The sequence below is a fragment of the Deltaproteobacteria bacterium HGW-Deltaproteobacteria-6 genome, assembly GCA_002840435.1.
GTDB lineage: Bacteria > Desulfobacterota > Syntrophia > Syntrophales > Smithellaceae > UBA8904.
This window is the reverse complement of sequence record PHAT01000005.1, coordinates 115,343-173,013: the sequence shown is the minus strand read 5'-3', so window position 1 is coordinate 173,013 and position 57,671 is coordinate 115,343. Positions and strand designations below refer to the sequence as shown.

Here is a 57,671-nt window from a genome sequence, read left to right as displayed (position 1 = left end):
CAATAGTTTTGGCAACACCAAACAGGCAATTGATGATTTTAACAGAGCCATTGAGCTCAGTCCGCAATATGCAGAGGCCTACAACAACAGAGGAGCTACCTATAATAATCTTGGCAACCACAACCAGGCTATTGCCGATTATGACAAGGCCATTGAACTCGATCCTAAATTTGCTATTGCCTATAATAATCGGGGTGCCGCCTATGATGGCCTTGGCAATTACAATCGAGCTATTGCTGATTACGACAAGGCCATTGAACTCACTAAACAATTTGAAACAGCCGCCGTTTTCAGTGTCACTCAAAATGATTGGATTGCGGCCGTCAATAGAGCCGTTGAGGAAAACAAGTTTGCGGGAGTGGTAATCGTTGTCATCATACTGGCAGCAGGAGGACTGCTGTTTGTCCTGAAATCCCGAAAGAAAAGTTTCACTGATATGCAGGACGACGAAATGATCACCCTAATCAAGGAAGCGGCAAAAGAAGGTCAATTTGATAGAATTTTAAGAAAAGAAATGGAATACATATACCATCGTGGATTTGCCCTGGCTACGCATAGATTGCAAGATGATGAGCTTATCAAAGCGGTTAATCAATTCAAGGCGGAAATTGAAAAGAGGAAGGAAGGGGCATCGCCGCCATTGTCGCCGGCAGAAAGGACAACCGATATGTCCGGCCTGGAAGAACCGCATGAAGTGGATGAAAGTCTTTATGAAGCCATCCTTGGAGGAAAAAACTGTATTTACTACCTGACTAAATTCAAAGATTTTGACTGGCAGCCCGCTGATCTGAAAGAAAGCTGGAACTGGGCCGCTTTCTTTGGCGGTGGGATCTGGGCGCTTTACAGAAAAATGTACGGATGGTTCTTTGCTTTCACAGGCGTTGTCGCCCTTTCCGCTCTTTGTGCTATAAACGGTAAGTACGTGCTCGGTTTCATTGTGATTATAGTCCCATGGATGGCTTTTTCATTTTATGCCAACTCGCTTTATCATAACAGCTTGAAGAAGGTAATTGCCGCCGCTCAGCTTTCCATCACGGATCAATCCAAACTGACGGAATACCTGCGGTACGAAGGGGGTGTCAACACATGGGTTTCCTGGGTTTGCACTGTTTTACCGGCTGCCGCCATTCTGGCCGCAATTATATTTTACATGGCAAGACGATAAGCAAAGCATAAGTTCGCGAAGATAGAGAGTATGCTTTTGCTCTCTCCAAGCAGAAAGTTTAGCGTGAATATTTTTCATCGTCATTTTTCTAATCATGATGAAGGTATTTTCTCCAATGGCAGACGCAACAGGATAGATATTACCCTTGTGCCACACGTTCGACTTGATCCTGTAGAAACATATCATAATCCATAATTTACAATTTAATAAAGTTTTCAACATCGTTTACCGATACAGACAACAGATGGATTGTAGAATATTGGAGATGTAAATGGACCTGACCATATCAGCAGAAACCATTGATTATATGTTTACTTCGGCTGCGGCCAACTCGCAGGCTAAATTAGATGCTTTGGCCGGCACGGTCTTGGCTCAGGGGATTGATTTATTTCAGGACGAAAAATACCGAGAGGCCATTAATGCCTTTAAAAGATCATCGGCTCTTTCGCCTTTTTCTGATAATTCCGCTAAAGCTTACGAATATATTGGCCAGTCTTATGTTAAGCAGGAAGACACCGATAATGCGATAAAAACGTACAAGGACGCAATCCGCATTTATCCGCAACGCGCCGAATTTCATATGGCTCTGGGTGACATCTATATTCAGAAAGAAATGCAGGAGGAAGCGCTTGCGGAATACGAGGCGGCGGTAAAACTGGATTCCGAAGACGCCGAAAGCCGTTATTCTCTGGGCCAGTCCTATATCACTGCCGGAAATTTGAGCCAGGCTCGGGAACAGTTTGAAGCCGTTACAAGGCTCACCCCCATCAGTGCGGCGGGATTCTATGGGTTAGGCCAGGTGGCGCGGGCCGAAGGCGATCTGGGAGACGCTGTTTCCCAGTTAACCAAGGCCATCCGGGTCAATAAAAATTTTGAACTTGCTTACGTTGAGCTGGGATATGCCTATGCCGACATGGGTGAATTTCAGAAAGCTGAAGACCAGTTGAGCATTTTGGAATCCAAAAGCTCCGGTAAATCAATCGATTTGAGAAATTACATCGCTCAGGTCACGTCGCCAAAAATCCTCCATGCGTTCGGATCGACTGCCTACGACTCAAATCTAAAGCGAAGTCTCGATAGTTCAATCGGATTCAATACCGCGCTGGGACCCAAGACCAGTGTTTCAACTCTTTCTCCTACGAGATTGACTGGCCCGGACACATCGAGGCTTTTTGAAGTGAAAGTTGCGTTTTCCAAGGATATGGATGAGGCGTCCATCATCAATCCTTATAACTGGAAAATATCCCGGGCCACCATTAGGGATAATGGCGGTGTTTATAATTACGGAGTGATCCCGCCGGCTACGGAGGCGTTTATTCGTCCAACGCCGGTATCTGTCATTTACGATACGAAAAGTAATACTGCGACAGTCCGTTTCAAGGTTTCTCAAAATTCAACCGGCAATGCGACAATTGATCCCAACCACATTGTCTTCAAATTTTACGGCGTTGACGCCTATAACAACTCTATGGACCCGTCTGCCGATGAGTACGCCGGTTTCTCCGGTGTCGCTTAAAATCTTATCAATTTAATCTTTACAAAAGCCACTCTTCCTGATTAAAGTCAGCAATAAAATATCGGGGGGATTTCATATGACAAAGGCAAACTTGCCGGAATATGATTATGATATCGTCATTATCGGCGGCGGGCCGGCAGGCTACACGGCTGGTATCTATGCCGCGCGCGCCGCGCTCAAAACGCTGCTCATTGAAGGTGCGGGCACGGTCAGCCAGATCACCATAACGGACATGATCGAAAATTATCCGGGCATTCCCGACGGCATAAACGGGTTTGATCTGATGCAGCTTTTTAAAAAACAAGCGCTGAAATTCGGTTTGGAGATCCTTCCCAATGATGTGACTTCCGTCAAACAAAGCGCTGAAACACCGGTGGTCTGGGAAGTGACTACCGGAGATAAAGTCTATAAAACCCTGAGTATTATTGCCGCAACTGGCGCAAGGTGGCGCAATCTTGGCGTGCCGGGGGAATCGGAATTTGCAGGGCGGGGCGTTTCTTACTGCGCCACCTGCGACGGGCCGTTTTACCGCAATCGCGATGTTATTGTGGTGGGGGGCGGTGATACGGCCATTCAGGAAGCGCTTTTTCTGACCCATTTTGCCAGAAAAGTTATCGTGGTTCATCGCCGTGATCGATTGCGCGCAGCGGGAATACTGCAAAACAGAGCTTTTGCCGAAAAGAAGATCGAGTTTGTCTTGAACGCGACCGTTGCGGAAATAAACGGCGCTGATTTTGTCACCGGTGTCAAGGTGAAGGATGTTCATACGGGGAAGCTAAGTGAGATAACCGCTGACGGGGCGTTTATTTTTGTCGGCCGCCTGCCCTACACGGATATATTTAAAGGTCTCGTGGAAATGGACAAAACCGGCTTTATCATTACAGATGAAAATTTACGAACAAATGCAGCCGGTCTTTTCGCCGCCGGGGATTGCCGTGTCAAGCTGTTCCGCCAGGTCGTCACAGCCGCAGGAGACGGCGCCAACGCCGTGCACAGCGCGGAGCTGCATATCGAAGATCTGAAAGGACAGACCTACTAATTTCTTATGGTCGTATCGACCCAAACGAGTTCTCTTTACCAGATTTCTTGTCCCGGTGCATCGGAATGAGAAATAATCAAAAATGGATCGTTTTTTTTAACGGATTTAATAGAAAATTTGAACGGAAATAATCTTATGGAATCTTTTATCAATGCCTGGCAGCACTTGCCGTCGCATATCAGCCCTACCCTTTTCAGTATCGGATCTTTTCAGCTGCGTTACTACAGCCTGATGTATCTGGTCGCTTTCGTCGTGGCCTACGCTCTCTTTGCTTACCGGATTAAACACAAAGAAATCAAATTAACTACAGAAATTGTGCAGGACTATATGGTCTGGGCGATGCTCGGTCTGATTATCGGAGCAAGGTTTGGTTATGCCCTGTTTTACAATTTAAGTTACTACAGCTCCCATCCGTTGGAAATTATTATGCCATTTGATTTTTCTAATGGTTTTCGCTTTGTGGGTTTGAGCGGCATGTCCTATCACGGTGGAGCTATCGGTGTGGCGATTGCGACAATTTTCTTTTGCCGCAAACACAAAATCAACTGGTGGCAATTCGGCGACTGGCTGTGCGCTGCAGCCCCCCTGGGTTATATGTTCGGCAGATTCGGCAATTTCATCAACGGCGAACTCTGGGGCCGCATAACCACGGTGCCGTGGGGGATGTATTTTCCGTTGGATGCAACGCAGAGCCTGCGTCATCCTTCGCAACTTTACGAAGCCATGCTGGAAGGCCTTTTATTGTTTGTCGTTCTGTGGGGAATGCGCAAACGTAATCCGTTCGACGGATTCATGATCGGCCTTTACATTTTCGGCTACGGTCTGGTTCGTTTCATGATCGAATTTTTCCGTGAACCGGATGCGCATCTGGGATTTGTACTCGGATTCAATACCATGGGACAAGTCCTGTGCACATTAATGATGCTCGCGGGTATTGCCATTATTTTGTGGCGCAAACAGGTTTCATCCCGTCGGAAATGATACGGAGGTCGGCATGGGAAAACATTTGGTGATTGTTGGCGGTGGGGCAGGCGGAGCATCTGCAGCGGCCGAGGCCAAACGTCATGATCCTTCTTTAAATGTTACCATGCTGCAGATGGGCAAGTTTGTTTCTTACGCTTCCTGTCCAACGCCCTATTATATTGGCGATATGATCAAGAACGAAAATAACCTCATTGCCCGGACGCCGGAAAAATTCCGTGAAAGCGGCATTGACGTGCAGCTTCATGCGGAAGTCGTCAACATCAATCCGAAGGAAAATTTTGTTGCAACAAAAAAAGGCGACCGTTTTTCCTATGACATCCTGGTCATGGCTACCGGCACATCTGCGATTTTGCCGGCCATGCCCGGAATTGATCTGCCGGGTGTTTTCTCGCTGCGCAATCTGGAAGATGCCATTCACATCAAAACCTGGCTTAAGGAGAAAAGCGCGAAACGTGTTGTTATCATCGGCGGCGGCTTTATCGGACTGGAAATGAGTGAGGCGCTCTCCGCAGCAGGGATTAAAACAACCATCATTCACAAAGACAAACTTCCGGCCAATCGCTGGGATGAGGCTCTGTCCCCCGTGATGCTGGAAGAACTTCAGGCAAATGGCGTGGAATTTATCGGCAATGCCGAGGCAAAGGCTATTGAGAATGGTAAAGAGGCAATGCTTTGTGTCACAACGGATAAAGGCGACTACGAAGGTGACCTGGTGCTTCTGGCCATCGGCGTCCGGCCAGATACGCGTCTGGCGCAGGCAGCGGGTTTAAAGATCGGATCGACCGGTGCGATAGCCGTCAATTTTGCCCAGCAGACATCTCTGCCGAATGTTTATGCCGCTGGTGACTGCTGCGAATCGTTTCACAAAGTCAGCCGGCGCTGGGTCAATATCCCGCTGGGCGATATTGCCAATAAACAGGGTCGTGTGGCAGGACGCAATATCGGCGGTAAACCGCTGACTTTTGACGGCATCGTCGGCGCCCAGTCTTTCCGTCTGTTCAGTCTGGAATGTGCGGCAACGGGGATCTCGGAGCAGGAAGCCATCGCCTGCGGCTACCAGCCTGCCAGCAACATCACCTGGGGTAATGCGATGTCGACGGCCATGGGGACGAGCAAAATCGGATTGAAACTGATTGCCGACCGATCGTCGGGCAAGTTGCTGGGCGCGCAGGCCGTTGGCCTGACCGGCGTCGTGGGGCGGATCAATGTTCTCTCCGTCGCACTCTGGGCCGGAATGGATCTTGATCAGATTGGCTGGCTGGATCTGGCTTACGCCCCTCCCTTCAGCGCAGCCTGGGACATTATTCATAATGCGGCTCAGGCACTCGGCCGCTCAATGTAATCAAAGGAATTGGATTCATGATCTGGTGGTGGATATTTTTTGCAGTCTTTATTCTGATCATGCTGGCTCTTGATCTTGGCGTTCTCAATCGCAAAACTCACGTTTTTAGAATGAATGAAGCCATGCTGTGGACCGCTTTCTGGGTAACCCTTGCCCTTTTGTTTTGTGCGGGTGTTTACTTTTTTTACGGCCACGGGAAGGCGATGGAGTTTTTGGCCGGTTACCTTATTGAATACTCTCTGAGCATCGATAATCTTTTTGTATTCATGTTGATTTTCCGTTTTTTTAAGGTACCGATTGAATATGAACACAAAGCCCTGTTCTGGGGGATATTTCTGGCGCTGGTGACACGCGGGGTCTTTATCTTCGCGGGCGTTGCGCTTATTAACACCTTCAGCTGGATCATGTATGTTTTCGGTGCTTTTCTGATTTTTACCGGGATCAAAATGGCTTTAAACAAAGAGACGGAAGTCCATCCCGACAAAAATATCGCCATAAAAATGCTGCGATTTTTTACCCCCGTTACGAAGCGTTTTTCCGGAGCCAGGTTTTTTGTCGTCAAACGCGGTGTAAGATTTGCGACACCCATGCTGGCCGTGCTTCTTGCCCTGGAAACCACCGACATTCTCTTTGCCGTTGATTCGATTCCGGCCGTGTTTGCCATTACCAAAGATCCTTTTATCATTTATACATCCAACGTTTTTGCAATCCTGGGCCTGCGGTCGCTCTTTTTCGCTATTTCCGGTTTGATGAGATTATTTCATCTTTTGCATTACGGCCTGGCGGCGATCTTGAGTTTTGTCGGCGTCAAAATGCTGATTGAGGATTTTTTCCATGTGCCTGTTGCGGCCTCCCTGATTGTGATCGCCTCCATTCTGGCTGTCTCAATAATTTCATCCGTGATTTGGCCGGAAAAAGAGGAAGGCGAAGTCCCTCCGGTCACGATGAAGGAGTAACATGATGATGCAGATCGAGTTTTCTGCCGCTTCACAAAATCAGTTGAAAAAATGGGCAAGACTCACCGACGTTAAATTTCGCCGGGCCGAAGGCATGTTTTTAGCAGAGGGAGTGAAAGTTGTTGAGGAGCTGTTGAAGAGCCATTGGGAGGTGGAGGCAATCCTTGTGCTGCCGGAAAAAATTCAGTACTGGGAAAAACTGGCGGTGCCCGGGCAGGAAAAGATTTCCTTCTATCAACTGACATGGCCGGAATGGAAAAAGCTGAGTCAGGACAAAGAACCGGAAGGGATTATGGCAGTTGTCAGGAATCAAAAGCAAGCCTCTCTTTCGTCATTTCTCAGATCGGACACCGGGCACATTTTAATCCTTCATGAAATTAATAATCCGGGCAATCTGGGCGCCCTGATGCGCAGCGCGCATTGGTTCGGCTTTTGCGGACTCATCTTAGGCCATAATTCGGTGGATTGGACGAATCCCAAGGTTATCCGCGCATCTATGGGCAGCATTTTTCATTTGGCGGTTTGGGCTGATATGGATTTATCGGCCGTGCTGTCTGAAATCAGAAAATATTATGACGTGATTGGCAGCGATGTCCGAACGGGCGTTTTGCCGCATCCCCTGACGAAAAAAACGGCTCTGCTTCTGGGTAACGAAAGTCATGGTCTTCCGGATAACTTATTGGGCCAAGTCGGCGCGCGCTGGCGTATTTCCGGCAACAGTCAGTCCGATTCGCTCAGTCTGCCCCAGGCGGCGGCTATCATGATGTATGAAATGTCGAAAAAAGGCTGAAGATTGAAGGCTGGAGGAAAGAAAGGCGGGGTAATGAGGGTATTCATTCAGGTCTTGACGACGACCGAAACGAAAGAACAGGCACAAAGGATCGCCCGGCATCTCGTGGAGGAAAAGCTGGCGGCCTGCGTGCAGATTACCGATACTGTCGAGAGCACCTATTTCTGGAAGGGCAAGCTGGTGGAAGGCTCACGGGAATATCACTGCCTGATTAAAACCCGTGAAGACCTTTTCCCTCAGGTGGAAACCGCCATCAAAAAGCTGCATACCTACGAAACTCCGGAAATTATTGCTGTGCCGATTGTCAAGGGCAGTAAAGACTATCTCCAATGGCTGGATGACAACTTAGCCGGTAAGTCTTGATAAATATTTTTCGTGCAATAATTTAATCTTTGTTTTAAGTGAAAATTCTTCAATTACTTTAAGGAGACGTTATGTCTGATAAAAATGAACTGGAAAAAAAATGCGTTGATACCATACGGTTTTTAGCTGCGGATGCCATTGAAAAAGCCAAATCCGGGCATCCGGGCATGCCCATGGGCGCGGCGGCAGCGGCCTTTACTTTATGGACAAAGCATTTGAAGCATAATCCTGGAAATCCCGCATGGCCGGATCGTGACCGGTTTGTTCTGTCATCCGGACATGCCTCGATGCTTTTATACGCCCTTTTGCACTTGACGGGTTATGAACTCTCACTTGATGACATTAAAAATTTCCGTCAATGGGGCAGTCTTACCCCGGGACATCCTGAATACAAACATACCGCGGGCGTGGAAGTCACTACCGGACCTCTGGGGCAGGGGCTGGCCAACGCCGTTGGTATGGCCATTGCGGAAGCGCATCTGGCCGCCCGTTTCAATCGCGAGGGACAATCGATTATTGACCATTACACTTATGTCATGGCCGGAGACGGGGACATGATGGAAGGCGTGGTGGCGGAAGCCTGCGCCCTGGCCGGTCACCTGTGTCTGAATAAACTCATAGTCCTTTATGATGACAATAAAGTATCCCTGGCCGGTTCCACGGGATTATCTTTTACTGAAAATGTCGAAATGCGCTTCAAGTCTTACGGCTGGCAGGTGCAGAAGGTTCAGGACGGCAACGACATCGCCGCCATCGACCGGGCCATTAAAAAGGCTAAAAAAGAAATCGGCAAGCCTTCTCTGATCTGTGTGCAAACCACTATCGGCTACGGCGCGCCCAATAAGCAGGGCACCTGCGACGCACACGGTTCGCCGCTGGGAGAAAAAGAACTGCAAGGGGCGAAAGACCGTTGCGACTGGCCGGCCAAAGAACCCTTTTATGTTTCGGATGATGTCTGCAAATATTTCCGCAAAGCTGTTTCGCGCGGTAAGAAGAGTGAAAAGATCTGGATGGAAACGCTCGCGGCATACCGGCAAAAAGATGCTCCGCTGGCCGCTGAACTCGAACGGACACTCTCCGGCGCATTACCCGCTGATTGGCAGGCGGCGCTTACTGAATTTCCTGCCGGTTCCAAAGATGTCGCCACCCGCAAAGCCTCGGAAATCGTCATGCAGGCTATTGCGGCAAACGTTCCGGAACTGGCCGGAGGTTCGGCGGATCTTAATCCCTCGACGTTTACCTGGCTTAAGGGTCTGGGCGATTTCCAGAGCCCGGTTTTCTCCCGGGAGGGGCTGCACGGCATGGTGGGCGGCGCCTGGGATTATTCGGGACGAAATATTCATTTCGGCGTGCGCGAGCACGCGATGGGTTCTGTAGCGGTGGGTCTCGCATTGCACGGCGGCGTCGTTCCTTACACGGCAACCTTTTTAACTTTTGCCGACTACATGCGTCCGCCCATGCGGCTGGCCGCTTTGATGGGTTTGCGCGCTATCTTTGTTTTCACACACGACAGTATCGGGGTGGGGGAAGACGGCCCGACGCATCAACCCGTTGAGCAGATTATGAACTTGCGTCAAGTCCCCAACATGACCGTGCTGCGTCCTGCGGACGCCAATGAAACACTTGAAGCCTGGCGTCTGGCACTGACCAACACCAAAGGTCCTACCACGCTGGTGTTCAGCCGTCAGAACTTGCCCGTGCTGGATCGGCAGATCCTGGCTCCCGCCGCCGGGGTGCGTCAGGGCGGTTATATTTTATGGGACTCGTCTGTGCTGGAACCGAATATTATTCTTCTGTCCACCGGTTCGGAAGTCGCCATGACACTGGATGCCGGCCGCAGGCTGGCGCAGGAAGGACTTCGGGTGCGCGTTGTGTCATTGCCCAGTTGGGAAATATTTGATCGTCAGCCCGAGGAGTACCGCAATAAAGTTTTACCCCCGCATGTCCATGCCCGTCTTGCCGTGGAAGCCGGCATCAAATTGGGATGGGAGCATTATGTAGGGCTTTCGGGCAGAATTATCGGCATGGAAACCTTCGGCGCGTCCGCGCCCGGGCCGGTACTTTATGAGAAATTCGGTTTCACACCCGCCAACATTGTTGCGGTGGCGAAAGAAATGCTGTCGATTCGTTAACGGAGGAGACCTTTAGTGAAGACAACAGGCATTTCTTTTTTGCTCGGCGGCTATCAGAGCGCCGTAACCAACGCTTTGGAGAAAATGCGCCGCAGCAACATTGCCGCGCGGATCTGGGCAAATGATTTTCATGTCTGGAAGCCGGCGCCTGAGGGGATTTCCAATCGAATGGGGTGGCTGCACGCCCCCGTCGAAACGTCCGCAAATGCCGGCAGGATCCGTGCGTCTCTTACGCCCTTTACGAACGGCAGCATTGACGATGTTGTCCTTCTGGGCATGGGCGGGTCGAGTCTGTCGGCGGAAGTTTTCCATAAGATGATCGGCAGTGCGCCTGGTTTTCCCGGACTGCAAATTCTGGATACCACCGATCCTGCGGCCATTCGCAACGTGGCTGAAAAGCTCAACCTGGAAAAAACACTTTTCATTGTTTCTTCAAAGTCGGGGACGACTTTGGAAATCATTTCGCTTTTTAATTATTTTTATAACTTGGCCGACGGAAAACAGGGAATATCAGCCAATGAACACTTTATGGTCATTACCGATGAAGGCAGTCCGATGCTGGAACAGGCCTGGCAATTGCAGCTTCCGTATGTTTTTTCCAACAACCGTAATATCGGCGGCCGTTATTCGGCGCTTTCCCTGGTGGGCATGATCCCCGCGGCTTTAATCGGTGTGCAGATCGAAAAACTGTTGCAAAACGCGGCGGCCGTTGCCGCCCAGGAAAAGGCGGATTTTTTTTCCGGCAAAGGCGACTCCACCGGATGTATTCTGGGCGCCGCTTTAGGAACCCTGGCGCAATATGGTCGAGACAAACTCACATTTATCCTTCCTGATTCATGGCAATCTTTCGGTGATTGGCTGGAACAACTGATTGCGGAGAGCACCGGCAAAGAAGGCAGGGGAATTCTGCCGGTATTGAACGAACCGCCGGTGGATGTGAGCGTCTATGGAAAAGACCGTGTCTTCGTCGTTTTCTATGATGAACGTGAAGAATGGAATTCACGAATAACCGAACTGGCAACCGCCGGACATCCTGTCCTGAAAATCCGGATTAATGATGCCTATGATCTGGGCGGCCAGATGTTTCTGTGGGAAATGGCGACGGCTGTCGCCGCTCATCTCATGGGAATCAACCCGTTCGATCAACCGGATGTCGAAGCGACCAAAATGCATACCAACCGGATGATCGAGGAACACAAAAACAGTAAGGAATGGCCTGTGGCGCAACCGTCGTTCGCCGCTGCCGACTGCGATGCTTATGGTGATGCTTCCGGATCGACCATTTCCGAAATGCTGACAAAATTTCTGTCGTCAGCTGCGGCAAATGCTTATGTGGGCCTGCAGATTTATTTGAGCCCGTCGCCGCAAATCGACTGCGCGCTTGCAGAGTTGCGAGCCGCGATTTCCCGCAACCATGGCATGGCCGTAACGGTTGGCTATGGTCCCCGTTATCTGCATTCGACAGGCCAGTTGCACAAAGGCGACGCGGGCCGCGGCCTGTTTATACAGATGACTTCTGCAGACAAATCGGACCTGGATATTCCCGACACGCTGGGTAAATCCGGCTCTTCGCTGACCTTCGGCGAGCTTAAAGCCGCGCAGGCCGAGGCAGATCGGCTCGCGCTGATGGATAAAGGGCGCAAAATTATCCGTATCCACTGGAAAAAAGATGCCGTCGCCGGGTTGAAAAACCTGGCGGCCGACCTTTAGGCGCCCATTAACGCGCTTCGGTAATCACACGAAGAATTTCCGGCGCATGCCGCTCTGAGGCGGCAGGAATCGCTTTGGGATACCCCAGAATAATCGGTGCGATGATCCGGTAATTGTCCGGAATGCCGAGCTCGGCTCTTAATTTAGGATCGCGGATATTCGCACCCAGGGCGACCCAGCAGGTGCCCAGTCCTCTGGCTGCAGCAGCAAACATGAGGTAGCTTGCGGCGAGCGCGCAATCCACGTCCAGCGAGCCCACCGATTTTGCCCCGACGATATAAATCACGGAGGGCGCATTATAGAATACGTTGAAATTTTCGTTTTGCAGCATCGTCACATAGTCGGGATTGAGCCTGATTTTTTTTTCGGCATTATCCCTGAGAAGATTGGCTTTGCTCTCATCGGACAATGCCTTGATCGTTTTGCGGCAGGAAACCACGGCAAAACGGCAGGGTTGATTGTTGCTGGCAGATGGCGCGAGCGTTGATTCCTGAAGGATTTCTTCAATGACCTTCCACGGCACTTCTTTTCCCTCAAAATCCCGGATCGCCCTTCTTTTCTGCAAAAGTTCGGAAAATGTCATCATGGTGTTTCTCCTTATGAAGATAAAAATAAAGATATTAAAGTCATAATGCCGTATTGGAAAACGTCAATTACGGGATTAAGCGCGCCTAAAAGCAGCAGGCCCAGAACAATAAAAAAACCAAAGGGTTCAATTTGATACAATACGCGGTTGAACGATTCGGGTGTGAACCCCATCAGGATTTTCGAGCCATCCAGCGGCGGTATGGGGATCAGATTGAACGCGGCCAGCATGATGTTGATATGCGCCAGCAGATAAAGGACCTGATAAATCATGGTGCCGGGTTCGGGAGAAATCAAACGCCATAGAAACAGCGCGCAAAAAGCGATAATGATGTTGGCTGTAATGCCGGCAGCTGATACCAGAATCAAGCCCTTGCGTCTTTGCGGCGCGGGAATGTTATCCATGTTGATCGGGACCGGTTTGGCCCAGCCGAAACCGATGATTAAAAGCATCAATGATCCGATGGGATCAAGATGCTTCAGCGGATTGAGCGTAAGTCTGCCCAGCCATTTGGCTGTCTCGTCGCCCATTTTGGAGGCTACCCAGCCATGCGCTACTTCGTGAAAAATAACGGAATACAAAAGCAGCACGGCCAGCATGACGAATGCGGCCGGATCCCTCATTAATAGACTGATTAAACCCATAATGTCCCTCAACCATCTTTTTCAAGATTAATTACGGTTCTGTTCCAAGCTGTTGGGAAGCATAAATCATGGTGCCGGGATATTCAACAAGAAGTTTCATAACGGTTCCCGAATGCCGATCAGGACAACTGATTATTTCAACCGTTTCCCGACGTCGTCGCGCTTAAAAGCCTGCGACAGGAAGCATTATGTTGACTGAAGAAGTGAAAATTGAATTTCCACGCGCCGGTTTTTCAGGCGGTCCGCATCGCTTATGTTAGGCACGATGGGATGGTATTCGCCGAAGCCTTTGGTTGCGACCTGACCCGGATTGGCGCCCAGTTGTAGAAGTATTCTGGCTACCTGGGTGGCGCGGTCCGCGGAAAGCTCCCAGTTCGACGGATAGCGCTGAGAGCGAATAGGACGATCGTCGGTGTGACCCTGAACTTCGACAGACAATTCCGGGTGGCTGATAATAAAAGCGGCTAACTTTTCCAGCGTCGGTCCGGCGTCCGTTTTCATTTGCGCCTTTCCCGAATCGAAAAGGATTTGTTCAGGAAAAGTGATCACAAGAAATTGGGCGCGGCGTTCCACTGTCACGCCCGCATGGTCTTCCCGATTGCCGAGAAGACGATGCAGGTCATCTTCGAGAGTCATGACCGCTTGCTTATCGACGATATCGGGTGTCCGGCTGACGGCGGGTTCGGGGGCCGGTTTAACGGCAGCGGTCGCCAGGCGTGCGGCAGGAGCAGCTACCGCTTTGGCTGGAGTGGATTTGCCGGCCTGAACAATCGGAGCGGCCAGCAGGAAAACAAAAAAAATCATCAGCAGCATCAGCAGATCACTCAAGGTCAAAAGCCAGATTTCGTTGCTATTGGCGGATTCTGTTTTGCTTTTTAATGACCGCAGCGGTTGAGCGGACTTTTGCAAAGACAATTGCTTATTTTGATTATCAGGAAATCTGGTCATGGCATTATCCGTTTGCCTGGCTTGCATGCAGCGGTGTTTTCACAAGGCTGATATTGGATATATAAGGTTCTGATGGAATACCGGCCAGCGTCTCCAATTTATATTGAAGGGCACGGGGATGCTCCCCGTCGTAGATATCCAGAATTCCTTCTATAATCATGTCCATTCTTAATAAGTCCTGATCCATGAATTCCCGAAGCTTATTGGACAGGGGAACAAAACAAATATTCGCGAGAACGACACCGTAGAAAGTGCTGAGCAGCGCAATTCCCATATATCCGATAAGATTCTGCGGAGAACTGAGATGTCCGAATGTGCGGATGAGATTGACGACTGTTCCGGCAAGACCCATGGCGGGAGCCAGTTTGGCCATGCTGCAGAGAATTTTATGGGCGGTTTCGTATTGATTGACACGCAACAAGGCCTCTTTATGTAAAATCTGTTCCACATTTTCGCGGCTGAAATTGTATGACATCAGACCGACGCCCTTATGGATGAGGCCCGGAGGCAATTTTTCCCCCTCACGCTCCAAGGTCAGAATGCCGCCCTTTCTATAGACCCGGGATAATCGAACCAATGTCTGGACAGTCCAACGGACTTGCTGATTGCCGCCGAAAGATTGTTTCAGAAACCGGATGGTCATTACCAGTTTTTGCATGGGATAGGCCAGCAGTGTCGCAAAAAGGGTTCCGCCAAAAACAATAATCAAGGCATTGATGTTGGAGGCAATCCCCAATTCCTGCACTTCCAGATGAAAAGATAGAGCAAATATGCCTATTAATATAATAAAGGAAACTATCGCCTGGGCAATCATGAAAGACCTCCTGAACAATCATTCTTCAATTCAAAAGATATTAGAGCAGTAATTGTGCCAGATGGAAGTTAAGTCAAATATTTATGTAAGTATCTATTATTTGAGGATATAATAAAAAAGGATAGCGTTCGGCAGCTGATGGTTATTCTTTTCCCGGTTACATCAGGAATTTTTTTCCGGGTAATGATGGTTATCAGACGGCCAGATGTTTATTTGACCGGCAACTATTTCCATCATTTTATCAGTATAGTGATCGGGATATTGATGGGATAGACAAGGACCGTCATCGCAACGAATGTTTTGGGACTAAAAAGCGCAATTCGATGCCCTGAGATTGCTTGGTCATCAAGACCTGTTTGCGTATTTCAGGGGGGAAGCTTACTTCGGTGGCTGCTTCTTAAGGCACTTTACGCTCTCGGGAAGATGCGGTCTAACCATTTAGATTTTTTTATATTTTACTAATAAGTCCGGGAAGCCCTAAAGTTTTGTCCAGCTAGTCCGATAATGTGTCTAAAGGAATCGACAATAAAAGTAACAAAGGAGGTGGGCAGACAAGGCCAGTCACAAATCGGAAAAAATCAGCGCCGACAGCCATCGGCAAAACCAAAAAAGCTGACCAGAATGGTCAGAAAAACAACCTAGAAAAGGAGAAAAAATCATGGCTATTAATGACATATCATTAACCACAGGAATGAGATCCAACCTTCAATCTCTTCAGAACACAGTTACCCTTTTGGACCGCACACAAAACCGCCTTTCCACAGGCAAAAAAGTTAACACAGCAATGGACAACCCGGTATCCTATTTTGCTGCGCAGGCATTGAACTCCCGCGCGGCCATTATCGATGGTTTGAAGGATGCAATGGGTCAGGCCGTTCAGACGATCACCGCCGCCGATAAAGGCATCACGGCGCTCAGCACAATGATTGAACAGGCCAAAGGTCTTGCGCAGTCCGCACAGAGCGCGGCTGCTGGCACCACCCCGACCACTATTGAGAAAAATGCGACTATTGAAGTTCAGTATTCATCGGTTTCTGCGACATTTGTGGCTTCCGGTATTACTTACGGTCAAACATTTATTGTAGACGGTACTTATACGTTTACTGTAACTTCCGGCGGGTGGGATGGTACCACTTCTGATCTGGTGGCAGACATTGGCGCAAACACGACCATGATAGCAGCCGGTTACACAGCTTCTGTCGTCGGTGGCAGCGTAAGAATTTCTAATACCGGGGCAGACGTGGTAGTTGGTGATATTACAGGCAGTGCCGCTACCCTGGGGAAAACTGAAGCAGTTGCCCACATGGAAACCTTCTCAGTCAGTTTAACCATCAGTGATGCTGCCGTATCGTTCAGCGCAACAGGCGCAACCGCTGCTGATGCCGCCGCTGCTCTGGCCACGGCCATCGAAGGTAATACTGCAATTGATGATGCTGGAACACTGGTTTCAGCCGCCGGAGCGGTCACTGCGGCGTTTGCTTATATACCGTCCGCTGAAATGACATCAATCGTTGGTCAGTACAACACGTTGCGTACTCAGATGGATGAGTTGGCGGAAGACTCCGGGTATAAGGGTAAAAACCTTCTGAGCTCCGATACCATGACCGTTAAGTTTGAAGGCACCACACTGGATGTGGTAGGCTTTGATGCATCAACAGGTGTTGCCGGCCTCAATATTGCCGCAGCAACTGCAACTGCTTGGGGCGCTACACCTGCAAACATTGACGCCGCCATTACGGCTCTTGATGCTGCGACAACCACTCTGCGTTCGGAAGCGTCCAAACTTTCCGGCAACTTGAGTATCATCACCGTTCGTCAGAGCTTCTCGACGAACATGATTAATACGCTGAATTCAGGTTCGGATATGCTGACACTGGCCGATTCGAACGAAGAAGGCGCCAACATGCTGATGCTGCAGACCCGTCAGTCTCTTTCCACCACGGCTCTGAGTCTGTCGGCGCAGGCAGCCCAGTCGGTTCTGAAACTGTTCGGATAAATAATAAGTAGTTAAGGAATTGGGGCGGGGGAAGAAGTCCCCCGCCTTAATTCCGGTTAAAAGGTGCAGCTTATGAATATTCAAAATATTCAAATTGCTCAAGGCTTATTCCGAACGGTTGAGGAAAGACTGAACTCCAGAAGGGAGAATATTTCCTCGCAAAACAATACTTCCCCGCCTCAGGATAATGTGCCTGAGGCAACGGTTGGTAGTTCGAAGGTTTCCGGGGACGGGAGTTTAACTGAGGTTGTCTATCCGCCTTTTTTCCCGATAGGCAATACCCAGGATATCCTTCTCATCGAGGGGATCAAACAGATGACCGGAGAAGATGTAAAAAGTCCGTTATCTGTTCCAGTGGAAGAGCAAAAAGCGATAAAACAACAAGAAAACGACAAGACGGCATCTCCGGATAACAGTGCGGTGAAAGCCAAGGCGCCTCAGGTAAAACCTGTTGGTAATCCTGGTGTTGTACTTGATTTTAATGTCTAGAGCCTAAGGGAAAGTTAAGGGAAAATCTTATGGCGCTCAAGATAACGCTGAAGCCTTGTGAAAAATTCATTCTGGGTGGAGCGGTCATCGCCAACGGTGATGCCAAAAGTACTTTTGTCGTTGAAAATGATGTGCCGATCCTGCGTGAAAAAGATATTATGACGCTGGCATCGGCAAACACGCCCTGCAAAAGAATATATTTTGCCATACAGCTGATGTATGTTGATGGCAAAAATCTGCCGGAGCACCACAAAACATTTTGGGAACTGGTCAAGGATGTGGCCAAAGCTGCGCCCAGCAGAAAGCCGGTCCTGCAGGAGATCAGTGAAAAAATACTTGATGAACGGTATTACCAGGCGCTGAAACTGACAAAAAAACTCATTGAATATGAACAGGAGGTTATCGACCGTGTACGCAATGCAACTCGAAGCTTATAGAACAGCGCATAATACCAATGATAACATGTCCGGACGGGATATCGAAGCCGCAGCTCTGACGCGCTGCGCCCTGATGCTTTCCGCTTGTCAGAATAATTGGAATGCCGCCGGTCGTGATGCACATCTGGACGAAGCATTGAGAAACAACCAGATGGTCTGGAGTATTCTGCAATCGGAACTGGCGAATGATGACAACCCCCTGCCTATCGAGATTCGCAACAATCTGCTTACTCTCAGCGTCTTTATCGACAAAAGGATCATTGAGGTCATGGCTAGTCCTGAGCCTGAAAAGCTCCAGATTCTGATTGACATCAATCTAAATCTGGCAGCGGGATTGCGCGGCAGTTCGGCGGACTAGAAAAAAGGTCAGCGCTTCCAGTTCATTGCTGGCAGCGAAGGCTGTGCATTTCAACAGGTAACTTTAAATGCAGAACATGGAATTTCATTCAGCTGAAATTCGGCGACAAAACCCCCCAATCATCATGGCCATTTATTTGCTGGAATGACCACATTATCGATAATGTGTTTTCTTCCATCAAGGCTCCGGGTAAATTTTTGAAACAGCATGCAAAATGGCCGGATGCCATGCTTGTCAATTTGAAGGTTTCGAGGTAAGCTGATTTGGTAGAGGTTCAAAATAGTGTACACGAAGCAACTCGATGCCTATAGAAAAGTTCAGAATATTGATAATACATCGGGAAGGGATATTGAAGCCGCCGCCTTGACCCGGTGCGCGGTTCTGCTTTCCGACTGCCGGAAAAACTGGGATGCTCCTGATCATGACGCAGCGCTGGCCGATGCGCTCCGCGTAAACCAGGTGGTCTGGAGTATTTTGCAGTCGGAACTGATCAAGGACGACAACCCTTTGCCCGTTGAGATTCGTAACAATATTCTAACACTGAGCGTCTTTATTGATAATAGAATTATTCAGGTCATGGCGCAGCCGGATCCGGAAAAACTCAAAATTATTATTGACATTAATCTGAATCTGGCCGCGGGTCTTCGCGGGAGCCCGGCAGATTAAGCATTGCCGGATCCCTCAAATGACGTTGCGTTTATCCTCGTGCGGACCAGAATGCCCTAGTTTGCCATCTCTTTATTGATCTGTTCAAGCAATTCCATGGTTTCCATATTGCTTATTTTATTTTCAATCTCCGCGTTGAGGATGAGCAAAGCCTTGTCATTCTTTCCGATGGTATGAAAGTTTCTGGATAATTTGTTCAGCAAGGTGGAAATGCTTATCCTTTTCTCCTTCATTGAACTGAATATTTCATGCGATTTGTCGTTTTCCCCTTGCAGGCAGTGAATGGCCCCTTTCAGAACCAGTGCCGGGGCGTAGTCGGGCATGGCTTTGAGTTGATTTTCCAGTGCGTGAAACGCCCTGTCCAGCGAACCTGCGACCATTTCACACATCGCGTAGAGATTGATACATTCTTTGAGTTTTGTCTTCTGTGCCATGGCTTTGGTTGCTGCTTCCAGCGCTTCATTAAAGCGATTAAGAGACAAGAGCGCTGCAGTAAGTTGTGTGTAAATTTCGGGTAACGGATCACCGAATGTAAAATTCAAGAATTCCTGATGACTCGGTAATGAAGCATTCTTTTCGTAAAGAGACAGAAGCTTGAGCCACAGTTCTACAGATTCTTCATATTTATTAAGCAGATGAGCTTGCTTGGCCAGTTCATAAATATATTTCATGTTGGTTGGGTCGCTTTCATATTTGATTTTCCCCAACAGATAATAATCAATGCCTTTCTGGGCGTCCCGCTCCATATCCAATTTCCCGTAGTGATGAACAATAATGTTACTGGGATGGATTGGAATTTTAGCCTTTTTCAATGAACTCTCCAGCAGTTCATGAACGGGATTGATAAAGAAAACCTCTTTTCTTCTCGGGTAAAGGCGGACCTTCGGGCTAGGCACCCATCCGGCTCCCGCTTCTTCGGGGTATTGCCCGGTGTTCGGCATCCATCCAATCACACTCATGTTATTCAAGTAATTTCTCGTGATGATGGAATACGCGGCAGGTGACGACGACTTCTTGTGAATGATGTCTTTGAGTTCTTTAAAATCCAGAGGCGACAGAACCTCATCAGCGTCCAGTATCAGTATCCAATCGCCCGTAGCATATTTGAGTGATTCATTGCGAGCGGCCGAAAAATCGCCTGTCCAGGGGAACTCAAATATTTTTGCCCCGAAGATTTTACCGATATCAATGGTTCTATCCGTTGAGCCCGTATCCACCATAATTATTTCATCGACGACATCCCTCACGCTTTTTAAACATCTGACCAGATGTTTTTCTTCATTTTTCACAATCATGCAAAGCGACAGAGTGCCTTTTTTTGATGTTTTTTCAATTTGAAGAGGGCCAACGTTTTCACGGACAGCCACGGCAGCATTCAGAATGCTGTCGTCCAGGCCATACGAAACAAGCACATCTTGAATAAGAATCAAAGCCTCAGTAAATTTGGCCTGCTGGATGAGAATATCTATGAATAAAAAGGCAATATTCTTGTTGCTGGGATACCGGTTGGCAACTTCCCGAAAATCGGCTTCTGCGTCATCGAACAGACCCAAAGAAGAGACAACTGAGTAATAAAGCGAACTGGCATCCGGTAAGGTTGGCGACAGAATGAAGCCCTTTTTCAAATGGGTCAGGGCTTCATTTTTTTTATCATCCATTCCCCAATCCAGAACGCCCAGATTGGTATAGGCTTCGCCATAACCCGGATCAGCATTAATAGCCTTCTGAAAACAGGATAACGCTTCCGGTTTATCACCTTTTTTATACGCCAGGACGCCTTTTAAATTCAGCGCGGGAGGGTAGTTTTCGTTCAAAGACAACATTTTGTCCAAATACCCGGCCGCTTCATCATCCAGCCCGAGACCCTCCTTGGCATAACCCGCACATTCCAGACCCTTAAGTTCACTTTTTGCGGTTTCGGGCATGGTCCCGACAACTTCCCATGCCTCGGAAAATCTTTTGGATTCAATAAACATGCGGGTCAGCTCATAATAAATTTCCTTTGCGTCCGGGGAAAATTTAATGCAATTAACGAGAGCCTCAACGGCCTGATCGATTTTTCCCTGTGAATATAAAATATCGGCAAATTCAGAAGCTTTCAGAATAGCCATTTTCCTGCCTTCAGGGGTTGCCATGCTGAGGGACCACTTTTTATCGATGACCTGCCGGTCACCGGACGATCTTTTTCCTCCGGAATGATAAATGAATACATCTCCACAAATGTAATTTTGATAATCTTCCAGTGCGGATCTCCAGCAGAGATCTTCATCCTCAAAACGACCGGAGTCGAAACGTTCGTCGAAAAGGCCGATCTTTTCCACGAGTGTCCGCTTGAACAGCATGCAGAATCCTTTAATATCGCGGTAGGGAATCCGGCGGTTGTGAAATCGTTCTTTAAAGGCTGCCGCTAATTTATCGAGTCGATCCGCAGTTTGATAGGCTTCGTCCGTTACCTGCTGAAGACCGTTGGTGCTGTTGGTCATGGGGCCGACGATGCCCGCAGCAGGTGCATGGTTCAGGCATTCCAGCATTCCGGAAAGCCAGCCTTCGCTGACCACCGTATCGTTATCTATCAGGACAATCCATTCACCCGTGGACAGATTGATGCCCTGATTCCGACCTTTTGGAAGTCCAACATTTTTTTTGTTCTCAATCAAACGGCAGTTTTTATTTTCCCTGATCTGACCTTGCAGCCATTTGACGGTGCTGTCGGTAGAGCCGTTATCAATAAAAATAATCTCATGGGCTTCCGATGTATATTTGCGGATGCTTTTGACGCATTTTTTTGTTTGATCTAGCCGGTTTTGCGTGAGAATGATAATGGATGTCATGCCGGTAATGAATTCAGGATTCATCAGCGGAGAAATTTCTTTTACGGCGTCAGATTCCGCCGCCTGCTTTTGTTGAGCTTTTTGACGGTATAAAGCCAGAATCCTGTTGTTTTCATCCCGTTGTTTTTCCCTGTTGCTGTGTTCAATGCTTTCGGGGGACTTTAAATATAATCCAAGCGGCGTTTTGATGTGAAAAAAATTGTGGGTTTGCGATATGCGCAACCAGAATTCATAATCACCCGATGACACCATTGAGTCGTCAAAATATCCGTATTCATGATGAACGGATCGTCGCCACATCGGTTGCGGTCCCATAAAACATCCTTGATTGAGCAGGACGCTTCTGTCCCAGTCATACCATCTGTAATGGCCGCAAGGTGTATGCTGATCGAAGGTTTCATTTTCCTTTTCCGTTATGATCACATCGGCATAGACCAGGGTAATTTCCGGTTTTCTTTCAAGCTCATTAACCATGATTTCAAATGCATCTTTGCGGTGACGATCATCGGTATTGGCATTGGTGATATATTTTCCTGAAGCGGCCTTTATTCCTCTGTTCCAAGCCGCGTAGACTGTTTCGCGTTCTTCGGTTCTGATGTACTTGATATTGGAGTATTTTCTTTGAAACTCCTCCACGACGGCACGTTCCTTTTGCGGAGAACAACTATCCACAACGACAATTTCCAGTTTATCTGCAATCGTCTGAGCTTCAAGATCCTCAATGCACCCACGGATGAAGCGTTCGGAATTATATGCCGAGACGATGGCCGAGACGAGATAATCTTCCGTTGAATTTGTGACATCAGTTTCAGCGGGATCAACCTGCTTTGGCTTCATGTCGTGATTCTGGCCGCCGAGCATTGCAAACCATCTACAGGCGTCAGTATTGGCAGGGTCAATATCGAGGACTCTCCTATAAAAGTCTTTTGCGCGATCCAGCTGTCCGTTATCAGTTGCAATATGACCGAGCACCAAAAGAACTTCAATATCAGCCGGATTAATTGACAGGATTTTAATGTATAGTTGTAAAGCCTTTTGCGTTTCTTTTTGTCTGGTGTAAAGGAAATTAGCCATGCTTTTTAAAAAGGTGATGTTATTCGGTTCTAACTTTACCGCCAGTTCATAATGTTCAAGAGCTTTCTCACTGTTTACCGTTTGGGAGTAGAGCGTCGCAAGATCATGATGGGCTATGCCAAGATTAGGATGATCAACGAGAACTTTCTCCAGTGCCTCAATGGCCATGACATGGTTATTTTGTTCCAGCATTTTTCTGATATTGTCATATTGTTCTCCGGGAAACAACGCTTCCTTCTGTTCCCTGGGAGACAACCATTCCTTTTGGATGATTTCTTCCTGCAAAGCTCTGTAATATTCTCCTACGTTTAACCCCCTCTGCTTTTCCCACACAAACAGCGCAGTGCCCAACCAATAAATATGCCAGGCCAGATAATGTCCAAGAAGCGGAGGCCCTGCGTCTACCAGCTGCTTTTCAAATTGCGCAATGTTATTGATACACATCTGGATTTTTTGAGCAGGATCGGTGCAGCTTTCTGCTTCAGCTTCAAAATACTGGGTCATGTCCAACATGTAATCTTTGGCCGATGGATGCGTAAAATGATACACACAGCAATCATCGGAAAACTGGATGACTCGTGTATTCTGTGGATTCCTCGGTCTGAAATTGGAGTGTATCACATTGGCAATAATGGCCCGGTCCCTGTTTATTAAAAAAGGAAAATAACTTATGTACCATGGTGATCGTTTATCATGAATGCCAAATGAATAATATTTGCGAGGGACATAGATCAGGTCAAGTTCCCCTTTGGTTTCAGATAGCATATTCCTGACATTCTGGATGAGGTTATAGGTCGGTATTTCAGATGCTGTCCCGAAGAATATCCAGTTATTGCTGGCCTGTTGGGCATCGCCTACCGTGTCTCCATGACCTCTTGGGCTAAACGGTCTGTCAATAATTTTGACCCGCTCGCCGAATTCCTCGCAGATTGCCCTGGTTCTGTCCGTTGAGGCCTTGATAAACACGATGATCTCGTCCGCCCAGCGCACCGCGTGCTCTAAAACATACCGGATGCGGGATTCTTCGTTATAGACTGTAATCATGAAGGTTATGGGTATGTTCATATTATTTGATTTCTCCATAGATTCTCCAGTTGTTCTTCCCAGATTATTCAGAAACGCATGATGCCTGGAAATCATGCGCGATAATCGTTGTGATTCATCTTCTGTTTTCATCATTGTGTTTGCAACTTCACAATATCGATCGAATAAGTCTTTTTTGTCGATCATCAGCGCTGTGGTTTCGAGAATGGTGAAAAGTGTCTGTTTCAGACCGTCATCAATGACACGATTAACGGTTTCATCATTGTATTGATCGCCTGATAAATATCTGCAATTTAAGCGAATCAATAGAGCCGTCTGATCAAGGAAATCGTCTTTAGCCCAGGTTTCCCACATATAGTTCGATTCGTGGGCATGGTATTTGGCCATCGGTTTTTTGACCTTGATAACCGGAAACCGGGAAGCGGCTCTGAACCAGTATTCAGCGTCGGGACTGTATTCCAGTCTTTCATCAAATGGACCGATTGTCTCACTGACATCTCTATGCCAGAAATTGCCTGAAGCCAGGGGGAGACGGATCCCACGGATGGTTTCCGCGCCTGCTTTGCAGATGACATATGGAGCGGCAATACTGGCGTCCTGTAAAACGACGGCGGGGGTTTGTCTTGAGCGGAGGATGTCGCGAATGTGATGAACGGCGCCCGGGTAATACTCATCATCCGAGCATAACAACCCCATCCACTTGCCTTTTGCATACGCAATACATTTATTCCAGTTTCTGACCATTCCAATATTTGCTTCATTCCGGAAGAATCTGACATAATCTTTGCCGGCCAGAAGTTCTTTCAGGCGGTTGGATATTGCTTCATCGGATGCGTTGTCTACGACGATCACCTCAAGGTCCCCGGGTGAAGGCCCGATGCTTTCGATTGCCCGAATAACCTGATCAACCCGGTTCCACGTCGGTATTAATATGGAAAGAAGGGGGGTGGTCTCTTTCATTGTTTTTGTCTTATTCATTTTTTGCCTCGGCGCTTTTTCCGATGTATGCTTCCAATAGTTTTTTTATCCCCAGGTTCAGGTTGTATTGCTGGGACCAGCCCGGAACTTCAGCATATTGGGGATAAGGATTCATTACTTCCCTTGGTCTATATGGAATACCACCCCAATTTATAGATATTGGTTTTTCAAATTTTTCGGAAAATAATTTAACCACATCTTTTAATGAATGCAGATCCTTTGAAGAAACGCTATAATTTTTTTCCAGTTGAGGGTAACCTTTGTGCAGTGCTTGTATCGTCAGCAGATAAGCGGAGATGACGTCATCTATGTAAACAAGGTTGATCAGTTGTTCGCCGGGCGACATTGACAATGTGGCGCCGCTTTCCATCGCATCCAGGAGGTACCGGAACAGCTTCCGGCGATTGTCGTTAGCTCCATAGGTATCGAATAATTCCAGATTAACAATTCTGACAGATGATGTCTCAACATAATAAAGGAGAATATCCTCGAAGGCTTTTTTAGTGGCTGCATAAAGAGCGACGGGGTTGTAAGGCATATTCTGATAATGCTGCCAGAAAGAGGAGGTATTGATGAACCACTTTATCCCTGCCCGAGTGCCGCTTTCTATAACGCGAGATCCGAATAAAACATTCGCATCAATTAACTTATCAATATCAACGGTGTCATGGTTTGCAATAAAATATCCGGCCGAATGCACGATGCCTTCAATTTCCTGTTGCTTCAGGGTATTGATTAATTTGCCTACACTTTCATATTCAACAGGAATAACATTCCTGTGCAGCATGGTCTTGTCCGATGCCTGTCGCATTAATGCATAGATTTGGTTGTCGCTGTCATTTGCCAGTGCGCTGGAAAGGTTTCTTCCGATAAAACCTGTGGCACCCGTTACCAGTATTTTCATATTTTCCTCAGAAGGGGGACTTGAAGGATTTCAAATCCGTCAGCTCATTATCCCTTTTAGAAACAATGGGATTCTCAACAGGCCAATCAAAGTTCACGGAATTCCATTTAATGCCGCTATCCTTTTCCGGCGAATGCGCTTTGCTGATTTGATAATACACGGTGGCCTTATCACTCAGAACGCAAAAAGCATGAGCCAGCCCTTGAGGCAGATAGATCGCTTTATGATTTTCCGCGGACAATTCAATGGAAAAAATCTGCTGATACGATTCCGATTGCACCCGCAGATCAAGGACAACATCAAGAATCATTCCCTGAGACACCCAGACAAGCTTTTCTGATGTCATGGGAGGAAGTTGAAAATGGAATCCTCTGATAACGCCCTTCCTGGAAACGGAGTAGAAGGTTTCCTCGTAATTGCACTGAAGGCCTCTGGCAAAATACTGATGATACTCAAACGGCTTTACTAAAGTACCTCTTTCATCGGCGAAGAAATGGGAATCGATAACCCATAAGCCTTTCATGGCGGTTTCAGTAAATTTCATATGTCATCCCCAAAATTTCAAGGCATCCCTTATGCGCAATCATTACGATCAACTTTTCAAAGTAACTATTAAGATGCACGTCATGTAAGGAATAATCCTCTTGATCCCTTTTTCAGGATTAATCCATAACCTGTCTCACATCCAACTCTTCCCGTCCGCGTTTTGTCGATGGAACGCCGCGCGTAAATTCCCGTGGTCAATATGCTTATCTTCATGTCTTATTTCCGCCGAATGTGTTTTGAGTAAGAAGTGCTGACAGGGTGTCGTCAGACAGATGATCCAGATTATCCGGTGCTGAATAAAGAAACGTGCAGTTGCGGCACGAAGGGTTGTTCCGCCGCTGCCGGTTGATATGCATGCGGCGGAACGCTTGCATTTTGTCTCCATCCCAGATGTCTTTCAGGGAGGATTCAAAAACGTTTCCTACTTTTGTCGCCTTATTCCAGTCCACGCAACAGACCGTTACGTCGCCGTTGGCTGTGATGGCCAGAGTGTAGAAGGGAAAAGGGCAGACTTCCTTGGGATGGGAATGCGAATGGTCGCTGCCGGTTTGAGTCCTGGTTCCGTAAAGTGCGGCCATTAGATCGTGATCGCCGTAACTGTCCCAGTTCATCGGCTCTTCGATGACTGCCTCATCGGCGATCGGTTGATACATATCCAGGAAGGTGGATCGCTCGGCGGAATTTGCAGGATCCAGAAGTTTTACATAGAGAAAAGGCTTTTTCGAACCCATTTCATTGCGTATATCTTTGAACCGGCGGATGTTATCGTATATTTTCTCAACTTTTATGCGTGACTGCGTTACCCGTTCATGTCTGTTCTGGTTCACGCTCGAAATGCTGATTCGCAGATAATCAAGTCCCGAACGAATCAAAGATTTGGACATTGCGTCATTGAGCAGAACACCGTTGGTGGTTAATTCGGTTCGTTCGGCAAGCTGCATATTACAGGCCAGCGCAATCATCTCGGGAAGATCGGGGTTGAGAAGCGGTTCGCCCATGAAATAAAACCTCAGGACTTTCAAAGAACCGCCCGCCCGGATGTCGGAAGCGATCTTTTGAAACTCGGCAAAGGTCATCGTCCGGAATCCGCCCGCTTCTTTTTCGTAGTCGGCAATCGACATCGGACAGTACGTGCAGCGAAACATGCACCGGTTGGTGGGTTCAATGTACAGACTGATCGGGAAAGACAAAGGCAGTAGCCTTTCCAGCGAGGGGCGCTCATCCTGTCTCAGTTGGGTATATTTGGGTATGTCCATATGACCGTTTTCCATCTTTCAAAATATTATCAGTGGATATTCAACTTTAAAATGCGGTCAGGTGAAAACCCCATTTCGATTAATTGCTTTTGAATCTCCGCTCCCCAAAGACTGATGATGACAATTTTCAGATCTTTGGATTCCTCCAGAAGTTTTGCAGGTGAGAAGATCTCAATGCCGCACAATTTGCCGCCGGTTTTTCCCGGGTCATTGTCGGCTGCGTAAGCAAACGGCACGGGATAATTTTCCAGAATCAGGCGGGCCCGGTTTCCCGCGCCGAAGAGAACGACTTTTTGACCGGAGGCAATCCATTGCATGACGGTAAAAATATTTCGTGTCACATCGGCAATAACGTAATTCATTTTCAAAAGCGTGGCAAACAGGAGCTGCGGCAAACCGGTTTTGACAAAATCAATATCCTCAGGCCTTTTCACGGCGATGAAGTTGTCAAAGTGCGGCCTCCTGCCGATCCAGTGATCTTCAGTAATTTCGATGCCGGTAATGTCGAACAACCGGTAACCGGTTCTTGTGAAGATGTCAAAGAACTGTTCCCGGCTGTATCCATAGCGGGTGGCCGTCTGTTGCAAGTCATTTTCCAGCAGCACCAGCGGCGCCAAATGGTCCAGAATATTCAATGCGCCGGACAGCGCCAGGTATTCCGCGCCTTCGACATCCAGCTTGATCAGCCGGCAGGATGTCTCGCCTGCCAGTTCTGCATCCAGCGTGGTCGTTTCAACTTCGATTTCGATATTCTGAGCGTCGGTCAATCGGTTGGATGCCTCGATGCCGCTGTAACTTGGATTATTTTTCACAAAAATAAACCGTGTTTTTCCCGATGAGTTGGACAGAGCCTTGGGAATAATTCCAACATTTGAAGAAGCCTGATATTTTCGGGTAAGATCCGTTGCCAGCGCGGGCAGAGGCTCAAAAGCATAAACCCGGCCTTTTGCTCCGGCGAGCGCGGCCAGGGTTTGCGTGTGCCTTCCCGTATGCGCCCCGCCGTCCACGACGATGTCCCCCGTCCGGACAATTTTGTTGAAAATGTCGGAAATCAGGGCTTCCTGAAAATCGAAGGCCCCTACATTTTTTTCAGTAAAGTCGAAAAGACTGGAAATCATTTCATCAGAAAGCATATTTTTCAAGGACGACCTTCCTTTCAGACAATTTCGATGCCGTGATTTCTCAATTCGGCAATCGAGTTGTATATTTCAGTATAAGAGAATTGCGCCGCAATGAACATGATGTCCAACACGCCCTTTAATTCCGACAAGTCTTCGGGAATTTTATCGATCGTATATTGCCCGAGACTCAGGCCCTGCCGCTGGGGATTGATGTCAAAGACCTTGACCACGTGCCGCCGGTAATGCTCATCAAGATTGTTCACCAGCGCGGCGATGATTTTGCTGGGGCCGCACAGGCCGATGGCCATGTCCGGATTATTGTCGATCAGGCCTTTGAGTTTCGGCAGATTGATATAAAAGTAATAATCCTCATTGCGGAACCGGTAATAGCGATGATTGCATTTCTTGCAGCCCAGTTCATTGACCAGCACCTTGCTGACATTCGAATAGACGTTCATTTCGCCGCAATGAGTGCAGCGTGCCACGATGGTGTAGAGGTCGCCGCGGTTCGGATCGTAACCCGATTTGACGGTCACGTTTTCCGCGGGCTGATAAAAGTCGTCGCGGAATTTGCGGACCAGCCCCGCATATTCCTGCTGGTCGATTCCCGTGAAGTTGATGCCGGGACACCCGGAACGCACATACTCCAGCGGGTCTTTAATCAACCCTTTTTCAATCGCTGTTTTATAAAGCTTTGTACCCGGATAAGGAACGACTTCCACGACGCTCAATTGATATCTGCGGTTTTTTTGATACCATTCATAACAGGCGTTGATGGTTTCGCGCGTCTCGCGCACGTCTCCAATCAGGATGTTGGGCGCGATGCCCACCTGGGCGTCGTAAACCATCGGCAGCGTCCGGTCGATCTGGGCGCGTTTGATGTTTTTATTCATGCTTTTGAGGACATCTTCGTCAAGGTGTTCAATGCCCAGGCCGATAGCCACGCAGCCGGATTCCTTCATGTCCTGAAGGACCTGCTCGTCAATCTTGCTGTCGATTCGCAGCTGGCAGTACCATTGAAGGCCGAACGGTTTGATCCGCCGGCAGAATTCCACCAATCGGCTGTTGTTTTTGGACGATGCGAAAAGGTCGTCGTAAATGAACAGGAAGTTAATGTTGTATTTCGGGACCAGGTATTCGATATCGGTAAACAGACGATCGAGCGATACCTGACGGTAAGTCGGTACGGTATGATAGCAGAACGTGCAATTGTGAGGGCAGGAGCGACTCGCGACAATCGGCAGGGCTCGCGGATTGTCCTCCTTGATAAACCAGAAATCCAGGCACTTTTGATAATCCAGATATTTGTTCAGTTCAAAACTGTCATAATCGGGCAGCGGCATCTCATCCAGACTGGCAATGACGTCGCGGGGGGGCGTCATCAGCGGACGGCCGTTGTCATTGAAAATAATGCCGTTGACCCCGGCGGGTTTTCCGCCGGATTCCAGAGCCCGGACCAGTTCGACGATGGTCCTGTCTCCTTCGCCCAGAACGCCGAAATCGATTTTCATGTCCGTAAAGATCAGTTCCGGTTCGGCTGAGATGATGCCTCCGCCCAGAATGGTGATGATGTGCGGATAGTGTTTCCTGATATGATCAAAAATATGCTTGATGCGCCAGTATTCCCGCGACAGGCCGCCGATGCCGACAACGTCGACGCGATGATCCATAATCATTTGGTCCAGTTTGCGCATGGGATCATCGTAGAAATTGAGATCTACACAAAAGGTGTTGATTCCGGCGTTTTTCAAGGCTGTGGAAATATATCCCGGCCCGATGGGAAACGTGTAATTGTATGGATATTCGGTGACGTTTTCCAGATCGGTTCGCTTGAATAAAGCGTTCATATGCGGCACAACGATTAGGACATTCATGTATTTTCCTTTTCCATCTCGTCAGGTGCGAACACCTCATACATGTCAACCGGCGAGGGTTTGCCGTACATGCCGGCGATTTTATTTTTTATGAAATCCATATCCTCGCTTGCCAGGCAGACGGATGGCGGGTGTTTAAACCACGAGATGGTCATGCCGCGGCGCAAAATATCCGGAAGCGGCTCCTGCAAAATATTGCCGATGGCGATGTGGAGAAAAGGACAGGGCAGCACATCGCCATATTCGGTGATGTAAACGACGCTGCGTAAAGCGGGGCAGGGCACCTTGACGCCTTTGTAGGGGAAAATATCTCTTTTGATAATTTCATGTTCGCAGTTGAGCTGATAGATATAGTTCGCATCTTCCGGCGTCAGAAGCAGGTCGTAACGGCCTTTCCAACTGCCGATGGGTGTGGCGAAATTCACATAAATGATAAATCCGTTTTCTTTGGCAAATTGAATCAGATTCAGCAGTTCGGGCGCCCGGACGTTTTGCGTCGTAGCGACCGTGTTGATGACAACGCGTAGACCTGCGTCTCTGGCCTGCCTGAGCATTTCAAGGGTGTGCTGAAAAATGCCGTCTTTGCGGCGATTGGTCTCATATTGCTCCTGGTTGAAGGAATCGAGGCTCATCACAATCTTGTCGATGCCCAGAGCGCGCAGATGATCCAGTCTTTCACGGTTAAGGAGCGTGGCGTTGGTGACCAGACCCATGTAAAAATTCCGGGGGTTCAAGGCGTTGACAACATCATCAAAATCTTTCCAGAACAGGGGTTCGCCGCCCTGAAGGATGAACTGATAGACGCCCATTTTTTCCGCCTGCAAAGACAATTGTCTGAGATCATCCAGAGAAAGCCGCCTGCTTTTCTTCTGAAAACAACTGGCAAAACAATGATCGCAGTTGAGGTTACAGTCGTAGCGATAGGCAATTTCAATCACCGGCGGCGGGCTTTGCCCCTGCGCGGCCTTGCGGTCAAGCTCCAGAAACTTGGCATATACCGCCGGCTTCTCTTTTTTCAGACGTTCCCGGGTTTGTTCCCGATCGAGCAGATCTGCTTGTTTTTGTGTCATTGGTTTTCCCCTGTTCTGAACGCGGCTAAACAGCGTAGCATACCGTATCGACAATCTCACTGGAGTAGTGGCGCAGATACAGACGATAATGCTTTTGCAGCCCCTTGATCAGAAGCGGCAGCCGCCAGAGATCCGCTGCCCGGTGATACACGGAAATGGCCAGTTTCGGGGCATCGGCCCGGAGCAGACCTTCGGCGCCCCTAAGCGCTTCTTCCTCCGCCCCCTCGATATCCATTTTAATAAAGGTTGGCGCTTCTTTATGCTTAAAAAAATCATCAAGGCTGAACACCTGTATAGAGTCTGTGCCCTGCGACAAACTGATGCGGGAATCCAGCGCGCCTTCGGCCAGAAAACTTATTTTACCTGACGTGATGTAAACGCCCGCGGTCACCGGGATAATTCTGCCGTTGTCCGTTTCTTCGATTATCTGCCTGAGCTTTTTCATGTTTTCTTCATCGGGTTCAAACGCGTAATATTTTTTAAACCGGTTTTTGGTTTGTTTTCTGAATTCCTGCAGCGTGTCGCCGCTGTAAGCGCCACAATCAGCAAAAATCTCCTGCTCACCTGTCTGAATAACGCCGTTTTCAAAGTACTGGATGTTTTTTGATGAGGAGTCATGTATCAACTTTTTATTGAACGTCAGGCGAAATTCAATGATGTTCTGGAAGATCCTCCTGGATTCGTCGTCATTCCACAATTCATTCAATGCCAGAATGCCTCTGCGATTGGCCTCGTCAAACAGCGCTGCGGACTCGCCTTCATATTCAGGCGAGATGAAGATGTCCGGGTGTTTGAGGTTCAGATAACGCAGGGGATAGATATGATCGGTGCCCAGAGCATAAAGCTTGGCCTCAATTTCAGATTCGTAAAGCAGGCTGGCAATCAGAACAGCGGCGCTGCCATATCTGGCTTTTATTGTTGTCGGATCTACAATATCCACTCCGGCCAGTTGTTGCCCCCAGCGCGCAGCATTACCGTCAGCAAAAGCCTGGGCGGCAATGCCCAGCTTTTGCAGGTTGTACAGAAATTTTTCGCCCATTCGTCCCGCGCCATAGATGACAACCGGAAGCTTTTTATCCATTACTTGATCGAAGTCAGGATACTTTCGATCCAGGGCGTCCAGGTAATATTCATTTGTTTGTCTGAATAGCTCTTCTATCCGATTCATATTTCCTGCATGCGGGCATTTGACCCGCCGCTTCCTTTCAGGGATCCACCAGCAGAAGATTGCTGTTGATGTTCTTTTTGTTATCCTGATACCAGCCATAGAGTTCGGCGATGCCGTCCTCCATGCTTTTAAAATGAATTCCGCCCGTTTCGGCAATCAGTTTGGTATGATCTCCGCTGTATTCCCGTCCCAGTCCATCGTGTTTCACTGCAATATCGACATTCTTACCTGAAATGCTGCGAACGATCCCCGCCAGGGTTAAAAGATCATACGTCTTTGCCGTGCAGACGTTTAATGTTTTGTGCCGGGGATTGTTTTCGATAAACCATCGTGTAATGTTAACCAGATCATCAATATGCATATAATCAAAAAATACGTTTTGCTTAATGGTGATCGGCATATCATAGAGAGCCTTGGCGCAGGCATTGGAGATGAAGCGTATTCTCCAGTCTTCATATTTCCCGTAGACACCAAAAAGTCTCAAATTATAAATATCGGGACGGCTCATTGTATATTTGGCTATAATATATTTCGAAAAACCATAAGCATCATTTGGAACATGCATGTCAAGGTCCTCTTCACGCATTTTAGGCTTCCAATTTTCCCGGCCGAATTCCGCGCCTGACCCGTAGTAAATCATTTTGCCATATTCATCTCTGCATCGGGCCAGATTAAAAAACATGCGCAGATTGTTTTCAAATACTTTGGCGATATCTTTTGTAGACGTCTTGGTCGCATTCCAGGTCGCCGCGTGAACGATGACGTCAAAGCGTTCTTGGCTCAAAAACCGGGAAACAGCTAAATCATCTAAAAGATTAAGATTGCGGGAAGCCGGCGCGACAGTCTCATAAGAACCCGTCAGTTGTTCACATAAATTACGTCCGATAAATCCCGTTCCTCCCGTGATCAAAATCTTTTTCATGGCACTATGTCTCATTGATGCAGGAAATGCTCATGCTGGATTGAAACTCTTCCCGATCTAGAAACGGCAAGAGATCTTCCATGGGAAGAGATTCCATGGATCCGTTTTTACGCTGCCGGGATGAAACCCGGGGGGCTGTGACCTGATCCGGAGACACCATGACTTCACAAACCACAGGCCCTTTTTCCATTAGAATATCATGTACTTTATCCCGAATACGGTTTTGATTAATGAGCCTTGCCGCAGAAATGCCGAATGCTTTGGCCACAGAAGTGATATCCGGCAGCGTCAGGCCGCTGGCGGCGGAGCTGGCGACGTAGTTGCCGTTAAAATAATTTTTCTGGGTGTTCTGGATCGAAACGTAACCACCGTTGTTCAAAACAAAAAATTTGATGGGAAGATTCAATCTGCGAACAACTTCCAATTCCTGAATATTCATTACAAACCCGCCGTCACCGTCGATGCAGACCGTGCGTTTTTTACCGCTGGCGATACAGCCTCCAATGGCCGCCGGAATGCCGAAGCCCATTGATCCCAGACCTTCGCTGTTAAAGATGCGCAAGCCGGCTTTAACGCGTATTGCCTGCATGGTTCGTTCACTGCACGCGCCCGAACTGCCGGGAATGAGGAGATCGTTTTTCTTTAATTCGTCTGAAAGAATGTCGATTAATACGTAATCATTGACAAATTTTTTCTGTTGCCAGTATTCAGGTAAAACCACCGGGTATTTTTTTTGCCAGGTCTTACAAATTGAGAGCCATTCGGAATGGTCGACGTTGGTGATTTTGTCTTGTTGCCGATGAAATTCGTGGATAAAGGTTCCGGCATCGGTGCAGATGGGAACATCAATGTTCATGGTCAATTTGGATATTTCAGCCTGATCGATATCGACGATAATTTTTCGGGCGCCCCTCGCAAAATTTTCGTGAGAGAAAGCGGTCTGGCCCAGATCCATGCGTGTGCCGATGATTAAAAGCCAGTCGGCGTTCTGCTGGGTGAAGTTTGCACCGCGCTGTCCGACTGCTCCGGGCCGGCCGGCAAACAGCCGGTGCTTCTCCGGCAGAAAGTCCGCTGCCTTCCAGGTGGTTAAAACAGGAATATGAAGTTTTTCAATAAGCGCTAGAAAGTGACCCAGGGCACCGGCCAGCCTTATGCCGTTACCTGCAAGGATGACCGGCCGTTTCGCCTGATTCAGAAGAGCAACGGCCCTGCCAACCTGAGACGTCAGATGATCATCTTTCATGCCGGAGGGATGATCTGACGCTTCCGGATGAAATCCGTCCAGAGTATTTTCATTAATATTCGCAGCCTGGACATCCAGCGGAATATCGATCCAGACCGGTCCGGGACGGCCGTTTTTAGCCAGCCACATCGCCTTTTCCAGATGATATCGGATCGTATCAGGTTCGGTAACCGTGACGGCATACTTGGTGATGGATGAAACCAGCTCAATAATGTTGATTTCCTGAAAACCCATTTGCCTGACGCCGCTGGCGCCAGCCATGTCCGCACGCTTGACCTGCCCCGAAATGAACATAACCGGTATCGAATCCAGCCAGGCGCCCGCAACGCCCGTAATCGTATTCGTCCCGCCGGGGCCGGTTGTCACCAATGCGACGCCCAGATGATTGGTATATTGGCTGTACGCGTCGGCGGCAATGGCACAAGCCTGTTCATGCAGGTTGCAGATGTATGTGAGGTTCTTGTTTTTACCCACGGAATCCACAAGGTGCATGGCGCCACCGCCGGAAAGCATGAAAATGTGCTTGATTTTAGATTGGGCGATAAATTCAAAAACGTAATCAGATAATTTCATGTTATCTTTTTTCCTTTATTACTTAAGACCTGTTTCCAAAATGTCCTGAAGTGTGCAGCCTTCGCTGCTCCATGGGCGTGTGACCAAAAAAGCCTTGATGTTCAGTTTTTTTGCCGCCATAACGTTGCCGGGGCTGTCATCAATAAAATAGTCAGCCTTTCCGAGCCACGCCAGGAAATCGCTTTTATTAAGATCCGGGTGCCCCGGCGGCTCACCTGGCCTTTCTGCAGGGACAAAACTGAATGTCTGGAACCATTCACTGTAATATTGCAGCACCCAGTCGATTGCGGAAAAAACGGTTTTCCTCGGCCTGGCCGTCAGTGCAATATGCCGGAACCGGGCGCCGTTTATCCTGAACCAGTTTATGAGATGATCATCCGGAACCATTGCCCTGGCCTGGGGCGACAGCCGGAATTTATCCAAAGAATGGAGATATTCTTCCCGCTCGACCTTCAAAAGCCTGTGAGGCGGGTTTTCTGTCAAATCACCGTATTTTAATTTGCAGCCGGGATGAGCAGGCAACCAGAAGGTCTCCAGCCACGTTTTTGTACAATCATTTAGTACGTCATCGATATCCCACACGATTGTCTTCATGCTGTCAGATGCGCTCCGTGCTGCGGCAAATTATCCAAGCCAATGCGAAATATAGGTTTTTCTGTCCTTGTTCTGAAGAATTGTTTCATCCGTATAGTAGGAATCGTCCTTATAATGCGTTGAGGATATCTCTTCGATGACGGCGCCGTTGTCGCTTTCGAAGATGTGTTTTGTGCCGCGGGTGACCGTGACAACGTCACCGCTTTTATATTTTTTGGCGACGCCATCGAGTATCAACTGAACATTCCCGTGTAATACCACAAACGTCTCTTCCTTCACGTTGTGATATTGTTCAGGATGTTTCTGGCCGGGGCATAAAACAATCAACTTTTTACAATATTCCCTGTTCACCACATTGATGATGGTGCAGCCGATTTCATCGAAACGGTCGAGGCCGTAATGGTGTGATATTTCCAGGGTAGCCATGCCCGGCACCACGACATTACCGGCGGATAATATTTTTTTAATGCGCTGGACAATGGCATAAATTTTTTCTCTTTTATCAACAGTGTTGATGCCGGATGCTTGAACGGGGGCGTTTTTTTCAATGTCACTGCCGGCAAAGTGCTCGGCATATTTGGCCATATCGTTGGCCAGGAGTTGACCGTCAGCGCATGGAAAGGCATAAAAAGTATTGGTCTGATCAATCTTTTCCCCTTTGGTAATCTTCCTGCCGGCGAAAACACCGCGTTTGAATTGTCTCAGGTCGGCCAGTTCCTTGTCTGTGGATTTTGATCGCTCACCCACAACGCCGCCCATGCGATAGGCTTTTTCGGCAGATTGCAGCCAGCTGGTGATCTGCCGGGGCGTTGCCGAGTAGTCGTTCTTCTTAAAAGCCTCTGTTTCAACGGCGACATGTTTTTCAAAGATACATGCACCTTTGGCGATGGCCGTCTGAATGGATTCCACATTGTCCGGTTCTTCATGGGTTGAATAGCCGACGGGGACATCCGGATAGCGCCGCTTGAGCAGATCAATCTGATTCATATTCAGGGTGTCGATATGCGTCGGATATTCGCCGACACAATGCAGGATGGCAAATTTTTTCTCTCGATTGCGGAAAAAACTCACCACCTTGTCGATATCATCAAGCGTGGCGCCGGCCGTTGAAGCGATGATCGGCTTGTCAGTTTGCACGATTCGCTCTAAAAGAGGCCAGTCGGTAAAGGAACAGCTGGCGATCTTGATAATATCGAAATTCATTTCTTCAATAAGATCTACCGACGGTTCATCAAAGGGCGTGCAGATGGATATGAAATGGTTGGCGCTCAGAGCATCCTTCAGTTCCTGAAATTGTTCTTTCGATAGTCTTGTTTCGCTGAACCGTTTGACGTTTTTCAGGTCCATCCGCGTTTTGTAATCGGGATGAATGAATGTATCCAAATTCCGGAATTGAAACTTGAATCCAAACTGGAATTTGAACGGTCTGGCCACTTCGGCAAACGCTTTGATCATCGTCAGGCCATGTTCCAAAGAGCCCATATGATTGTTAGCCATTTCAAAAATAAACAGAGGCTGATCAAAATAGTTTTTCATTTGTAGCTCCTATAATAATTTTTTATTGCCAGACTTTCCATGGCGCTTTGCCGGATTTCCAGAGTTCTTCGAGAAGTATTTTATCTCGCATTGTGTCCATGGGCTGCCAGAAACCATCATGCCGGTACGCCATGAAGTGGCGCTCACTTGCCAATTTCTGCAGCGGGTCCACTTCCAGATTTGTGTCATCTTCCTTGAGGTAATTAAACACTTCGGGCTGCATGACAAAAAATCCGCCGTTGATCCAACTGTTGTCTCCCTTTGGTTTTTCGACAAATCCCGCTACTTCGCTTGTTTTGCCGATGCTTAGGGAACCAAATCTGCCTAAGGGCTGGGCTGCTGTAACGGTGACATATTTGCCGTGTGATTTATGAAAGTCAATAAGCTTGGGTATATTGACATTTGAAACGCCATCTCCATAAGTTAGCATAAATGGCTCATTCCCTACATATTTTTGAATCCGTTTCACCCGGCCGCCTGTCATGGTTTCCAGTCCCGTGTTGACGAGCGTTACCGTCCATTTCTCGGCGTAATGTCGATGGGTGAACATCTCCCTGCCGCTCTTGAAGTTGAACGTCACGTCCGATTCGTACATGAAGTAGTTGGCAAAATAATCCTTGACCACGTTGGCCTTATATCCCAGGCAGATAATGAATTCATCAAATCCGTGATGAGAATAGATTTTCATAATATGCCATAAAATCGGATGTTCCCCGATTTCAATCATCGGTTTTGGTTTTAAATGCGACTCTTCACTGATGCGTGTACCCATACCGCCGGCCAAGATGACTACTTTCATGGATCTTCCTCCCAAAATCTTTGATTTTCTAAGAAGTATATTGTCCTTTCATCGCTGCAAGATTGCTGAATTCTCTGATCTGTTGAACGGATACGTTTTTTTGGTTCTTCCCGGACCGATGCCAGATTTTGTACCAGTCAACCGTCCAGTTGATTGCTGATGAACTATCCAAAACGGGTTGCCATTTCAACCCGAATGCCGCTTTATCAATATTTAAATGCAGCAAGTGTGCTTCATGAGGAGCCTTTTTAATCGGAGGTGTTTGGATCGCGCCGCTTCCCCAGGCATGAATGAATCGTTCGGCAAGTGCGTGAACGGTAATCTGATCGGATGTTTGCGGTCCGAAGTTCCAGGCGCCGCTGAATCTATCCGGATTTTCCAGAAGCCGGGCAGCAAGCAGCAGATAGCCGTGTAACGGGTCCAATACATGCTGCCAGGGACGGGTGGCTTGCGGATTTCTGACGATGATGGGCTGGTTTGCGGTGAGTGCGCGGACGCAATCGGGAATGATTCGGTCTTTAGCCCAGTCACCGCCGCCGATGACATTGCCGGCGCGGGCCGTGGCGAAGCCCAGATGAGGCCCAATACCTTTTAAATCGAAGTAAGAGCGGTGATAGGCTGCAGAGACGATTTCAGAGGCTCCCTTGCTGGCGCTGTAAGGATCGTGGCCGCCCAGCGGATCGCTTTCCCTGTATCCCCAGACCCATTCCTTATTATCGTAGCATTTGTCAGACGTAATAACGACAACCGCTCTGACGCCGGTGCACTGACGGATGGCTTCCAGAATATTGACCGTTCCGCCCACGTTGGTGTCAAAAGTTGCTTTGGGATCGTCGTAAGACTCACGAACCAGGGCTTGAGCCGCCAAATGAAAGACGATTTCCGGTTTAACCTGAGCAAAAACTTTTTTAACTTTGTCCAGACTGCGAATATCCACATGGATATGATCAATGACATTGTTCAGCGATGCCAATTGGAAATGGGAAGGCTTAGTAGAAGGTGCAAGAGCAATTCCGGTGACTGAAGCGCCGAGTTCGTGAAGCCACAGGGCCAGCCACGAACCTTTGAAACCCGTGTCGCCGGTGATAAGCACACGTTTTCCATTATAAACATCCGCAAGGTTTTCTTTCGTTTTTGCGGTGGTTTTTTTCATTTTATCCTCCGCGAAGACAAAAACCGGTCGATGATATCCAGTGTGTATTCAATTTGCTCCTTGCCCAGGCCGGGGTAGGTTCCCAGAAAGAAAGTATCATTCATGATGCGGTCCGTATTGGGCAGTTCACCCGTCCGGCGGTAAGTAATATCCCGGTATGCGGGTTGACGCAGCAGATTGCCGCCGAACAGATTTCGGGTTTCAATAAGATGTTCGTTTAAGAATTCCGTTAAGTTATTTCTTGAAAACCATGAATCTTTGCATCGTACCGTCAATGGAAAGGCAAACCAGGCCGGATCTGAATCCTCCGTGGCTTTAGGCAGGATAAAGTATTTTTCATATTTTTTGAAACCTGCCGTCCAGCGTTGAAAATTCTTGCGTCTAGCCTCACAGAAAACGTCCAGCTTTTTTAACTGTTCCACACCGATGGCGGCCTGAAATTCCGTGGCTTTCAAATTATAACCGATATGGGAATAAACGTATTTATGATCGTAGCCTTCAGGTAAATCCCCATGTTGCCCCGAAAATCTTTTTCCGCAGCGATTATTCATGCCGGGTTTGCAATAGCAATCTCTGCCCCAGTCTTTTAGAGAGCGAATGATCCTGGCCAGCGTATCGTCAGATGTCAGCACAGCGCCTCCTTCGCCCAGAGTGATGTGGTGTGCGGGGTAAAATGAGCAGGTCGAAAGATGGCCGAAAGATCCCGTGGGCTGACCTTTGTAGATTGACCCCAATGCATCGCAATTATCTTCGATCACAAACAGGTTATGATTTTTGGCAATGGCGATGATCCGTTCGATGTCGAAAGGATTACCCAGCGTGTGGGCCAAAAATATCGCACGCGTCTTCGGGCTTAGAGCTTTTTCGATATCTTCAACAGCAATATTGTAATTTGGAATATTAACATCGACAAATACAGGGATAAGACCGTTCTGAATGATGGAATTAACCGTCGTAGGGAAACCGGCCGCAACCGTTATGACTTCGTCTCCTGCTTTCAGTCTTCGTTCATTAAGGAAGACGGACGTTAAAGCGGTTAGGGCAAGGAGGTTGGCTGAGGATCCTGAATTGACCAGAATAGCATGCCGGGTTCCCACTCTTTGGGCCAGATCGGATTCAAAGCGAGAAGTAAAACGGCCTTCCGTGAGCCAGAAATCGAGCGCTGCCTCCACGGCAGCCTGCATTTCATTTTCGTCATAAACACGACCCGCATAATGAACGGGTGTCTTTCCGGGAATAAAGTCTTGATGTGGAATATTCTGCAGATAATAGTCTTTTACCAGATTCAAAATTTTATTTCTCAAATTGTTATCTTCTTCCATGATAATATTTATAAACAGAATATAATGCAATATCAATGCCTTTTTTGGCTTAAAGTAATTTGAAAAGTCTGGAATACGCTTTATGAAAAAAGTAATCCGGTTAAATATCGAAATAAATTATAATTTATTAGATTTGTGATGGCCCCGGGATGACCGGTGATATTTAATAATAGATAGAATAATCGTCAATGTATTGACGGATTTGGCGTCTGATTATTGTCTGGCGGCAAAAAATGCCTGTTGTATACGAATGCTTGGTGTTTTCATGTCTTTTATTTTACCTTGACAGGCAGGGTTATTTAAAAATTTTCTAAACGTACCCGATCGGTCAACGTCAATGTTTTTGACCCGTCGCATCAGCGGTTCATACTCCTGCGGGGGTATGATCGGTCCGAGGTTCAAGGGTGATTTGACACTGTGTTGAAATAAGAACAAGAATGATGACTTCAATTAATGTGCTGTGTCCCCCGCTGGAGGGCAGGGGGCTACAGCCGTTGAACCGTGAACCGCTGAACCTTTTCTTATTTCTTCTTGGCTTTGCTCAGCAGGTCGCCGAATGTGCCCATGGTTTTAGGGGCTTTAGGCATGTAACTTTTGTAATCATCGCCCGGTTCCGCCGAGTCCTTTTTTTCTTCACTGTTTGAAGCCAGATCCAGCGAAATTCTTTTGTTGTCGCGATCAATCTTTTCGATCTTCACGTCGATTTCGCGGTCCCTGGTCAGGACATCCTGGGCGTGTTTGATTTTTTTCCCTTTGCCCAGCTTGGAAATATGCAAGAGCCCGTCTACGCCCGCCTCCAGCGTGACAAATGCGCCGAAATCGGTCAGCCGCGATATCCTGCCCTTGTGGATGCTGCCTTCAATGTAATTACGAACAACGTCATTCCAGGGATCGGGGAGTGTGTCTTTAAAGGATAAAGTGATGCGGTCATTTTCCCAATCCAGATTAATGATGACGGCTTCGATGGCATCGCCGGATTTATAGAGAGATTTGGCGTCTTCCACTCTGCCCCAGGTCATTTCCGAAACCGGCAGCAGGGCCTGCACGCCGCCGATATCGACAAATGCGCCGAAGTCGCGAACGGAGGTCACAATGCCACGGACGGTCATGCCTTTTTGCAAGGATTTCTTCAGTTCTTCAACTTTTTCCTGTTCAATTTTTTCGAGCAGCGGACGGCGGGACAGGATGATTTTGCGGCCGTTTTCCCCATACTCTATCACCAGGAAATCGAATTTTTTACCGATGTAATCCGCAGCATTTTCGATTCTTCTTTTGTCCATTTGCGAGAAAGGACAAAAGCCGCTGGCACTGGCGCTGATTTTTACGGAAAAGCCGCCCTTAACTTCTTTTTCGACGGTGGCTTCCAGAGGAATCGCATTTTGATAAGCATTGACCAGAAATTCATCGACACTTTTGCGCGCCAGCAATTTGGTGGTGAAGAGTCTTTCGCTGTGACGCGACGAAAGAAAATAGGCGGTGACCGTATCGCCTTCCTTAATGGTCAGATTCCCCGCGTCATCGAGAAATTCTTTTTTATCCATGTAGCCTTCGCTTTTGGCGCCCAGATCAATGAAAATCCACTCCGGAGAAATTTTAACAATCGTTGCCTCTACTTTTTCTCCCACGGCATAGCGCTTGGGGGTGGCGTAAGATTCTTCGAACATTTCGGCAAAAGTTTTTGTATCGTCCATAATTGGTATCCTTTAATTTTACTATTTTGAATTAATGAGACTACTTACTTGCAAGCCAGAGGAATACGGGAATGGTTTTCCTGTTAAGAATGTCCTGCCTAATAAATTGATAAATTTCCAGTCTCTTAGTCATGAATATCACGAAAAGTGTTTTTTGTCCCCCAGAAAATGATTGGCATGTCCGCAAAACAGCATCAAATTAAATAACTCTGGATAAATTACAAAATATGTATTATGAATCACTATACAAATAGTTAAGGAGTTAGGTAACTTATGCGTTTTGAAATTTCACGTGGCGGTAGCGGGCTGACTTATGAAATCCGCAATATCGTACTCATCGCTAAAAAAATGCAGCAGCATGGACTCAAAATTATCTGGGAAAACATTGGTGACCCGGTTCAAAAAGGCGAAATGATCCCCGGTTGGATGAAAGAGGTTCTGACTGATATCCTCAAAGAAGACATGTCCTATGCTTATTCGCCAACCAAAGGGGTTGATGCAACGCGCGCTTTTCTTGCCGAACGCACGAACGCCCGGGGAAAAGCTCAAATTACGTCCGAAGACATTATTTTCTTCAATGGGCTGGGCGACGCCATTGCCCGTGCTTACAGCTCCATTCAGGTGGATGCCCGCATGATCATGCCGGAGCCGACCTATTCCACCCATTTGATGGCGGAAGTGCTGCACGCGTCTTTTCCGCCCAACACCTACCGGATGAATCCTTACAATAACTGGCAGCCGGATCTGCGCGAACTGGAGCAGAAGGTCAGAAGTCACCGGGCGATCGTCGGCATTCTGATTATCAATCCCGATAATCCCACCGGTTTTGTTTACCCCGTGGAGATGCTCGAGCAGGTGGTGCGGATTGCCCGTGAAAATGATCTTTTCATTATTTCCGATGAGACTTATACCAATATTGTTTACAACGGCAAAAAAACCGTGCCGATCAGCGATGTCATCGGCGATGTCCCGGCAATTTCCATGAAGGGAATTTCCAAGGAACTGCCCTGGCCAGGCGCACGCTGCGGCTGGATGGAAGTCTATAACGCGGATAAAGATCCCATTTTTGCCCGCTTCATCAACACCATTTTACATCAGAAGATGTCGGAAGTGTGTTCCACGACGCTGCCGCAGATGGCCATTCCCCGGATTATGACGCATCCCGAGTATAAAAATTATTTACGGGAGCGCACGCAGCATTATGAAAAGCTTTCCGCCATTGCCTACGGCATTCTGAAAGATGTTCCTTTTCTGATTGCCAACAAAACCAACGGTGCGTTTTACATGACGGTTCTTTTCAACGAGTCGGTACTCAATGAACGGCAGCACCTGCATATTGAACAGCCGGAAGTCCGTTCCTATGTTGAAACCCTGACAAAAGACGTTGAATACGATAAGCGGTTTGTTTATTATCTGCTGGCGGCCACCGGCATCTGCGTGGTACCGCTGACGTCGTTTTTCTCGCCGCTGCTCGGTTTCCGTATGACGCTCCTGGATAAGGATGTGGATGAATTTGAGTATGTCGTAAAAACCATCGCGGCAAAAATTACAGAATACATTAATTCGAGTAAATAACTTTTTAAGCTACAGGTTGTTAATCTGAAGGTTGTAAGCGGCGATCAGTGACGCGAAACAGGCAGCGAACAATGAGGGAGAGGTGTTAACCGTTCCCGATGTGACATGCGCAAATAGTCCCCAGAGCCTGATGAATGAATCGTTGCTTGATTATCCGAAACCATTAAGAAGTTGTTTTTTTCGCCATCGCCGGGTTTACGCAGTTTTGCAAAAGGCCTCCGTCTGTTGATGCAGGAATAACCGAAGGGCCTTTGCTGTTCCAGTTTGATCATCAAATCTGATTTGCTTTTTTAGAGTATCCATTTTTTTAGCGACTATCTGTTTCATGGGGAAGGGAAGACGTTGGACCGGACCATCTACTGAAATATTAAATGAGATATTGGAGGTAGTGCTTATGAAAAAATTCTTCAACAATTTAAAGTTGGGCAAGAAGATGCTCCTGTCGCCGCTGGTTGTTTTTACTTTTCTTATCATTTTAGCCGGTGGTACTTTCTCCAGTTTCTGGACACTGAAAGGTTCGATTGATGATATTTATAATAACCGTTTCAAAGGCTATCAGAACAGCTCGAAGATTGTTCATGATGTATCCAATGTGAACGGCAATATATACAAGGTTTTTAACATGATCAACTGGACCCAGGATCCGCAGGAGATTTCGGACATGTCCAAGAAGCTTATCGCCACCATGCAGGAAGATGTGGGGTTGATCAATAAGATACTGGCTTCTCCCGGACTCCGCCCGGAGGAAAAGAAGCTGTACAATGCGGTACTGGCGAATCTTCTCGAGTATCAGCAGGCGGCCTTAAAACTTCTGGAACTTGCCACAGGCGATTCAACGTCCTCGTTTCAAACCGTGTCAGCCGGTATGCTTACCGATAAAAAGTATGCTGCATTAAATAAGAGTTTGTCTGAGCTGCTGACTTATGAAAACAAGCTGGGTAAAGACACGTACGATTCGTCTGTGACCGGCTTTTACGCTACCCTGACCGTTTTTGTCGTGGTTTTCATTATTTCCATCATATTGTCTTACATTATTACCATGGTCATCACGCGATTGATCTTGAATCCCATCAAAGAGACCATCAGCGTTTTAGGCCGTCTGGCCGAAGGGGATCTGACTCAAAACATCGGATCGGAATCAAGCGATGAAATAGGCGATCTGATTAATTCGGTCAATACGGTGAGCAGCAAGATGAATAATGCCGTGGGGCATGCGCTTCAGGTATCGGAGGTTTTGACGGATTCATCGTCTAAAGAAGCGGCGTCTATCGAGGAAACTTCCGCGTCACTGGAAGAAATTGCGTCGATGATCAAGCAAAATGCCACGAACACGGATGAAGCAAATCGTCTTCTGCGATTTGCAAAAGAAGCAATACATAAGGCAAATGATTCGATGGCGGAATTGACCAGCTCCATGAAAGAAATAAACAAGGCGAGCGAGCAGACGCAAAAGATAGTCAAGAGCATCGATGAAATTGCTTTTCAGACAAACCTGCTTGCTTTGAATGCGTCTGTGGAAGCGGCGCGCGCAGGAGAAGCCGGTGCGGGATTTGCCGTTGTGGCCGACGAAGTCAGAAATCTGGCTATGCGCGCTACGGAATCCGCCCATAGTTCATCGGCTCTGATTCAGGATATTGTCAGCAAGGTAAAGAATGGAGAAAGCCTGGTTAATGTAACCAGCGGAGCCTTCGGTCAGGTGACGTCCAGTTCGGACAAGGTTGCCGATCTGATGGAAAATATTTCAATAGCTTCTCAGGAACAGTCTCGAGGAATTGATCAGGTCAATATTGCCATTGCGGAAATGAATATATCCACTCAACAGAATGCCGGGAATGCGGAAAGTCTGTCATCCATTATGTCCATGTTTAAAACGGCGGACGGGTCATAAACGGTAAAGGAGATTGCCTGCACCACCGGATGCTTCCTCCGGCCTGGTTTTAAGGGTGATGGCTTTGCCGTTTCGCATGCCACTATGTCCGGAGACTACTTACTTTAAGGCGGAGGAAGAGCAACCACCCGGTTCCGTCCTTGCTGTTTGGCCATGTAAAGAGCCTGATCAGCGCCATTGATAATGGAATCCGATCTTGAGTTGAAGTTCGGAATACAGGAGTTGACACCCGCGCTGATGGTTGCCCGGACCTTCTCCCCCTGATGATCGATGGTCACTGGTTCGATCTTATATTTAGCCTTTTCCGCAAGCTGGAAAGCATGATCCGTATCAATGCCCGGGAGTAATACGATGAACTCTTCTCCTCCGTACCGGGCCACAATGTCTGAACCCCTTTGAAAAACAGAGGTCAGCGTTTCAGCTATTTTCTTCAAATACTCATCCCCGACCTGATGACCGAAGGTGTCATTAATCTTTTTGAAATAATCAATATCGAAAATGATAACGGAAAGTATGCTGTTATCGCGTCCCGACCGCTTCCATTCTTTTTCAAATGCATCATTAAAAAACCGCCGGTTATAAATACCGGTCAACGCATCCGTATTGCTGAGCTGCGCTAATTCCAGGGATTTTAATTCCAGAAGATATTCATTTTCCAGAGCATCCCAGTATTCGCGGTTTCCTCTCAAGGCGATAAGCACCATGTAAATCGAATATAAAACAGTCATGATGGCCAGAGGTATATTTAACCCACTTGCCAACATGATGATGGTGGCTGGCATCAGCATGGATATGTTGAAAATGATGGAAAGCCGCCAGTTTGGGATAAAAGCAACCACACCTCCTGCGCACAGACCGCAAATGCAGACGATCATTAGCGTTTGTGTAATATATTCTCCTTTTTGGAGTATGATCGGGGCATAGGCTATCCCCCAGACCAAGGCGGTGGCAATGACGCTTGCAAAAAAAATGTTTTTATTTAATGTTTCGTAATGTTCCCCCATTTTTTTGGAGACGATCAGGTGAAGCAACCGGAAAAGACAAATACCCGTAATGGACAGAAGAAAGATCAGGGTAAAAGTAGCGTGTCTTGAATAATAATTCTCGGGGAAGATAACAATAAATGCCAGCAGGATATAAAATATAATGCCAATCGTAGAACGTTTTTTTAAATCATGGATCACTCTTTTATTCGTTATGTTGCGTTCAAATGTCATGAATTCCCTGTCATGTGCATGATGGCGTAAACCCCTTGTTCAAGGGACCTATTTTTTAACATATCCAGGATATGGCTGCAAGATAATAAGATTTAAGATATGATTCACTCGGTCGACGTTCGGGCAACCTCAGGTGTTCCGGGATAATTGGTCAGCTTTCCCCCGGACTGTTTGAAAAAAAGAGCAGAAGGTTATTGTTGAAAAGCCTTCTGCTCTTTTTTAGCTGTAATTCTATTTTGAGAAGATATTAGTATCTGCCGCCACGGTTTCCACCACCGCCGCTACGGTTTCCACCGCCACGGTATCCGCCGCCACCGCCGCGGTTTCCACCGCCGCCTGCGCCGAATTCCTTCTTCGGTCTGGCTTCGTTGACTGTAATGGCCTTACCGTCCAGCATGCCGCCATTAAACTTCTGAATGGCCGCCGTGGCTCCTTCTTCCGTTTTCATTTCGACAAAGCCGAATCCTTTGGACTGTCCGGTAAATTTGTCTTTAATAATTGCCGCGGAGGCGACTTCTCCCGCTTCCGCAAAGTTTGTCTTCAGGTCTTCATCTGTAACCTTGAAAGACAGGTTGCCGACATACAAGTTCTTGTTCATTTTTAGCTCCCTTTCTCTATGCCGGTGATCTGGCATATGTTAAACCTTCATTCCCCCGCGGGGTTCCACAAAGCATCGTCATCACCCCCATCCAGCTCCTGATTGAGAAGGAAGGTTGAAGGGAGGGCCTATATGCCTCACCTCCAGACAGTTGCATCTGCCTGGTTTATCGATACCGCCTGCAAATTTTCTTGATTATGTTGTCATCGCAGGACGGTAAACAAAAAACCACCAGGACGAAAAGCGGTTCCGGTGGTTGCGTCTCATTGATTAAAAAATGGTCAGTATTCTAAAAAACAGCACGCTCTATCTTTTATAGTGGTCATAATGTCGGAGAATAGTCAAGCGGGATTTTTGTGTTGAAGCCATCATTAATTATTCGTGTCAGGATGCTTTTCTGTTATAATCCCCGAAAATTTGCGGCGGGATAGTGCTAAAACCGCCGTCTAAATAAGGGAGGAAGCCATGTTTGAGTATATGTTAACAAAGGAGCAGCTCAAAATCCGGGACGAAGCACGTGATTTTGTCAAGGGTATTCCACGCCAGATGATTCTGGACATGGATACGGACACCATCAAATTCCCAAAAGAATTTTTACGCCAGGCCGCGCAAAGAAATCTAATGGGTTGCCGCTATCCTAAAAAATGGGGCGGCAGGGCTATGGATTGGGTGACCACCTGTATGGTTATGGAAGAGGTTGGTGTGATCGGTTATGAATTTGCCTGCGTCTTCGGTGTAGGGGCAGAACTGGTTTGCGACGCCATTATTCTGCATGGCACGGATGAGCAAAAGGAAAAGTACGTTAAACCGCTTTTGCGCGGTGATTTGTTTGCGGCGGAGTGTCTGACCGAGCCGCGCGGCGGATCGGATTTCTTCGGAGCGACGACCAAGGCCGAGGACTGCGGGGATTACTATCTGCTGAACGGCCAGAAAAGGTTTATTGTCGGCGGGGAAGGTGCGGACTTTTTTCTTGTCTATGCTAAAACTCATCCTGATGCCAAACCTCAGGATGCTATCACCTGTTTTATTGTTGATCGGACGGAAGGGGTTGAGGTTAAATATCTATATGGTCTCATGGGCTGCCGCGGTGGCGGGACGGGCCGGATCATTTTCAAAGATGTCAAGGTCCCCAAGGCTAATGTCGTCGGGAAAGTCCAGGGGGCCAATGCGGTATTCAACACCATGATGATTCCCGAAAGACTGGGGACGGCAGCCATGACTATCGGCGCGGCGCGCCCGGCGTTGGAAGTTGCCACCGGTTATACCTCCCGGCGGAAAGCTTTTGGTCAGGTTATCAATACGTTTGAAGGCGTCAGTTTTCAGATTGCTGAGGCGGTGATGCTGCTGGATGCGGCGCGCGCCATGGCTTATGCGACGGCCCGAGCGGTGGATGAGCACGCGGATATGAATCTCATCCGCCGGATGGTTTCGCAAAGTAAAAAATTCATCACGGAGTCCTGTCAGAAAGTGGTGCACAATTCCATGCAGGTCATGGGCGGAATTGGTTATACGAATGTTTTTCCCATCGAGCGCATTTACAGGGATGTCCGTCTGGCTTCGATCTGGACAGGCACCAGCGAAGTCATGTCTATGATTACCGCACATGAGTGGTATCGCGAATATTCCCGTGAAAAGGTCAAACAGAAAACGCGTGATTGTGAAATGGATGCGCCCGAGGCATCCGATGACGAAAAAATATATAATGATGAAGATATGTGGCGCAAGGGCTGGTAGGCAGGACTTCCCGGCGCAATCGCAATAATATGGGTTAAAGGTTTGCACTTGTAAAATGCCGGAAGGAAGAAAATTATGGGATATCACATTGACATCAATGAAGAGTTGATCGGGACTGGTGATTTATCTTCATGATGCAATAGAACAATGCCTCGATGGACTTTTATCCACGAACGTCGTTCGCCTTCTATCCTGTTTATATAATTGTATATTACTGAATGTGGAGACCTGTCCCGCAGTGCTTAGTCAGCGCTCATTTCCGGTCTAAATAATTCTTGACAGGAGGTCTGGATTAAGGTAGGGGAATCCGCAAGGATATATTGACTTGCGGTCAAACTTTGACCTCATGTTTATAAATCAGTTAGATTCAATACTTTCAGCACTTTGCAAAAAGTGGCACCCCGTTTGAAATTTGAGTAACTGGGGTAAGTAGTTAATTATTTAGCGAAAAAGTGACGCAGGCGAGCTTTCTCGGGCGCTTCGCGGCTTAAGGTAAAAAATATTTTTAAAGTGTTCACAGATGGCGGTGCACACCTCAACTCCAGTGAGTTAGTTTAACTCATTGCGCACCTTAAGCATACCGGGCGCTCATGCTTGCAAGCTTATTCCCGGTTAATCCATGGCATTATAAAAACGTGCTCGGTTACTGCGGAAAATAAGCAGCGGCGATGTTTCAGAAATATTGTGTAATAAGAAGGGGTTCCTTGAGTTAAATTAGCAGGTTATTTTTTATGGCGAAACGTCAGGCAAACGTTTAAAAATACAAAATTTAAAACTAGGAGGATAGTTAACATGGCGGATGCAAAAGTTCAGTTAAAGGAAATATATCCGATCCCGGAAGCGGCAAAAAAGAAAGCCTGGATCAGCGGAAGAGAAGCGTACGACAAAATGTGGAAACGTTCAGTTGAAGAACCTGAAGCATTCTGGGCGGAAATCGCCGAGCAGCAGGTGACTTGGTTCAAAAAATGGGACAAAGTTATGGATTACAACTTTGACATTAAAAAAGGTCCCATCTTTGTGAAATTTTTCGAAGGTGCAAAGCTCAACGTTTCTTATAACTGCCTTGACCGTCACCTGGAAAAACGCGCCAATCAGGTTGCTATTCAGTGGGAAGGCAATGAACCCGGCGAAGAAAGGGCAATCACCTATAAGCAGCTGCATGAAGAAGTCTGCAAGTTTGCCAATGTTCTGAAGGCTCAGGGCGTTCAGAAGGGCGACCGCGTTTGCCTTTATATGCCGATGGTTCCCGAATTGGGCATCGCCGCTCTGGCCTGCTCACGCATCGGCGCTGTTCATTGTATCGTTTTCGGCGGATTCAGCGCTGACGCTCTGCGTGACAGAATTGTCAACGGTGAAGCAAAGGTTCTGGTTGTATGCGACGGTACCTTCCGCGGCAACAAGGCTGTTCCCCAGAAAGCCACTGCCGATGAAGCAATGCCTTCCTGCCCGTCGATTAAGTCCGTGATCGTCGTCAACAGAGTCGGCGACAAAATCAAGTGCGAAATGACTCCCGGCCGTGACAAATGGTATCATGAAGAAATGGCCAAGGCCTCTGCAGTATGCGAACCCGAATGGATGGATGCTGAAGATCCTCTGTTCATCCTTTATACGTCAGGTTCCACCGGGCAGCCCAAGGGCGTTATGCACACCACGGGCGGCTATCTGGTATACGGCTCCTATACCCATAAAATCGTTTTCGATTATCATGAAGGCGACATCTACTGGTGCACCGCCGACCTGGGCTGGGTCACCGGTCACACCTATATTCTTTACGGGCCTCTGTGCAACGGCGCAACATCCGTCATGTTCGAAGGCGTTCCGAATTACCCGACCTACAGCCGTTTCTGGCAGGTGGTTGAAAAATACAAAGTTAACATTTTCTACACCGCTCCGACCGCTATCCGCGCCATTGCGAAGGAAGGCGATGATTTCGTGAAGAAGTGCGACATCTCTTCGCTGCGCACACTCGGCACCGTCGGCGAGCCGATCAACCCCGAAGCCTGGAACTGGTATTACAACCTGATCGGCCGTGGTGAATGCCCGATCGTGGATACCTGGTGGCAGACTGAGACCGGCGGTATCCTGATCACCCCGCTGCCCGGCGCCATTGACATCAAACCCGGTATGGCCACTCTGCCCTTCTTCGGCGTGCAGCCCGTACTGGTTGACGATGAAGGCAAAGAATTTACCGACACGATCGCCAGCGGCGCACTGTGCATTAAAGTTCCCTGGCCCGGCATCATGAGAGGCGTCTTTGGCGATCCCAAGCGTTTCCAGGAAACCTATTTTGAACAGTTCCCCGGCTACTATGTGACCGGCGACGGCTGCCGCCGTGACAAAGACGGTTACTATCAGATCACCGGCCGTATCGATGACGTTATCAATGTTTCCGGTCACCGTATGGGTACCGCCGAAGTGGAAAGCGCGCTGGTTGCTCACGCGGCCGTTGCGGAAGCCGCAGTTGTCGGCATGCCTCATGACATCAAAGGTCAGGGCATTTACGCTTACGTGACCCTGAAAACCGGCGTCGAGAAAACCGACGCTCTGAAGAAAGAACTGATCGCTCATGTCCGCGTAGTTATCGGACCCATCGCAACGCCCGACAAGATTCAGTGGGCTGATGGTCTTCCCAAAACACGCAGCGGCAAGATCATGAGAAGAATTTTGAAGAAAGTCGCCGCCAACGACGTCAGCAATCTGGGCGATACCAGCACGCTGGCTGATCCGTCCGTGGTTGACGATATCGTTAAAAACAGACTGTAGTGCCGACGCCCGGTTCCCTCCGATAGGGAATCGGGCGTTTTTATAGAATAGTAGCAGCAGAAAATTTTAAATGCACGGTTCGCCCTAGATGCGCGACGTGCAGGAGAAGGAGGTTTTTAACAGTGAATATTATTGCATGCGTGAAGCAAGTGCCGGACACCGAAGCACAGATCAAGGTTAAAGCTGACGGATCAGGCATCGAGGAAGGCCAAATCAAGTGGGTCATGAATCCCTATGACGAATTTGGTGTGGAAGAAGCATTAAAGCTGAAAGAGAAAAATGGCGGCGATGTCACGGTCGTTTGCGTCGGTCCCGCAAGGGCCATGGAAACCATCCGGACGGCTCTGGCCATGGGTGCCGACAAGGGCGTGCACATCTGTGATCCCGCTTTTGACAGCGCGGACGCGTTTGTTGTTGCCAATGCTCTGGCCGCAGTGATTAAAACTCTGCCCCATGACATTATCTTCTGCGGACAGCGCGCCATCGATGATGACTCAGGTCAGGTCGGTTCCATGCTGGCTGAAGCCCTGAATCTGCCGCAGTTAACTCTGGTCACTAAGCTGGATTTTGCCGGTTCCTCCGTCAAAGTGATCCGCCCGATTGAAGGCGCACAGCTTCTGATTGAAACGGCTCTCCCCTGCGTTGTTACCTGTCAGAAGGGCCTCAATGAACCGCGTTACGCGTCGCTGCCTGGCATCATGAAAGCGAAAAAGAAACCGGTTGATGTGAAAAACGCCGCCGCCGTTGGCACTGCCACCGACGCGAAAGCCAAAGTAGCCAAAACCGTTCCGCCTCCGGCCAGACCTCCCGGAAAGATCATCTGTGGAGATGAGCCCGCGCAAAAGGCGGCGGAACTGGGCCGGTTACTCAGAGAAGAAGCAAAAGCTATTTAATTAAGAAGCGGAGGAATGAAAAATGGCAAAAGGAGTCATGATAGTAGCAGAACAGCGGGACGGCGCGCTCAGGAAAATCAGCCTGGAACTGGCCTCGACAGCCCGCAAGCTTGCCGACCAGACCGGCGATGAAGTCAGCGCCATTCTGCTTGGTTCAGGTATAGAAGGTTTGGCCGCGGAGCTCGGCAAGTACGGTGTGGATAAGGTTTTTGTGGGCGACAATGCCGCCATGGAACCTTACATCACCGAAGCGCACGCCGCCGTGGTCGCCAAAGTGGTTAAAGAAAATGATCCGGCAATCCTGCTTTTGGGCGCGTCGGTTCAGGGCAAAGATCTGTCTTCCCGCGTGGCCGCTAAATTAGCCACGGGTCTCGCCACAGATTGTACGGATGTAAAGCTTGACGGCGGACAGTTCGTCGCCATCCGTCCCATGTATGCAGGAAAGTGCTTTGGCGAAATCGTCACCGGCTCAACGCCGGCAATGGCATCACTTCGTCCCAATGTGTTCCCGGCAGCTGAAAACGCCAAAGCCGGCGCGGTTGTGAAAGTGGATGCGGCGGTTGACGCACAGAAGAGCAAAGTTCTGGAAGTGCAAAAAGACACCAGCGGTAAAGTTGATTTGACGGAAGCCAATGTGATTGTCTCCGGCGGCCGTGGGATGAAAGGCCCCGAAGGCTATGCAATCCTCGAAGAACTGGCCGATGTGCTTAAGGGCACGGTTGGTGCGTCGCGCGCGGCAGTTGATGCCGGCTGGCGTCCGCAGAAAGATCAGGTCGGACAGACCGGTAAGGTCGTTTCACCGAACCTGTACATCGCGTGCGGTATTTCCGGCGCGATTCAGCATCTGGCTGGCATGAGCTCATCCAAATGCATCGTTGCGATCAACAAGGATGCGGAAGCTCCCATCTTCACGAAAGCGGATTACGGTGTGGTTGATGATCTGTTCAAGGTCGTTCCCGAGTTGACAGCAGTTTGCAAGAAACTGGTTGCATAAAAAGTATAAGGTCTTTGCCTCGGAGCACGGGGCAAAGACCTTGTTTTCGGATCTGGTTATTTAGACGAGATTTTTCCCTCAAGTTATGTTGGAGGATCAATGAAAGAACATGCATTTTACATAGGTAGAGAAGGCCGCGAGGTTTTCTGGAACATTCCACTGCCAGCGTTTGAGATTATCCTTTTTGCTCTAACGGGCGCTGCTCTGGCCATTATGGCTTTTGGCATCTATCGTCGCTGGTTGATGTGGAAAGCCATGGGCAAACCGGAGATGCGCCTGGACAATATCAACGAAAGAGTGAAGACGGCCCTCCGGGAGATTTTTCTGCAGGAAAAAGTCCTGAAGGATACCTATCCCGGGATTATGCACGCTTTAATCTTTTTTGGCTTTTTTGTTTTGATTTTTGGCGCCGCGTTTGACGCTGGACAGCATCACGTCACGGAACCGCTCTTCGGTTGGACATTCCTGAAAGGCAACTTCTATTTAGGGTTTTCTTTCCTGATGGATTTGTTCGGATTGGCTGTTCTTGCCGGTGTGGTCATCGCCCTGGACCGCCGGTTTGTGAAAAAGCCTGACCGTCTGGGTTATAAAGGCGAGATAGATAACACCCCGGACGATGTCATTGTCCTCCTGCTCATCGGTGCCATCATTATTACCGGTTTTATCGTAGAAGCGTTGCGTATTTATGTGACCAATCCTCCCTGGGAATACTGGTCTTTTGCCGGCTGGCTTTTGTCCCGCACCTTTACCGGCGTTGATCATGACACTGCCAAATTACTGCATCAAGTGTGCTGGTGGACGCATGCGGTTCTGGGGCTCGGATTTATCGCGTATATTCCTTACTCGCGCCTGATGCATATCATTACCACTCCGGCGAACCATTTCCTCAAGACATCCAAGCCGACCGGTTATGTTGAGCCAATCCGCGATTTCGAAAATGCGGAAGCATTCGGTGTGGGCAAACTTGAAGAGTTCACCTGGAAACAGATTTTTGATTCTGACGCCTGCACCCGTTGCGGACGCTGCCAGGACGGTTGTCCGGCTTATCTGACCGGCAAACCTCTGTCTCCTAAAAAGATAGTTCAGGATATCAAAACACATTGGCTGGAAAATTGTCCTGATCCCCTGATGGCGAAGGTGGTTGCGAAACTGCCGGATCCCCTGAATGGCATGATAGCTGCCAAACTGCCAGGTAACGCCATTGAGGGCGAAGCCCCGGCTGAAGGAGAAGCAACAGGAAAAGCGCTGGTTGGAGAAGTGATCGACCTGCACGAACTGTGGTCCTGCACCAACTGCATGTATTGTATGGAACACTGTTCAGCATCGATTGAACATGTGCCAAAGATTATTGATATGAGACGGTATAAGGTTCTGACTGAAGCGGACTTTGCTCCGGAACTGCAGTTGACCTGCCGTAACATGGAAAATAACTCCAATCCCTGGGGCATCGGTGCGCATTTGCGTGGCGATTGGGCCAAAGAAATGGGGATCAAGACACTTGCTGAAGATCCCAATGTTGAGTATCTTTTCTATGTCGGTTGTTCGGGTTCGTTTGATGACCGCGGCAAGAAAATTTCCATCGCTTTTGCGAAAATTCTTCAGGAAGCGGGCGTCAGCTTCGGTATTCTGGGTAACGAAGAAGGTTGCTGCGGTGATTCCGCGATGCGTGCCGGTAATGAGTACCTCTTCCAGACGCTGGCTCAGACCAATATTGACCTGATGAACGGCTACGGCGTAAAGAAAATTATCGCTATCTGTCCGCATGGCTACAATTGTTTGAAGAAAGATTATCCGAATTTCGGCGGCAATTTTGAAGTTTATCACCACACGGAAATCATTTCGCAACTGATCGGCCAGCATAAAATCAGACTGACGCAGCCGCTGTCGGGTACGTTTGTGTATCACGATTCCTGCTTCCTCGGTCGTTATAACAATATTTACACCGAACCCCGCAGGATTCTGCGATCCATCCCCGGCATCCAAGTTGTTGAAATGGAACGCAATCTGGATAAGAGCTTCTGCTGCGGCGCCGGTGGTGCGAGAATGTGGATGGAAGAAGATATCGGAGAACGTATTAACAACGCGCGCACCAAGCAGGCGATTGCCGTCAAGGCCGATACGATTGCCGTGGGCTGTCCGTTCTGCCTGACCATGATGTCCGACGGCATCAAGGACAATCAGATGACGGAAACAATGCAAGCCTGGGATCTGGCAGAACTGGTCGTCAAGGCCATGGGTAAGGAAGAAGTTAAGCCACCCGTAGATACTTGTGCGGTATAAGAATCAGACTGAAGGCTGAAGGCCATTAGGCTGAAGGATATTTCATTGAAGCCCCTTGTCCGAGCCGGACAAGGGGCTTTTTCATAAACAACATCGGGAGAATTCTATGGACTATAAACATATCCTTTTGGAGGTAAATGATGGTATTGCCAGGATTACGTTTAATCGCCCCAAGGTGTTAAACGCGATGAGTTATGATGTGATGAGTGAACTGTCCTGCGCGCTGAATGAGTGCGACACCAACGAAGCCGTCAAGGCCCTGGTCCTGACCGGTGCGGGAGAGAAAGCTTTTGTGGCGGGCGCGGATATTTCACAAATGCAGAATTCCACACTGGTTGAGATTATGAAATTGATGGAACTGGGGCAGCAAACGCTCCGTTTTCTGGAGACGATGGGCAAACCGTCGATTGCCGCCGTGAATGGCTTTGCGCTGGGTGGCGGTACGGAAATCGCCATGGCCTGCGACATTCGTATTGCTTCGGAAAATGCCATGTTTGGCCAGCCGGAAATTTTAATCGGTATTCTTCCCGGCTGGGGCGGCACACAGCGACTGCCCAGGCTGGTCGGAATGGGGATTGCCAAGGAATTAATCCTGAGCGGTGGCCAGATTAACGCTCAACGGGCTTATGAGATCGGACTGGTCAACAAAGTGGTGCCGCTGGCCAATCTTCTGGAGGAGGCGGATAAACTGGGTAAAAAATTCACCGCACTGCCGGGATTTGCTCTGAAGATGGCGAAAAACGCAATGAACTTCGGTTTTGATATGCCCTTGGAAGGCGGTGTGAAACTGGAACTCTCGGCAATTTCACAATGTTTCAGTACGCAGGATCAGAAGGAAGGCATGAAGGCGTTTCTGGAAAAGAGAAAACCCACATTTATAGGTAAATAGGCTGAAGACCGAAGGCTGAAGGCTGAAGGATTAGAGGAAGGAATATATCAATGTTATTAAAACTTAAGAAATTAAAATCCTTTCAGGGCAGAAAAGGCCCTCTGCTGTTGATCATCATGGACGGCATAGGCTTGGGCAAAGCGGATGAAACGAATGCTGTTTACAAAGCTCATACACCCAATCTGGATCAATTGTTCAAATCCGAT

At 48.2% G+C, this 57,671-nt stretch carries 46 protein-coding genes (2 of these 46 running past the window's edge); 24 read left to right on the top strand and 22 right to left on the bottom strand.

Annotation, left to right across the window (positions count from 1 at the left end):
* From CVU71_10985 to CVU71_10940, 10 genes are all read left to right on the top strand, one after another.
* Window positions 1-1,165, top strand: partial view of a hypothetical protein gene (locus CVU71_10985; GenBank protein PKN18041.1) — the 3' portion only. 686 nt of this gene lie to the left of the window's left edge; 1,165 of the gene's 1,851 nt are visible here — the last part of the coding sequence; the start codon falls outside the window, past its left edge; the stop codon is at window positions 1,163-1,165.
* Between the two features lie 271 nt (window positions 1,166-1,436).
* Window positions 1,437-2,681: a hypothetical protein gene (locus CVU71_10980; GenBank protein ID PKN18040.1), complete on the top strand. Its 1,245-nt coding sequence runs from the start codon at window positions 1,437-1,439 to the stop codon at window positions 2,679-2,681.
* A 76-nt stretch (window positions 2,682-2,757) separates the two neighbouring features.
* Window positions 2,758-3,720, top strand: a complete 963-nt coding sequence (gene trxB / locus CVU71_10975) for a thioredoxin-disulfide reductase (GenBank protein PKN18039.1) — start codon at window positions 2,758-2,760, stop codon at window positions 3,718-3,720.
* 135 nt (window positions 3,721-3,855) lie between these two features.
* The gene (locus tag CVU71_10970) at window positions 3,856-4,701 is read left to right on the top strand and encodes a prolipoprotein diacylglyceryl transferase (protein PKN18038.1); all 846 of its coding nucleotides are present in this window, start codon (window positions 3,856-3,858) and stop codon (window positions 4,699-4,701) included.
* Window positions 4,702-4,714: 13 nt separating this feature from the next.
* Window positions 4,715-6,046, top strand: coding sequence for a hypothetical protein (locus CVU71_10965; GenBank protein PKN18037.1), 1,332 nt, complete (start codon window positions 4,715-4,717; stop codon window positions 6,044-6,046).
* A gap of 17 nt (window positions 6,047-6,063) precedes the next feature.
* A complete protein-coding gene (locus CVU71_10960; GenBank protein PKN18036.1) occupies window positions 6,064-7,002 on the top strand; it encodes a hypothetical protein in 939 nt (312 codons plus the stop codon).
* 1 nt (window position 7,003) lies between these two features.
* A complete protein-coding gene (locus CVU71_10955) occupies window positions 7,004-7,792 on the top strand; it encodes a hypothetical protein (GenBank protein PKN18035.1) in 789 nt (262 codons plus the stop codon).
* A gap of 33 nt (window positions 7,793-7,825) precedes the next feature.
* Complete coding sequence (locus CVU71_10950; protein ID PKN18034.1) at window positions 7,826-8,155, top strand: cytochrome C biogenesis protein CcdA; 330 nt, start codon at window positions 7,826-7,828, stop codon at window positions 8,153-8,155.
* A 71-nt stretch (window positions 8,156-8,226) separates the two neighbouring features.
* Window positions 8,227-10,287, top strand: a complete 2,061-nt coding sequence (gene tkt / locus CVU71_10945) for a transketolase (GenBank protein PKN18033.1) — start codon at window positions 8,227-8,229, stop codon at window positions 10,285-10,287.
* Between the two features lie 15 nt (window positions 10,288-10,302).
* Window positions 10,303-11,997: a hypothetical protein gene (locus CVU71_10940; protein PKN18032.1), complete on the top strand. Its 1,695-nt coding sequence runs from the start codon at window positions 10,303-10,305 to the stop codon at window positions 11,995-11,997.
* A 7-nt stretch (window positions 11,998-12,004) separates the two neighbouring features.
* On the opposite strand, the gene CVU71_10935 is transcribed toward CVU71_10940, so the two are convergent.
* From CVU71_10935 to CVU71_10920, 4 genes are all read right to left on the bottom strand, one after another.
* A complete protein-coding gene (locus tag CVU71_10935; GenBank protein ID PKN18031.1) occupies window positions 12,005-12,583 on the bottom strand; it encodes a nitroreductase family protein in 579 nt (192 codons plus the stop codon).
* 11 nt (window positions 12,584-12,594) lie between these two features.
* Window positions 12,595-13,206, bottom strand: coding sequence for a site-2 protease family protein (locus CVU71_10930; GenBank protein ID PKN18030.1), 612 nt, complete (start codon window positions 13,204-13,206; stop codon window positions 12,595-12,597).
* 207 nt (window positions 13,207-13,413) lie between these two features.
* On the bottom strand, window positions 13,414-14,202 hold the full coding sequence (locus tag CVU71_10925; protein PKN18029.1) for a hypothetical protein: 789 nt from the start codon (window positions 14,200-14,202) through the stop codon (window positions 13,414-13,416).
* Window positions 14,180-14,989: a hypothetical protein gene (locus CVU71_10920; protein ID PKN18028.1), complete on the bottom strand. Its 810-nt coding sequence runs from the start codon at window positions 14,987-14,989 to the stop codon at window positions 14,180-14,182. The genes CVU71_10925 and CVU71_10920 overlap by 23 nt, the downstream gene beginning before the upstream one ends.
* 658 nt (window positions 14,990-15,647) lie before the next feature.
* On the opposite strand from CVU71_10920, the gene CVU71_10915 reads away from it, so the two are divergent.
* From CVU71_10915 to CVU71_10895, 5 genes are all read left to right on the top strand, one after another.
* Complete coding sequence (locus CVU71_10915) at window positions 15,648-16,985, top strand: hypothetical protein (GenBank protein PKN18027.1); 1,338 nt, start codon at window positions 15,648-15,650, stop codon at window positions 16,983-16,985.
* A gap of 72 nt (window positions 16,986-17,057) precedes the next feature.
* Window positions 17,058-17,474 (top strand): hypothetical protein, encoded by a 417-nt coding sequence (locus tag CVU71_10910; protein ID PKN18026.1) that lies wholly within the window; start codon window positions 17,058-17,060, stop codon window positions 17,472-17,474.
* Between the two features lie 29 nt (window positions 17,475-17,503).
* Window positions 17,504-17,911 (top strand): flagellar protein FlbT, encoded by a 408-nt coding sequence (locus CVU71_10905; protein PKN18025.1) that lies wholly within the window; start codon window positions 17,504-17,506, stop codon window positions 17,909-17,911.
* Window positions 17,892-18,269 (top strand): flagellar biosynthesis regulator FlhF, encoded by a 378-nt coding sequence (locus tag CVU71_10900; GenBank protein PKN18024.1) that lies wholly within the window; start codon window positions 17,892-17,894, stop codon window positions 18,267-18,269. The genes CVU71_10905 and CVU71_10900 overlap by 20 nt, the downstream gene beginning before the upstream one ends.
* Before the next feature lie 282 nt (window positions 18,270-18,551).
* Entirely contained in the window at window positions 18,552-18,935 is a 384-nt protein-coding gene (locus CVU71_10895; protein PKN18023.1) for a flagellar biosynthesis regulator FlhF, read from the top strand.
* Window positions 18,936-18,991: 56 nt separating this feature from the next.
* Here the strand turns inward: CVU71_10895 and CVU71_10890 are convergent, their stop codons facing one another.
* The 16 genes from CVU71_10890 to CVU71_10815 form a co-directional block, all read right to left on the bottom strand.
* On the bottom strand, window positions 18,992-24,862 hold the full coding sequence (locus CVU71_10890) for a hypothetical protein (GenBank protein ID PKN18022.1): 5,871 nt from the start codon (window positions 24,860-24,862) through the stop codon (window positions 18,992-18,994).
* Window positions 24,855-25,766: a hypothetical protein gene (locus CVU71_10885; protein PKN18021.1), complete on the bottom strand. Its 912-nt coding sequence runs from the start codon at window positions 25,764-25,766 to the stop codon at window positions 24,855-24,857. Before CVU71_10885 ends, CVU71_10890 begins: the two co-directional genes overlap by 8 nt.
* A 7-nt stretch (window positions 25,767-25,773) precedes the next feature.
* On the bottom strand, window positions 25,774-26,310 hold the full coding sequence (locus CVU71_10880; GenBank protein ID PKN18020.1) for a dTDP-4-dehydrorhamnose 3,5-epimerase: 537 nt from the start codon (window positions 26,308-26,310) through the stop codon (window positions 25,774-25,776).
* Window positions 26,311-26,521: 211 nt separating this feature from the next.
* On the bottom strand, window positions 26,522-27,583 hold the full coding sequence (locus CVU71_10875) for a hypothetical protein (protein PKN18019.1): 1,062 nt from the start codon (window positions 27,581-27,583) through the stop codon (window positions 26,522-26,524).
* 14 nt (window positions 27,584-27,597) lie between these two features.
* The gene (locus CVU71_10870; GenBank protein PKN18018.1) at window positions 27,598-28,710 is read right to left on the bottom strand and encodes a hypothetical protein; all 1,113 of its coding nucleotides are present in this window, start codon (window positions 28,708-28,710) and stop codon (window positions 27,598-27,600) included.
* Between the two features lie 14 nt (window positions 28,711-28,724).
* Window positions 28,725-30,563, bottom strand: a complete 1,839-nt coding sequence (locus tag CVU71_10865) for a hypothetical protein (GenBank protein PKN18017.1) — start codon at window positions 30,561-30,563, stop codon at window positions 28,725-28,727.
* Window positions 30,560-31,633, bottom strand: a complete 1,074-nt coding sequence (locus CVU71_10860) for a hypothetical protein (GenBank protein PKN18016.1) — start codon at window positions 31,631-31,633, stop codon at window positions 30,560-30,562. The genes CVU71_10865 and CVU71_10860 overlap by 4 nt, the downstream gene beginning before the upstream one ends.
* Before the next feature lie 25 nt (window positions 31,634-31,658).
* Entirely contained in the window at window positions 31,659-32,900 is a 1,242-nt protein-coding gene (locus CVU71_10855; protein ID PKN18015.1) for a hypothetical protein, read from the bottom strand.
* Complete coding sequence (locus tag CVU71_10850) at window positions 32,839-33,738, bottom strand: NAD-dependent dehydratase (protein PKN18014.1); 900 nt, start codon at window positions 33,736-33,738, stop codon at window positions 32,839-32,841. Before CVU71_10850 ends, CVU71_10855 begins: the two co-directional genes overlap by 62 nt.
* Window positions 33,728-35,539 (bottom strand): thiamine pyrophosphate-binding protein, encoded by a 1,812-nt coding sequence (locus CVU71_10845; protein ID PKN18013.1) that lies wholly within the window; start codon window positions 35,537-35,539, stop codon window positions 33,728-33,730. Before CVU71_10845 ends, CVU71_10850 begins: the two co-directional genes overlap by 11 nt.
* Window positions 35,540-35,557: 18 nt before the next feature.
* A complete protein-coding gene (locus CVU71_10840; GenBank protein ID PKN18012.1) occupies window positions 35,558-36,133 on the bottom strand; it encodes a hypothetical protein in 576 nt (191 codons plus the stop codon).
* A 30-nt stretch (window positions 36,134-36,163) separates the two neighbouring features.
* Window positions 36,164-37,669, bottom strand: a complete 1,506-nt coding sequence (locus CVU71_10835) for a spore coat protein (GenBank protein ID PKN18011.1) — start codon at window positions 37,667-37,669, stop codon at window positions 36,164-36,166.
* Window positions 37,670-37,691: 22 nt separating this feature from the next.
* A complete protein-coding gene (gene rfbF / locus CVU71_10830) occupies window positions 37,692-38,468 on the bottom strand; it encodes a glucose-1-phosphate cytidylyltransferase (GenBank protein PKN18010.1) in 777 nt (258 codons plus the stop codon).
* Between the two features lie 28 nt (window positions 38,469-38,496).
* Window positions 38,497-39,621: a CDP-glucose 4,6-dehydratase gene (gene rfbG / locus CVU71_10825; GenBank protein ID PKN18009.1), complete on the bottom strand. Its 1,125-nt coding sequence runs from the start codon at window positions 39,619-39,621 to the stop codon at window positions 38,497-38,499.
* On the bottom strand, window positions 39,618-40,943 hold the full coding sequence (locus CVU71_10820; GenBank protein ID PKN18693.1) for a lipopolysaccharide biosynthesis protein RfbH: 1,326 nt from the start codon (window positions 40,941-40,943) through the stop codon (window positions 39,618-39,620). The genes rfbG and CVU71_10820 overlap by 4 nt, the downstream gene beginning before the upstream one ends.
* Before the next feature lie 521 nt (window positions 40,944-41,464).
* Window positions 41,465-42,634, bottom strand: coding sequence for a 30S ribosomal protein S1 (locus CVU71_10815; GenBank protein PKN18008.1), 1,170 nt, complete (start codon window positions 42,632-42,634; stop codon window positions 41,465-41,467).
* Between the two features lie 273 nt (window positions 42,635-42,907).
* On the opposite strand from CVU71_10815, the gene CVU71_10810 reads away from it, so the two are divergent.
* The gene (locus CVU71_10810; GenBank protein ID PKN18007.1) at window positions 42,908-44,209 is read left to right on the top strand and encodes an aminotransferase; all 1,302 of its coding nucleotides are present in this window, start codon (window positions 42,908-42,910) and stop codon (window positions 44,207-44,209) included.
* A 325-nt stretch (window positions 44,210-44,534) separates the two neighbouring features.
* Window positions 44,535-46,097 (top strand): hypothetical protein, encoded by a 1,563-nt coding sequence (locus CVU71_10805; GenBank protein PKN18006.1) that lies wholly within the window; start codon window positions 44,535-44,537, stop codon window positions 46,095-46,097.
* Window positions 46,098-46,201: 104 nt separating this feature from the next.
* Here the strand turns inward: CVU71_10805 and CVU71_10800 are convergent, their stop codons facing one another.
* A complete protein-coding gene (locus tag CVU71_10800; GenBank protein ID PKN18005.1) occupies window positions 46,202-47,314 on the bottom strand; it encodes a hypothetical protein in 1,113 nt (370 codons plus the stop codon).
* A gap of 247 nt (window positions 47,315-47,561) precedes the next feature.
* Complete coding sequence (locus CVU71_10795) at window positions 47,562-47,912, bottom strand: RNA-binding protein (GenBank protein ID PKN18004.1); 351 nt, start codon at window positions 47,910-47,912, stop codon at window positions 47,562-47,564.
* A gap of 465 nt (window positions 47,913-48,377) precedes the next feature.
* Between CVU71_10795 and CVU71_10790 the strand changes: the two genes are divergently transcribed.
* The 7 genes from CVU71_10790 to CVU71_10760 all read left to right on the top strand — a co-directional run.
* Entirely contained in the window at window positions 48,378-49,646 is a 1,269-nt protein-coding gene (locus tag CVU71_10790; GenBank protein PKN18003.1) for an acyl-CoA dehydrogenase, read from the top strand.
* 792 nt (window positions 49,647-50,438) lie between these two features.
* A complete protein-coding gene (acs, locus tag CVU71_10785; GenBank protein ID PKN18002.1) occupies window positions 50,439-52,409 on the top strand; it encodes an acetate--CoA ligase in 1,971 nt (656 codons plus the stop codon).
* A 122-nt stretch (window positions 52,410-52,531) separates the two neighbouring features.
* Window positions 52,532-53,302: an electron transfer flavoprotein subunit beta gene (locus tag CVU71_10780; GenBank protein ID PKN18001.1), complete on the top strand. Its 771-nt coding sequence runs from the start codon at window positions 52,532-52,534 to the stop codon at window positions 53,300-53,302.
* Window positions 53,303-53,324: 22 nt separating this feature from the next.
* Complete coding sequence (locus tag CVU71_10775; protein PKN18000.1) at window positions 53,325-54,296, top strand: electron transfer flavoprotein subunit alpha; 972 nt, start codon at window positions 53,325-53,327, stop codon at window positions 54,294-54,296.
* Window positions 54,297-54,395: 99 nt separating this feature from the next.
* Window positions 54,396-56,576 (top strand): iron-sulfur-binding reductase, encoded by a 2,181-nt coding sequence (locus CVU71_10770; GenBank protein PKN17999.1) that lies wholly within the window; start codon window positions 54,396-54,398, stop codon window positions 56,574-56,576.
* 106 nt (window positions 56,577-56,682) lie between these two features.
* Window positions 56,683-57,465: a crotonase gene (locus CVU71_10765; GenBank protein PKN17998.1), complete on the top strand. Its 783-nt coding sequence runs from the start codon at window positions 56,683-56,685 to the stop codon at window positions 57,463-57,465.
* 50 nt (window positions 57,466-57,515) lie between these two features.
* Window positions 57,516-57,671, top strand: the 5' end (the start) of a protein-coding gene (locus CVU71_10760) for a 2,3-bisphosphoglycerate-independent phosphoglycerate mutase (GenBank protein PKN17997.1). Its footprint extends 1,491 nt past the window's final position; 156 of the gene's 1,647 nt are visible here — the first part of the coding sequence; the start codon lies at window positions 57,516-57,518; its stop codon lies beyond the right edge, outside the window.

Coding starts and splice junctions, on each gene's coding strand:
- CVU71_10980 (PKN18040.1), top strand. CDS start 1,437: ATGGACCTGACCATATCAGCAGAAACCATTGATTATATGTTTACTTCG.
- trxB (PKN18039.1), top strand. CDS start 2,758: ATGACAAAGGCAAACTTGCCGGAATATGATTATGATATCGTCATTATC.
- CVU71_10970 (PKN18038.1), top strand. CDS start 3,856: ATGGAATCTTTTATCAATGCCTGGCAGCACTTGCCGTCGCATATCAGC.
- CVU71_10965 (PKN18037.1), top strand. CDS start 4,715: ATGGGAAAACATTTGGTGATTGTTGGCGGTGGGGCAGGCGGAGCATCT.
- CVU71_10960 (PKN18036.1), top strand. CDS start 6,064: ATGATCTGGTGGTGGATATTTTTTGCAGTCTTTATTCTGATCATGCTG.
- CVU71_10955 (PKN18035.1), top strand. CDS start 7,004: ATGATGATGCAGATCGAGTTTTCTGCCGCTTCACAAAATCAGTTGAAA.
- CVU71_10950 (PKN18034.1), top strand. CDS start 7,826: ATGAGGGTATTCATTCAGGTCTTGACGACGACCGAAACGAAAGAACAG.
- tkt (PKN18033.1), top strand. CDS start 8,227: ATGTCTGATAAAAATGAACTGGAAAAAAAATGCGTTGATACCATACGG.
- CVU71_10935 (PKN18031.1), bottom strand. CDS start 12,583: ATGATGACATTTTCCGAACTTTTGCAGAAAAGAAGGGCGATCCGGGAT.
- CVU71_10930 (PKN18030.1), bottom strand. CDS start 13,206: ATGAGGGATCCGGCCGCATTCGTCATGCTGGCCGTGCTGCTTTTGTAT.
- CVU71_10925 (PKN18029.1), bottom strand. CDS start 14,202: ATGCAAGCCAGGCAAACGGATAATGCCATGACCAGATTTCCTGATAAT.
- CVU71_10920 (PKN18028.1), bottom strand. CDS start 14,989: ATGATTGCCCAGGCGATAGTTTCCTTTATTATATTAATAGGCATATTT.
- CVU71_10915 (PKN18027.1), top strand. CDS start 15,648: ATGGCTATTAATGACATATCATTAACCACAGGAATGAGATCCAACCTT.
- CVU71_10910 (PKN18026.1), top strand. CDS start 17,058: ATGAATATTCAAAATATTCAAATTGCTCAAGGCTTATTCCGAACGGTT.
- CVU71_10905 (PKN18025.1), top strand. CDS start 17,504: ATGGCGCTCAAGATAACGCTGAAGCCTTGTGAAAAATTCATTCTGGGT.
- CVU71_10900 (PKN18024.1), top strand. CDS start 17,892: ATGCAACTCGAAGCTTATAGAACAGCGCATAATACCAATGATAACATG.
- CVU71_10890 (PKN18022.1), bottom strand. CDS start 24,862: ATGAATAAGACAAAAACAATGAAAGAGACCACCCCCCTTCTTTCCATA.
- CVU71_10885 (PKN18021.1), bottom strand. CDS start 25,766: ATGAAAATACTGGTAACGGGTGCCACAGGTTTTATCGGAAGAAACCTT.
- CVU71_10880 (PKN18020.1), bottom strand. CDS start 26,310: ATGAAATTTACTGAAACCGCCATGAAAGGCTTATGGGTTATCGATTCC.
- CVU71_10875 (PKN18019.1), bottom strand. CDS start 27,583: ATGGAAAACGGTCATATGGACATACCCAAATATACCCAACTGAGACAG.
- CVU71_10865 (PKN18017.1), bottom strand. CDS start 30,563: ATGAATGTCCTAATCGTTGTGCCGCATATGAACGCTTTATTCAAGCGA.
- CVU71_10860 (PKN18016.1), bottom strand. CDS start 31,633: ATGACACAAAAACAAGCAGATCTGCTCGATCGGGAACAAACCCGGGAA.
- CVU71_10855 (PKN18015.1), bottom strand. CDS start 32,900: ATGGCTGGTATCAGGATAACAAAAAGAACATCAACAGCAATCTTCTGC.
- CVU71_10850 (PKN18014.1), bottom strand. CDS start 33,738: ATGAGACATAGTGCCATGAAAAAGATTTTGATCACGGGAGGAACGGGA.
- CVU71_10845 (PKN18013.1), bottom strand. CDS start 35,539: ATGAAATTATCTGATTACGTTTTTGAATTTATCGCCCAATCTAAAATC.
- CVU71_10840 (PKN18012.1), bottom strand. CDS start 36,133: ATGAAGACAATCGTGTGGGATATCGATGACGTACTAAATGATTGTACA.
- CVU71_10835 (PKN18011.1), bottom strand. CDS start 37,669: ATGAAAAACTATTTTGATCAGCCTCTGTTTATTTTTGAAATGGCTAAC.
- rfbF (PKN18010.1), bottom strand. CDS start 38,468: ATGAAAGTAGTCATCTTGGCCGGCGGTATGGGTACACGCATCAGTGAA.
- rfbG (PKN18009.1), bottom strand. CDS start 39,621: ATGAAAAAAACCACCGCAAAAACGAAAGAAAACCTTGCGGATGTTTAT.
- CVU71_10820 (PKN18693.1), bottom strand. CDS start 40,943: ATGGAAGAAGATAACAATTTGAGAAATAAAATTTTGAATCTGGTAAAA.
- CVU71_10815 (PKN18008.1), bottom strand. CDS start 42,634: ATGGACGATACAAAAACTTTTGCCGAAATGTTCGAAGAATCTTACGCC.
- CVU71_10810 (PKN18007.1), top strand. CDS start 42,908: ATGCGTTTTGAAATTTCACGTGGCGGTAGCGGGCTGACTTATGAAATC.
- CVU71_10805 (PKN18006.1), top strand. CDS start 44,535: ATGGGGAAGGGAAGACGTTGGACCGGACCATCTACTGAAATATTAAAT.
- CVU71_10800 (PKN18005.1), bottom strand. CDS start 47,314: ATGACATTTGAACGCAACATAACGAATAAAAGAGTGATCCATGATTTA.
- CVU71_10795 (PKN18004.1), bottom strand. CDS start 47,912: ATGAACAAGAACTTGTATGTCGGCAACCTGTCTTTCAAGGTTACAGAT.
- CVU71_10790 (PKN18003.1), top strand. CDS start 48,378: ATGTTTGAGTATATGTTAACAAAGGAGCAGCTCAAAATCCGGGACGAA.
- acs (PKN18002.1), top strand. CDS start 50,439: ATGGCGGATGCAAAAGTTCAGTTAAAGGAAATATATCCGATCCCGGAA.
- CVU71_10775 (PKN18000.1), top strand. CDS start 53,325: ATGGCAAAAGGAGTCATGATAGTAGCAGAACAGCGGGACGGCGCGCTC.
- CVU71_10770 (PKN17999.1), top strand. CDS start 54,396: ATGAAAGAACATGCATTTTACATAGGTAGAGAAGGCCGCGAGGTTTTC.
- CVU71_10765 (PKN17998.1), top strand. CDS start 56,683: ATGGACTATAAACATATCCTTTTGGAGGTAAATGATGGTATTGCCAGG.